55 protein-coding genes (2 of these 55 only partly in view) are annotated in these 55558 nt (G+C 63.0%); 30 read left to right on the top strand and 25 right to left on the bottom strand.

From position 1 onward, the window contains the following. Window positions 1–163, bottom strand: the 5' portion of a protein-coding gene (locus tag ACGYK4_RS14835; protein WP_169306066.1) for a DUF1127 domain-containing protein. The gene continues 110 nt to the left of window position 1, outside the view; the window shows 163 of its 273 coding nt (coding positions 1–163); its start codon is at window positions 161–163; its stop codon lies off the left edge, out of view. A gap of 1357 nt (window positions 164–1520) precedes the next feature. Here ACGYK4_RS14835 and ACGYK4_RS14830 point away from each other — a divergent pair. Beyond that, window positions 1521–4433, top strand: coding sequence for a Hint domain-containing protein (locus tag ACGYK4_RS14830; RefSeq protein WP_394457188.1), 2913 nt, complete (start codon window positions 1521–1523; stop codon window positions 4431–4433). Window positions 4434–4503: 70 nt separating this feature from the next. Here the strand turns inward: ACGYK4_RS14830 and ACGYK4_RS14825 are convergent, their stop codons facing one another. Beyond that, window positions 4504–5106, bottom strand: a complete 603-nt coding sequence (locus ACGYK4_RS14825; protein WP_394457187.1) for an NTP transferase domain-containing protein — start codon at window positions 5104–5106, stop codon at window positions 4504–4506. A 142-nt stretch (window positions 5107–5248) separates the two neighbouring features. Between ACGYK4_RS14825 and ACGYK4_RS14820 the strand changes: the two genes are divergently transcribed. Beyond that, window positions 5249–6559 (top strand): DUF2254 domain-containing protein, encoded by a 1311-nt coding sequence (locus tag ACGYK4_RS14820; protein ID WP_394457186.1) that lies wholly within the window; start codon window positions 5249–5251, stop codon window positions 6557–6559. 6 nt (window positions 6560–6565) lie between these two features. Here ACGYK4_RS14820 and ACGYK4_RS14815 read toward each other — a convergent pair whose 3' ends face one another. After that, window positions 6566–7873, bottom strand: a complete 1308-nt coding sequence (locus ACGYK4_RS14815; RefSeq protein WP_394457185.1) for an HlyC/CorC family transporter — start codon at window positions 7871–7873, stop codon at window positions 6566–6568. A gap of 88 nt (window positions 7874–7961) precedes the next feature. Here ACGYK4_RS14815 and ACGYK4_RS14810 point away from each other — a divergent pair, with 88 nt between their 5' ends. Continuing rightward, window positions 7962–8792 carry a metallophosphoesterase family protein gene (locus ACGYK4_RS14810; RefSeq protein WP_394457184.1) on the top strand — a complete coding sequence of 277 codons (831 nt, stop codon included), beginning with the start codon at window positions 7962–7964 and terminating at the stop codon, window positions 8790–8792. On the opposite strand, the gene ACGYK4_RS14805 is transcribed toward ACGYK4_RS14810, so the two are convergent. The 3 genes from ACGYK4_RS14805 to ACGYK4_RS14795 are packed head-to-tail and all read right to left on the bottom strand — an operon-like array spanning window position 8729 to window position 11510. Continuing rightward, window positions 8729–9709 (bottom strand): site-specific tyrosine recombinase XerD, encoded by a 981-nt coding sequence (locus tag ACGYK4_RS14805; protein ID WP_394408920.1) that lies wholly within the window; start codon window positions 9707–9709, stop codon window positions 8729–8731. The two genes, ACGYK4_RS14810 and ACGYK4_RS14805, sit on opposite strands and share 64 nt — an antisense overlap. Further along, a complete protein-coding gene (locus ACGYK4_RS14800; protein WP_394457183.1) occupies window positions 9709–11355 on the bottom strand; it encodes a hypothetical protein in 1647 nt (548 codons plus the stop codon). Before ACGYK4_RS14800 ends, ACGYK4_RS14805 begins: the two co-directional genes overlap by 1 nt. A 5-nt stretch (window positions 11356–11360) precedes the next feature. After that, window positions 11361–11510: a hypothetical protein gene (locus ACGYK4_RS14795; protein ID WP_007120408.1), complete on the bottom strand. Its 150-nt coding sequence runs from the start codon at window positions 11508–11510 to the stop codon at window positions 11361–11363. Window positions 11511–11590: 80 nt separating this feature from the next. Here ACGYK4_RS14795 and ACGYK4_RS14790 point away from each other — a divergent pair, with 80 nt between their 5' ends. Together ACGYK4_RS14790 and aroB are read left to right on the top strand one after the other, a co-directional pair. After that, complete coding sequence (locus ACGYK4_RS14790) at window positions 11591–12187, top strand: shikimate kinase (RefSeq protein WP_394457182.1); 597 nt, start codon at window positions 11591–11593, stop codon at window positions 12185–12187. Then, a complete protein-coding gene (aroB, locus tag ACGYK4_RS14785; RefSeq protein WP_394457181.1) occupies window positions 12180–13286 on the top strand; it encodes a 3-dehydroquinate synthase in 1107 nt (368 codons plus the stop codon). Before ACGYK4_RS14790 ends, aroB begins: the two co-directional genes overlap by 8 nt. Before the next feature lie 346 nt (window positions 13287–13632). Here aroB and ACGYK4_RS14780 read toward each other — a convergent pair whose 3' ends face one another. Then, the gene (locus tag ACGYK4_RS14780; protein ID WP_394431005.1) at window positions 13633–14154 is read right to left on the bottom strand and encodes a single-stranded DNA-binding protein; all 522 of its coding nucleotides are present in this window, start codon (window positions 14152–14154) and stop codon (window positions 13633–13635) included. Window positions 14155–14434: 280 nt separating this feature from the next. Here ACGYK4_RS14780 and ACGYK4_RS14775 point away from each other — a divergent pair, with 280 nt between their 5' ends. Continuing rightward, a complete protein-coding gene (locus tag ACGYK4_RS14775) occupies window positions 14435–14980 on the top strand; it encodes a lytic transglycosylase domain-containing protein (RefSeq protein WP_394408923.1) in 546 nt (181 codons plus the stop codon). A 180-nt stretch (window positions 14981–15160) separates the two neighbouring features. Continuing rightward, the gene (locus tag ACGYK4_RS14770) at window positions 15161–15688 is read left to right on the top strand and encodes a hypothetical protein (RefSeq protein ID WP_394457180.1); all 528 of its coding nucleotides are present in this window, start codon (window positions 15161–15163) and stop codon (window positions 15686–15688) included. A 106-nt stretch (window positions 15689–15794) separates the two neighbouring features. Here ACGYK4_RS14770 and ACGYK4_RS14765 read toward each other — a convergent pair whose 3' ends face one another. The 5 genes from ACGYK4_RS14765 to miaA form a co-directional block, all read right to left on the bottom strand. Further along, window positions 15795–17885 carry a dipeptide ABC transporter ATP-binding protein gene (locus ACGYK4_RS14765; protein WP_394457179.1) on the bottom strand — a complete coding sequence of 697 codons (2091 nt, stop codon included), beginning with the start codon at window positions 17883–17885 and terminating at the stop codon, window positions 15795–15797. Between the two features lie 64 nt (window positions 17886–17949). Beyond that, window positions 17950–19416, bottom strand: coding sequence for an ABC transporter permease (locus ACGYK4_RS14760; RefSeq protein WP_394457178.1), 1467 nt, complete (start codon window positions 19414–19416; stop codon window positions 17950–17952). Window positions 19417–19428: 12 nt separating this feature from the next. After that, window positions 19429–20517 (bottom strand): ABC transporter permease, encoded by a 1089-nt coding sequence (locus ACGYK4_RS14755; RefSeq protein ID WP_209218903.1) that lies wholly within the window; start codon window positions 20515–20517, stop codon window positions 19429–19431. A 310-nt stretch (window positions 20518–20827) separates the two neighbouring features. Continuing rightward, complete coding sequence (locus tag ACGYK4_RS14750; RefSeq protein ID WP_394457177.1) at window positions 20828–21604, bottom strand: AraC family transcriptional regulator; 777 nt, start codon at window positions 21602–21604, stop codon at window positions 20828–20830. A gap of 100 nt (window positions 21605–21704) precedes the next feature. Beyond that, complete coding sequence (gene miaA, locus ACGYK4_RS14745) at window positions 21705–22595, bottom strand: tRNA (adenosine(37)-N6)-dimethylallyltransferase MiaA (protein WP_394457176.1); 891 nt, start codon at window positions 22593–22595, stop codon at window positions 21705–21707. Window positions 22596–22725: 130 nt separating this feature from the next. Here miaA and pyrH point away from each other — a divergent pair, with 130 nt between their 5' ends. The 13 genes from pyrH to lpxB all read left to right on the top strand — a co-directional run bounded on the left by pyrH (window position 22726) and on the right by lpxB (window position 34975). Continuing rightward, on the top strand, window positions 22726–23451 hold the full coding sequence (gene pyrH / locus ACGYK4_RS14740; RefSeq protein ID WP_067261559.1) for a UMP kinase: 726 nt from the start codon (window positions 22726–22728) through the stop codon (window positions 23449–23451). Between the two features lie 174 nt (window positions 23452–23625). Further along, window positions 23626–24192, top strand: coding sequence for a ribosome recycling factor (gene frr / locus ACGYK4_RS14735; RefSeq protein ID WP_067261561.1), 567 nt, complete (start codon window positions 23626–23628; stop codon window positions 24190–24192). Between the two features lie 47 nt (window positions 24193–24239). Continuing rightward, the gene (gene uppS, locus ACGYK4_RS14730) at window positions 24240–24977 is read left to right on the top strand and encodes a polyprenyl diphosphate synthase (RefSeq protein ID WP_394457175.1); all 738 of its coding nucleotides are present in this window, start codon (window positions 24240–24242) and stop codon (window positions 24975–24977) included. Between the two features lie 11 nt (window positions 24978–24988). Then, window positions 24989–25780 (top strand): phosphatidate cytidylyltransferase, encoded by a 792-nt coding sequence (locus ACGYK4_RS14725; protein WP_067261564.1) that lies wholly within the window; start codon window positions 24989–24991, stop codon window positions 25778–25780. 6 nt (window positions 25781–25786) lie between these two features. Further along, on the top strand, window positions 25787–26962 hold the full coding sequence (dxr, locus tag ACGYK4_RS14720; protein ID WP_394457174.1) for a 1-deoxy-D-xylulose-5-phosphate reductoisomerase: 1176 nt from the start codon (window positions 25787–25789) through the stop codon (window positions 26960–26962). A gap of 13 nt (window positions 26963–26975) precedes the next feature. Further along, the gene (rseP, locus tag ACGYK4_RS14715; RefSeq protein ID WP_394457173.1) at window positions 26976–28319 is read left to right on the top strand and encodes an RIP metalloprotease RseP; all 1344 of its coding nucleotides are present in this window, start codon (window positions 26976–26978) and stop codon (window positions 28317–28319) included. A 135-nt stretch (window positions 28320–28454) separates the two neighbouring features. Beyond that, window positions 28455–28580, top strand: a complete 126-nt coding sequence (locus ACGYK4_RS14710; protein ID WP_269451576.1) for a hypothetical protein — start codon at window positions 28455–28457, stop codon at window positions 28578–28580. 195 nt (window positions 28581–28775) lie between these two features. Next, window positions 28776–31109, top strand: coding sequence for an outer membrane protein assembly factor BamA (gene bamA, locus ACGYK4_RS14705; RefSeq protein ID WP_394457171.1), 2334 nt, complete (start codon window positions 28776–28778; stop codon window positions 31107–31109). Between the two features lie 4 nt (window positions 31110–31113). After that, window positions 31114–31698 (top strand): OmpH family outer membrane protein, encoded by a 585-nt coding sequence (locus ACGYK4_RS14700; RefSeq protein WP_394457170.1) that lies wholly within the window; start codon window positions 31114–31116, stop codon window positions 31696–31698. Between the two features lie 82 nt (window positions 31699–31780). Further along, window positions 31781–32251, top strand: coding sequence for a 3-hydroxyacyl-ACP dehydratase FabZ (gene fabZ / locus ACGYK4_RS14695; RefSeq protein ID WP_067264885.1), 471 nt, complete (start codon window positions 31781–31783; stop codon window positions 32249–32251). After that, a complete protein-coding gene (lpxA, locus tag ACGYK4_RS14690; RefSeq protein WP_394457169.1) occupies window positions 32248–33030 on the top strand; it encodes an acyl-ACP--UDP-N-acetylglucosamine O-acyltransferase in 783 nt (260 codons plus the stop codon). Before fabZ ends, lpxA begins: the two co-directional genes overlap by 4 nt. Further along, window positions 33027–33827: an LpxI family protein gene (locus ACGYK4_RS14685; RefSeq protein ID WP_394457167.1), complete on the top strand. Its 801-nt coding sequence runs from the start codon at window positions 33027–33029 to the stop codon at window positions 33825–33827. Before lpxA ends, ACGYK4_RS14685 begins: the two co-directional genes overlap by 4 nt. After that, window positions 33824–34975: a lipid-A-disaccharide synthase gene (gene lpxB / locus ACGYK4_RS14680; protein WP_394457165.1), complete on the top strand. Its 1152-nt coding sequence runs from the start codon at window positions 33824–33826 to the stop codon at window positions 34973–34975. Before ACGYK4_RS14685 ends, lpxB begins: the two co-directional genes overlap by 4 nt. A gap of 6 nt (window positions 34976–34981) precedes the next feature. Here the strand turns inward: lpxB and mnmA are convergent, their stop codons facing one another. Further along, window positions 34982–36124 (bottom strand): tRNA 2-thiouridine(34) synthase MnmA, encoded by a 1143-nt coding sequence (mnmA, locus tag ACGYK4_RS14675; protein ID WP_394457163.1) that lies wholly within the window; start codon window positions 36122–36124, stop codon window positions 34982–34984. 120 nt (window positions 36125–36244) lie between these two features. On the opposite strand from mnmA, the gene ACGYK4_RS14670 reads away from it, so the two are divergent. The 5 genes from ACGYK4_RS14670 to ACGYK4_RS14650 all read left to right on the top strand — a co-directional run bounded on the left by ACGYK4_RS14670 (window position 36245) and on the right by ACGYK4_RS14650 (window position 41862). Then, window positions 36245–36523 (top strand): DUF1153 domain-containing protein, encoded by a 279-nt coding sequence (locus tag ACGYK4_RS14670; RefSeq protein ID WP_067266163.1) that lies wholly within the window; start codon window positions 36245–36247, stop codon window positions 36521–36523. A gap of 94 nt (window positions 36524–36617) precedes the next feature. Then, window positions 36618–37325 carry a response regulator transcription factor CtrA gene (gene ctrA, locus ACGYK4_RS14665; protein ID WP_394457162.1) on the top strand — a complete coding sequence of 236 codons (708 nt, stop codon included), beginning with the start codon at window positions 36618–36620 and terminating at the stop codon, window positions 37323–37325. A 101-nt stretch (window positions 37326–37426) separates the two neighbouring features. Beyond that, window positions 37427–39547 carry an NAD-dependent DNA ligase LigA gene (ligA, locus tag ACGYK4_RS14660; protein WP_394457160.1) on the top strand — a complete coding sequence of 707 codons (2121 nt, stop codon included), beginning with the start codon at window positions 37427–37429 and terminating at the stop codon, window positions 39545–39547. After that, complete coding sequence (gene recG, locus ACGYK4_RS14655) at window positions 39544–41634, top strand: ATP-dependent DNA helicase RecG (protein WP_394457159.1); 2091 nt, start codon at window positions 39544–39546, stop codon at window positions 41632–41634. Before ligA ends, recG begins: the two co-directional genes overlap by 4 nt. Window positions 41635–41733: 99 nt before the next feature. Further along, on the top strand, window positions 41734–41862 hold the full coding sequence (locus tag ACGYK4_RS14650; RefSeq protein WP_269451604.1) for a hypothetical protein: 129 nt from the start codon (window positions 41734–41736) through the stop codon (window positions 41860–41862). 191 nt (window positions 41863–42053) lie between these two features. On the opposite strand, the gene ACGYK4_RS14645 is transcribed toward ACGYK4_RS14650, so the two are convergent. Further along, window positions 42054–42515 (bottom strand): iron-sulfur cluster assembly scaffold protein, encoded by a 462-nt coding sequence (locus ACGYK4_RS14645; protein WP_394457157.1) that lies wholly within the window; start codon window positions 42513–42515, stop codon window positions 42054–42056. Between the two features lie 75 nt (window positions 42516–42590). Here ACGYK4_RS14645 and hisI point away from each other — a divergent pair, with 75 nt between their 5' ends. Next, on the top strand, window positions 42591–42950 hold the full coding sequence (gene hisI / locus ACGYK4_RS14640; RefSeq protein WP_394457155.1) for a phosphoribosyl-AMP cyclohydrolase: 360 nt from the start codon (window positions 42591–42593) through the stop codon (window positions 42948–42950). 9 nt (window positions 42951–42959) lie between these two features. Here hisI and gluQRS read toward each other — a convergent pair whose 3' ends face one another. The 4 genes from gluQRS to ACGYK4_RS14620 form a co-directional block, all read right to left on the bottom strand. Continuing rightward, the gene (gene gluQRS / locus ACGYK4_RS14635; protein WP_394457154.1) at window positions 42960–43817 is read right to left on the bottom strand and encodes a tRNA glutamyl-Q(34) synthetase GluQRS; all 858 of its coding nucleotides are present in this window, start codon (window positions 43815–43817) and stop codon (window positions 42960–42962) included. Continuing rightward, the gene (locus ACGYK4_RS14630) at window positions 43814–44428 is read right to left on the bottom strand and encodes a class I SAM-dependent DNA methyltransferase (protein ID WP_394457152.1); all 615 of its coding nucleotides are present in this window, start codon (window positions 44426–44428) and stop codon (window positions 43814–43816) included. The genes gluQRS and ACGYK4_RS14630 overlap by 4 nt, the downstream gene beginning before the upstream one ends. Before the next feature lie 53 nt (window positions 44429–44481). Further along, the gene (gene trmFO, locus ACGYK4_RS14625; RefSeq protein WP_394457150.1) at window positions 44482–45822 is read right to left on the bottom strand and encodes a methylenetetrahydrofolate--tRNA-(uracil(54)-C(5))-methyltransferase (FADH(2)-oxidizing) TrmFO; all 1341 of its coding nucleotides are present in this window, start codon (window positions 45820–45822) and stop codon (window positions 44482–44484) included. Window positions 45823–46071: 249 nt separating this feature from the next. Next, entirely contained in the window at window positions 46072–46857 is a 786-nt protein-coding gene (locus tag ACGYK4_RS14620) for an enoyl-CoA hydratase (protein ID WP_394457148.1), read from the bottom strand. Window positions 46858–46915: 58 nt separating this feature from the next. On the opposite strand from ACGYK4_RS14620, the gene ACGYK4_RS14615 reads away from it, so the two are divergent. After that, window positions 46916–47344 (top strand): PaaI family thioesterase, encoded by a 429-nt coding sequence (locus ACGYK4_RS14615; protein ID WP_209218884.1) that lies wholly within the window; start codon window positions 46916–46918, stop codon window positions 47342–47344. Between the two features lie 254 nt (window positions 47345–47598). On the opposite strand, the gene ACGYK4_RS14610 is transcribed toward ACGYK4_RS14615, so the two are convergent. Next, entirely contained in the window at window positions 47599–47829 is a 231-nt protein-coding gene (locus ACGYK4_RS14610) for a DUF1127 domain-containing protein (protein ID WP_067266882.1), read from the bottom strand. Between the two features lie 96 nt (window positions 47830–47925). On the opposite strand from ACGYK4_RS14610, the gene ACGYK4_RS14605 reads away from it, so the two are divergent. From ACGYK4_RS14605 to rpsI, 3 genes are all read left to right on the top strand, one after another. Next, a complete protein-coding gene (locus ACGYK4_RS14605) occupies window positions 47926–49341 on the top strand; it encodes a PLP-dependent aminotransferase family protein (protein WP_271687431.1) in 1416 nt (471 codons plus the stop codon). 160 nt (window positions 49342–49501) lie between these two features. Continuing rightward, window positions 49502–49963, top strand: a complete 462-nt coding sequence (gene rplM, locus ACGYK4_RS14600) for a 50S ribosomal protein L13 (RefSeq protein ID WP_067266879.1) — start codon at window positions 49502–49504, stop codon at window positions 49961–49963. Window positions 49964–49965: 2 nt separating this feature from the next. Beyond that, complete coding sequence (gene rpsI / locus ACGYK4_RS14595) at window positions 49966–50466, top strand: 30S ribosomal protein S9 (protein WP_067266905.1); 501 nt, start codon at window positions 49966–49968, stop codon at window positions 50464–50466. A 148-nt stretch (window positions 50467–50614) separates the two neighbouring features. Here rpsI and ACGYK4_RS14590 read toward each other — a convergent pair whose 3' ends face one another. The 6 genes from ACGYK4_RS14590 to ACGYK4_RS14565 form a co-directional block, all read right to left on the bottom strand. Then, entirely contained in the window at window positions 50615–51304 is a 690-nt protein-coding gene (locus tag ACGYK4_RS14590; protein WP_394457146.1) for a hypothetical protein, read from the bottom strand. A 117-nt stretch (window positions 51305–51421) separates the two neighbouring features. Further along, window positions 51422–52039 (bottom strand): TetR/AcrR family transcriptional regulator, encoded by a 618-nt coding sequence (locus ACGYK4_RS14585; RefSeq protein WP_067266873.1) that lies wholly within the window; start codon window positions 52037–52039, stop codon window positions 51422–51424. Beyond that, window positions 52032–52901, bottom strand: coding sequence for a polyphosphate kinase 2 (ppk2, locus tag ACGYK4_RS14580; RefSeq protein WP_067266871.1), 870 nt, complete (start codon window positions 52899–52901; stop codon window positions 52032–52034). Before ppk2 ends, ACGYK4_RS14585 begins: the two co-directional genes overlap by 8 nt. 49 nt (window positions 52902–52950) lie before the next feature. Then, the gene (locus tag ACGYK4_RS14575; RefSeq protein WP_394457144.1) at window positions 52951–53931 is read right to left on the bottom strand and encodes an alpha/beta fold hydrolase; all 981 of its coding nucleotides are present in this window, start codon (window positions 53929–53931) and stop codon (window positions 52951–52953) included. Further along, window positions 53915–54832, bottom strand: a complete 918-nt coding sequence (metA, locus tag ACGYK4_RS14570) for a homoserine O-succinyltransferase (RefSeq protein WP_394431056.1) — start codon at window positions 54830–54832, stop codon at window positions 53915–53917. The genes ACGYK4_RS14575 and metA overlap by 17 nt, the downstream gene beginning before the upstream one ends. A 56-nt stretch (window positions 54833–54888) precedes the next feature. Beyond that, window positions 54889–55558, bottom strand: the 3' portion of a protein-coding gene (locus ACGYK4_RS14565; RefSeq protein WP_394457142.1) for an ATPase. The gene runs 191 nt beyond the window's last position; the window shows 670 of its 861 coding nt (coding positions 192–861); its start codon lies off the right edge, out of view; the stop codon is at window positions 54889–54891.

Here is a 55558-nt window from a genome sequence, read left to right as displayed (position 1 = left end):
TGCGGTTACGCTCCCAGCGACGTGCGGTGTCGCGCAGCGCACGGCGCAGCATGGCAACAAGGGCCAGACCCTCGGCATTGGCGACTTGACCGATGCTGCCGTTAAAGGCGGTTCCGGGCATCCCGGCGATCTGGTTTGTGTTTTTCAGCAGGCGGAAATGCATGGCATGCTCCATATCAAAAAGGTCGAAGTGGGAAGGATCCGCAAGAGACGACGGTCAGTGCCAGAAGGCCGGGCCGGGTCGGTTGTGTGGGTCTCATCCCGAGTGTGATCCGGAAAGTCAGTTGGAACCCCGATGGTCTAAACAGGCGGATCGGCCTGTCCGACCGGGGTTACCGGCGGTTCAGCAGCGTGCCCGGTTTGCGCGGGCGCCTCTTATGAACAGCATACATCAACATGCCGCGCATTTGGTCCACCCGAGCGGGCTTTGCAATAGGGTGAAATAGGGGTGCGACACCCTGCCGCATGTGCAGGGCGCAGAGCCTACTATGGCTGAGGTTTCCGCCCGCCCGGCGCGGTGTCGTTTGCAGCATCTGAAATGTCGTTTTGAGAGTCGGATTTGGGGCATTTTGGCGCGGTCGATCGAACGGAAAGGGGCGGTTGTTTGGGTGGCCTTCGCGGCTGGCTTTCGCATTTTTTCCGCGGTCTATCTCGGCGCGAGGTGAGGGGCGGAGTGCTCACCATGAATCGCCCGTAACGCGCGCGGCTTTTGCCGCCGCGGGCGCTCAATGCCGCGAGGAGTTGATTCGGCGGGAATAAGGCGGGTCGCCCGTGGTTTCGTCACCAGTTCCGCAGGTTTGCGGGCGATTGGTTCCAGCCGGTGAACAAGCAATCGAAAAGAATGACAAAAACAAGGCGGCGCAGATGCGGCTGATTTGCGGCGGAATTGTCGCGCAATGCGAAACAGTCTTGACCGAGGGATCGGCGCAGCCGTCCTGCGCAGGCGTTAATTCACCTTAATCCTATGGCGATTCGCGATACCGACGCGGAGTGCGCCGGAAACAATCGCGCCCAAAAGTCGCGCTAAACCACCTGAATTGCGGCAAAACTTCAATTGGTTCCGGCAATTTTCAAACATTTTTTGCTTTGTCCATTCGTATAGGAGGGCTATTCCTATAGGTGCCCAACTGGGGGGCATAGAAGTCTGTAGGTCACGGGGGCGGCCGCATTAAGCGCATCAGGGATGCGGGAAATGTGGGTACGCCGCAAGTTTGCGACCGTAAACACAACATACCGAAGCGCATCGCGCCTCGGCTGTGGGCCATGTTCCGGCTCTTCCCCTTCGTTGCGCAGGATGCGTGCCGCTCGATCTGGATTTCTGCCAGCGGGGCGCGTGTGAACGGAGGGAGAGACGAGATGATACACAAGCGACAGGCCCTGCCACTGGCCTTCTGCGGGGCAAGAAATGCCCGTTTCGACCGCTCTGCCGTTCGGCGCTCCATTCCTCAGACTGAAACAGCATCCACTTCCAAGACGGCCGCGTTGCGCGCCGCGTGCAACACCGCTCAGGAGATTTCACAATGATTAGAACACTTGATTTCAATGCGTTCAGCGCAGGCACCATCATTGACGACGAATATGCGGATCTGGGCGTTACGGTTTCGGCCAGCGGCGGCTCCGGCGATGCGATGGTCTTTGACAGCAGCAACCCCACGGGCGGCGACAGCGATCTGGCCTCCGACACGCTTGAGGGGCTGTTGATCGTCTCCGAAGACGGCGACCAGAGCGACCCGGATGATAACGCCGGCGGCGGCAGCCTGTTCTTTGATTTCGATGAGATGGTGCGCATGAAGGGCGTGACCTTCAAAGACATCGAAGAGACGGGCGGCGAGGGCACCCGTGTCATCTTTTACGATGACAATGGCGATGTGATCCAAAACCATTATGTGCAGCCCACCGGCGATGGCGGTGAGCGTTTCGTTCAGTTCAACATTGATGGCGTGTCGCGTTTCGAAGTGCGTTTCGAAGGCTCGGGCGCGATCGACAATCTGGTTTTCGACGATGGCCAACCGCAGGGCGGCGGCAATGACGCGCCCGTGGCCGAAGACGATGTGCTTGAGATCGACGAAGATACCTCGGGCACCGTCGACGTGCTGGGCAATGACAGCGACAGCGATGGCGACACGCTGACCGTCACCATGGCAACCTGCCCGGCGGGCCCGGTCGTCATCAATGACGATGGCACGCTGACCTTCACGCCCGACGCGGATTTCAACGGCGACACCACAATCACCTATACCGTGGATGACGGCAATGGCGGCACCGACACCGGTACCGTGAATGTCACCGTGAACCCGGTGAACGACGCCCCCGTCGCCAATGACGACACCGCCGACACCACCGGCACCGATCCGGTCGTGATCCCGGTTCTGGACAATGACACCGATGTCGACGGCGACACCCTGAGCGTGACAGATGCGTCGAGCGATGATGGCACCGTGACCATCAATGACGATGGCACCATCACCTTTGTCGCCAATGACGATTTCACCGGCGATGCGACGATCACCTATACCGTGGCGGACCCCGACGGCCTGACCGACGAAGGCTCGGTGACCGTGACGGTGGGCGACGGCGGTTCGACCCGTGACGGCTATGTCGACGGCACAGCGGGCGCAGACTTGATCGACACCGCCTATACCGGCGACCCCGATGGCGACATGATCGACAATGACGACGCGATCCTGCCCGATGCCGAAGGCGACGACGACTATGTTCGCGCGGGTGACGGCGACGACACAATTCTGGCGGGCGACGGCGATGATATCGTCGAGGCTGGCGCAGGCTCCGACGTGGTCGAGGGCGGTGAGGGTGATGACATGATCACCACCGGCAGCGATGACCTCGCCCCCGATCTGGGCTACCCGGAAAGCGACAGCGACGATCTGGGCTTTGACCCCGACGCCGACCCCGAGAATGACCGCGACTCTGTCGATGGCGGGGCGGGCAATGACACGATCAGCACAGGCGACGACCGCGACACCATCACCGGCGGCACCGGCGATGACGTGATCAACGCAGGCATCGACGACGATATCGTCGACGGCGGTGACGGCGACGACCGGATCGTCGGCGGCGAGGGCAACGACAGCCTGCTCGGCGGCGCTGGCAACGATACGATCTATGCGGGCAACGACCCCGATCTGGGTCTCGACGTGCTCGACATCCCCGACGAAGAGGATGCGTCCAACCCCTTCACCCCTGACCGCAACCCGACCAACGGGATGGACACGGTCGACGGTGGCGCGGGCAATGACGTGATCTATGGCGCCGACGATGCGGATATGCTGCGCGGCGGCTCGGGCGATGACTATATCGACGGTCAGATCGACGATGACGTCATCTCGGGCAACACCGGCGACGACACGCTGCTGGGCGGTCAGGGCGACGACAGCCTCTCGGGCGGTCAGGGCAATGACGAGCTTGACGGCGGCACCGGCGACGACACCCTGCGCGGCAACCGGGACGACGACCTGCTGGTCGGCGGCGAAGGCGATGACCTGCTCGACGGTGGCGGTGAGAATGACACGCTGATGGGCGGCGAAGGCGACGACGAACTGCAAGGCGGTCGGGGCGACGATCTGCTCGACGGTGGCGCAGGCGTCGACGTGATGACCGGCGGTGCCGATCAGGACAGCTTCGTCAACGTCAACGCAGGCGATGACGTCGACGGTGGCAGCGCGGGCGAGGATTACGACACGCTTGACCTGCGCGGCTCTGCGCCCGAAGGGGGCCGTCTGGAGATCACCTATACCTCCGACGACCGCGAAGACGGTTTTGTTGACTACTTCAACCAGGACGGCAGCGATGCCGGACGTCTGAACTTCGTCGAGATTGAGAATGTGATCCCCTGTTTCACCCCGGGGACCAAGATCGCTACACCGCGCGGTGAGGTGCCGGTCGAGGCGCTTCAGGTCGGTGACCGGGTCATCACCCGCGACAATGGCATCCAGACGATCCGCTGGGTCGGCGCGCGTGAGATGACCGGGGCCGAGTTCGAAATGGCCGCCCATCTCAAGCCGGTGCTGATCCGCAAAGGCGCGCTTGGCAACGACCTGCCCGAGCGTGACATGATGGTCAGCCCCAACCACCGCGTCTTGGTCGCCAATGAAAAGACCGCGCTCTACTTCGAAGAGCGTGAGGTGCTCGTCGCGGCGAAACATCTGACCGGGATGGAAGGCATCGACGTGGTCGAGGTTTCGGGCACCAGCTACATCCATGTGATGTTCGACCGTCACGAGGTGATCCTCTCCGACGGCACATGGACCGAGAGCTTCCAGCCCGGTGATATGTCCCTTGCCGGTATCGGCGAAGAGCAGCGTCAGGAAATCTTTGAACTGTTCCCCGAACTGGCGACAAAGGACGGGATCGAAGGCTACACCGCCGCGCGCCGTTCGCTGAAAAAGCACGAGGCCAGCCTGCTGGTGAAGTAATCCGGCAAGAGCCGAGCGTGACACAGTTTGATAACGGGGCGGGCGACCGCCCCGTTTTTTCATGCGCGGGCTATTCCTGCTCTGCGCGCCACGCCGCCCAGTCCTGGGGCGTGTCGAGGTCGCGCCTTGCGCGCTGGCCGGGCAGGGGCACAAGCTGCATCCGGTCTGCGGCAGCGCGCACAACCGCGCGGCCCCCGTCATCGCCGCGCAGCTGTTTCAACTGATTGAAAAGCGCGGCGGCAAAGGCGATGGGATGCCCGGGCTTGCCGTCCTCCGTGGTCGCGCGCCAGATCAGGGTCTCGCCCGTCAGGTCCACCGCAGCCGCGAGATGGGCAAGATCGCTGGCCTCAAGCGCGGGCATATCGGCCAGCAGCACCATGGCGGCGGGCGTGTCCAACGGCAGGGCGGCAAAGGCGCGGCGCAGGCTGGCGCCCATGCCCTCTGCGGCCTCGGGAACGGGCAGCGGCGTGATGTCCAACCCGCTAAGCGCCGTGTAACGCGGGTGCGGCGCGGGCGGCAGGGCGACGGTGACGGGGCCAATGTCCTGTGCCAGCCGTGCCTGACGGCGCAACAAGGGCTCACCGCCGATATCTTCCAACAATTTGTCACGCCCCCGCATCCGAGTGGAGGCACCGGCGGCGAGGAGGATCACGGGCAAAGGGGCTATCGTCATGCCGCCCAACCTACCGGGCACGGGGGGCGAGGATAAGGGCTTTTTTGCCCCCGCGCCGTGGGGCGGCGTTTCGCGCCGGGCCAGAGTGCAGATTCCGTTAAACCGCCGTTGGCAGGGCGCTTTTTCGTGCTACCCTTTCCCCATGAACATCAAAGACCTGATCCCGCACACGCTGTTTCGCAAAGCCCGCGAATATTCTCGCAAACTTTGGGTGCGGGTGGTTTTCATGGGGCTGCTGGCCTTCGTCGCCCTCGGGCTGACCCAGCTTTTTGAGCCCTTGGTGCCCAAGGAAGTCGCCACGAGGTTGACCGGCGAAGCGGCGGATCGTCTGTTGCAGATCATCGCCGATGCGATGCTGGCGGTCACGATCTTTTCGATCACGATCATGGTCACGGTCTACCGGGCCTCCTCGGCGCAATTCACGCCACGGGCGCATCGGCTGATCATTCAGGACCGCACCACGCAGAACACGCTGGCCGTCTTTATCGGCGCCTATGTCTATGCGCTGGTGGCGATCATTATGCGCGAGTTGGGCATCTATATCGACGAACGCTCCTTCGTGCTGTTCCTGACCACGGTCTTGGTGCTGGCGATCATCGTGATCTTCCTGATCCGCTGGGTGCTGCATCTGCAAAGCTTCGGCAGCCTGATCGACACCACCCGCCAGATCGAGGCGGTGACCACTTCATTGTTCAAGGAACGGCTGAAGACGCCCTGCATGGGCGGCCATCCCCTGACCGGTCCGGTGCCCGATGAGGCCCGCCCGATCTTTGCCCCTGAGAGCGGCTATATCCAACATATCTACCCCGAGGCGCTGGACCAGCAGGCGCGCGACCATGGGGTCGCAATCTATATGCCCCGGCGGATCGGTGATTTCGTCTTTGTCGGAGAGCCTTTGGTCATGGTCACCCGGCGGGGCAGCCCGCAGGATGCGGAACATGATTGGGACAGTCTAGAGCAAAAGGTTTTGGAGACCGTGCAACTGGGCGATCTGCGCACCTTTGACCAAGACCCGCGTTTCGGCCTGCGGGTGCTGGGCGAGGTTGCCTCCAAGGCGCTGTCGCCGGGGATCAACGATGGCGGCACGGCGATTGACGTGATCACTCGCATCGGGCGCGTGCTGTCCTATTATTCAGATGAGGCCAAGCCGGGCGGCAAGGTCGCGCTGCCGAACCTGCATATCCCGCCGATCCCGGCGGACGCGCTGATCGAAGACGGGTTTGGCGCACTGGCCCGCGATGGCGCCTCGGTCGTCGATGTGCAGATGGTCTTGCAAGAGGTGCTGACAGGGCTGATGCAGCACCCCGACCCCGGCCTGTCTGCCGCCGCCCGTGACGCGGCAGAGGATCACCTGCGCCGGGCTTTTGAAGAGGTGCCTTTCGGCCCCGACCGGGCGCGCATCTGGTCCGCCGCCTGCAAAGACGTGCAGGCAGCGGTGGAAACCCCGGCCTAAGCCGGATCAAAGGGGGCGGATCTTGAGCTGGGTGATCCGGTTGCCGTCCCGCTCGATCACCTCAAAGCGGAAATTGTGGAAGGAGAAGACCTGCCCCACGGTGGGGATCATCTGCGCCTCATGGATCACCAGCCCGGCCACGGTATTGGCCTCGTCATCGGGCAGGGACCAATCGGTGGCGCGGTTGAGGTCGCGGATCGTCATCGCGCCTTCGACCATCAGATGCCCGTCGTCCGACTGTTTCAGCGGGTGATCCGCATCGGGGTCAAACTCATCCGTGATCTCGCCCACGATCTCTTCGAGGATGTCTTCGAGCGTGATCAGCCCTTGGAGCGAGCCATATTCGTCCACCACCAGCGCAAAATGCGTACGACGGCGCAGGAACTGGCGCATCTGTTCGTCCAGGGTCGAGGTTTCGGGCACGAAATAGGGTTTCATCACCACATCGGCCACGTTGAACCCGTTGAGCGCTGCGGCATCGCCGTTGGGGCCACCGATCAGCTTGTACATGGCGCGCAGCAGGTCTTTGGCATGGATCACGCCGATAATGTTCTCGGGGTCCTCGCGGAACACCGGCAGACGGGTGTGGTTGGATTGCAGACATTTCTCCATGATGTCGGTCGGGTCTGAATCCGCGTCGATCATCTCGATCCCCGAGCGGTGCAGCATGACCTCTTCGACCGCGCGTTCGCGCAGGTCGAGCGCGCCCAGAATACGGTCCCGGTCTTCCTTTTCGACGACGCCTTCGGAATGGCCCAATTGCAGCGCCCCGGCGATTTCTTCGCGCACCGCCAGAATGTTGCTGTCGGGGTCGATCTGCACGCCGAAAAGCCGCAGCACCCCGCGCACGAAATAGCGCACCGCCGTCACCACGGGCGAGAAGATAAGCACCACGATGCTAATCGGGCGCGAGACCAGCGCCGCCGCCGTTTCGGCATTGGTGATGGCATAGGTCTTGGGCAGCACCTCGGCAAAGACGAGCACCAGAAGCGTCATCACCAGCGTTGCCAGCGCCACGCCGCTTTCACCGAAGAGCCGCGTAAACAGCGCCGTCGCCATGGAGGCCGCAAGGATGTTGACCAAGTTGTTGCCCAAAAGGACCGAGCCGATCAGCCGCTCGTTATCCTCGGTGATCTTGAGCGCCCGGATCGCGCCGCTTGCGCCCTTGTCGGCCTGCGCGCGCAGCTTGCCGCGCGAGGCGGCGGTCAGGGCGGTCTCGGAGCCCGAGAAGAAGCCCGAGAGGACAAGGAGGAACAGGATAATTCCGGTGCTGATCCAGAAAGCGGTGTCAAAAAGGGCGGGGCCCGTTTCCATGAGGTCTAAATCCATCCATTATGTGTTGCGAATGTTATGGGCGCAGGGGCTGCGTCATTCAAGGGTTGCAACGGGGCAGGGTGGTGCGATGCAGGCGAAAATCAACTGTGCGGAGCTTGGGGTTTTGGACGGGCCGGTGCTGTTGTTCGGTGGGCCCTATTCCAACCTTCAGGCGGTCGAGGCGCTGGCGGCTTTCGCCGCGGCGCGCGGCATCGACGGGGGGCAGATGATCTGCACCGGCGACATGGTGGCCTATTGCGGCGCGCCGCGCGAATGCGTGGCGGCAATCCGGGCGCTTGGCTGTGCCGTGGTGGCAGGGAATTGCGAAGTGCAACTGGCCAGCGGGGCCGAGGATTGCGGCTGCGGCTTCGCGCCGGGCAGCAGTTGCGACATGCTTTCGGGCGCGTGGTATGCCCATGCGGCAGGCCAGTTGGACGCGGATGCGAAAGACTGGATGGGTCGGCTACCGGATGTGGCGGTGTTCCAGCATCAAGGCCAGCGCTATGGCGTGATGCACGGCGGGGTGCGCGATGTGGCGCGGTTCATCTGGTCTGAGAGTGCGGCGGCGGTGTTTGACGAAGAGTGGCAGGCGCTAGAAGACATCGCAGGCCCCGTCGATCACATCATCGCGGGCCACTCCGGTCTGCCCTTCATCCGCGAGACAGAGCGCGGGCGTTGGATCAACGCAGGCGTGATCGGCATGCCACCCCATGACGGCGGCCAGCAGACGCGGGTGGCGCTGCTCGACGGGGGTGAGGTGGGCTTTCACCGGCTGAGTTACGATGTGGCCGGGGCCGTGGCCGATATGGCCAAGGCAGGCTTGCCGCGCGCCTATGCAGACGCGCTACAAAGCGGTTACTGGCCTTCGGAAGACGTGTTGCCGCCGGAATTGCGGGTGCCGTCCTTGGCGAGGGGGTGACGCTCCAGCACGAGGTCCGACAGCCGCTCTTCCAGCACATGGGTGTAGATCTCGGTCGTTGCGACATCGGCGTGGCCCAGCATGGTCTGGATCGCCCGCAGGTCGGCGCCATTGGCCAGCAGATGCGTGGCAAAGGCATGGCGCAGGGTGTGGGGCGTGACTTTCTCGGGCGGCACGCCGCCGGTCACGGCGAATTCCTTGATCAGCAGATAGAAGCGATGCCGCGTCAGATGCCCCGTCGCCCCGCGGGACGGGAAGAGGTGCCGCGCGGGCGGTTTGCCCTTGGCTTGGGCCGCCTCATCCGCCTTGTCGCGCACCACGAGCCATGCCGCCAGCGCGTCGCGCGCGGGCTCTGACAGGGGCACCAGCCGTTCGCGGCCCCCTTTGCCTGCGATCAGCAGCAGGCGCGGATCGCCCCGCGCGGCGCTGACCGGCAGGCTGACCAATTCGCTCACCCGCATGCCGGTGGCATAAAGCAGCTCCATCAGGCAGGTGTTGCGCAGCTGATCGGCCAGCGACCGGCCAGAATTGCGCGCGGCATCGAGCAGCCGGTCGACCTCTTCCTCGGACAGGATCTTGGGCAGGCGTTTGTCCTGCCCCGGCCCGGCGATTTGCACCGCAGGGTTGTCTTCGCGCAGCCCTTCCTCAAAGGCGAAACGGTAAAGCTGTTTGATCGCCGAGAGCCGCCGTGCGCGGGTGGATTTCGCCAGCCCCTGCGCGTCGCAATAAACAAGGTAATCTTCGACCTCGCCGCGGCTGGCGGTCAGGAAATCATGGTTGCGCTGCGCCAGAAAGGAATCGAAATCCTTCAGGTCGCGGCCATAGGCCAACTGCGTGTTGGTGGCGGCACCCTGTTCGGCGGCGGCGGCCTCCAGAAAGCTGGAGATCCAATGGAAGGTCGGGGTCTGGGACATCATCATTGCTGGAGCAATACAATCTGCAAGGCGGCACGTCGGGCGGTGTCTTCCAATCCGAGGGCGCGCAGGGTGGCTAGGGCGTCGCGAAGCGCCGATGTGTCACCACTCGCCCCGTCATGCAAGAGCGACAGTAGGCGCAAAATCGCCATGCCCAATTCCTTGTCCCGCGCCAGCGCCATCAGGTCGGCGCGGGGGGTGGGATTGGCGAAAGCGTCATGCACCGCGGCGGCCAATGGCGCATCGGGCGCGGGGCCGTTGGGCGTGTCGCCCACGGCCACGGCGCGCAGCAATTCGTCCTCGGGGGACTTGCCGATCACCCGCGCCGCGGCGGCCTCATACTCAGGCGACAGCAGCGCCACATCCCGCGCCAGACGCGCGGCATGGCCCGCCAGCGGAATGGTCGAGAGCGGTTCGGCAAAGAGCGCGGCAAAGGCCACTTCGAGAGAGGCTTCCCGCATCGCCTCCCACGCCGGCGGCAGGGTCTTGGCCACCGCCTCGGCGCTGCCGGTGCGCAGAGCCGTTTCAAACCTTTGCAGCGCCGCAACCCGGTCCCAGACCCCGCCAGAGGCGGCGGGCTGCCTATCGGTGTAAAGCCCCAGCAGCAGGTTATCGGGCAGGGCGCCCGCGCGGGTCAACCGCTCGGCAGCTTCAAGCTGGGCCTTCCAACCGGCGATGTCACGCAGATCGGCCACCGCATAGGCGCGGGGCAGAATGTTGGAAGGCAGCGGCTCGCCAATGGTTTCGAATAGACGGAAGGTCATCGGGTCCATCTGACGCGGCACGCGCAGCGGCTCGGCCCCCTCGTAGAAATCCGGGTTGAGGAAACGGTCGAAGAGTTCAAGCTGTGTCTCTGGCAGCAGGCCAAGCGCTTGGGCCGAGCCAAAGGTCAGGGCCGCGTTCTCCCAATTGCCAGCGCGGGCGTTGCAGAAAATCCGGGTGCCATAGTCGCGGGTCAGATGCGGCGATTTCACCAACCGCTCGCAGACGCGATGCTCGGTCCCGGTGAGCAGGGAAAGCTGCATCCACAGGTCGAAATGCGCGGTCGAGGTGGTCACCCCGGCCTGTTCGATCAGCGACAGCGCCGGGTCGAGGGCGCCAAGCTCCATCAGCTTTTCGCCCCGCGCCAGCGCCAAAAGATCGCCATTGCGCGCCTCGCCCTGCGGGGCCTGTGCCTCGGCCAGAAGCACGGTGTACAGCAGCGCCTGCGCGGCGGGCAGATGCAGGTCCGGCAAATCGCGGATGCGGTCGATCAGGGCGGTCGTGTCGCTGCCCAGCCAGATGTCCCCGCGCAGCCCGGTGACAGAGCCGGGCACCAGCCCGATGCGGCGCGGCGCGCCATCGCCCAGGGGCGTGACCTGCACCGGCGGCGGCAGGGCGCTGTCGGCCACGGGCGGTTCCGGCACCCGGCCCGGGTTGGGCGGGCGTTTTGGCCGGTTTTCGGGCGGCGATTGCGCGCCCAGCCAGTCGATCACCGAAAGCGGCTGATCGTTGGCGGCGGGGGATTGTTCTTGCTGCTGAGCCGCCTGTCGCGATTCGCGGCCCAGATTGCGGTCTTCTTCGGATTCGGCCAGCAGGGCCGTGGCGCTGACCGAGCAGATCAATGCAGCGCAGACGGCCCATTTGCGTTTGGACAGGGCGTTTGCCACGCCGCTCAATCCGCTGTCAGCGTGACAGGCTGGCGCGTCTCAATCTGTTCGGGCGAAAAATCCACGCCAAAGAAAGGCCCGACGTAGGCATAGCCCACAAGACCGATGAAGCCGACAATCAATAGAAATATCAAAAGCTTAAAAAGTTTACCCATGATTTATGCCTGCCCGGAATTCTGCTATTTTGCCAAACTATATATGGCCTTTTCGGCAAGATCACGTCATTCAGAGAAAAATGAGCGGAATTAAGCACAGCATCACCGATGGCGAAGAAACGCCGCCCCGCTACCGTCTGAACAAGACGGTGGCGCTGGTTGGCATGATGGGCGCGGGCAAGACGGCGGTGGGGCGTGCGGTCTCGGCCAAACTGGGCGCGCCCTTTCTGGACAGCGATGCGGAAATCGAAGCGGCGGCCAATCTCAGCGTGCCTGAGATTTTTACCCGCGACGGGGAGCCGTTCTTTCGCAAACGCGAGACCGAGGTGATCGCGCGGCTTTTGGCCGAGGAACGTTGCATCCTGTCGACCGGTGGTGGTGCCTTTCTGGCCGAGGTGAACCGCGACAATATCGCGGCTTACGGTGTGGCGCTTTGGCTCGATGCGGATTTGGACTTGCTGTGGAACCGGGTGCGCTACAAGGACAGCCGTCCGCTGCTACGCACGGCTGATCCCAAGGCCACGCTGGCCGCGCTTTATCGCGACCGGGTGCCGCTTTACCGGTTGGCGGATCTTTCGGTGCGCTGCGACCCGCGCCTGTCGATTGACGCCATGGCCAACCGGGTGGTCGACAAGCTGCTGACAAGGCCCGATGTTTTGGAGAGATTGGATGCGTGAGACGGTTTCCGTCGCCCTGCCGGGGCGCGAGTATGACGTGGTTATCGGGGCGGGCTTGCTGGGGGATGCCGGCGCGCTGATCGCGCCGCTGCTGCGCCGCAAGCGGGTGGCCGTCATCACCGAAAGCCGCGTCGCTGCATTGCATCTGCAATCCCTGCGGGGGGGGTTGGCGGCCGAGGGCATCGCGATGTCTGCACTGGAACTCGCCCCCGGCGAGGGGACCAAGGATTGGGCCAATCTTCAGCGCTGCGTGGACTGGCTGCTTGATGAGCGGGTGGAGCGCGGCGATATCGTCGTGGCCTTTGGCGGCGGGGTGATCGGTGATCTGGTGGGTTTCGCCGCCGCCGTGCTGCGGCGCGGGGTGCGTTTTGTGCAGATCCCTACCTCTCTTTTGGCGCAGGTCGACAGTTCGGTGGGCGGTAAGACCGGGATCAACGCGCGCCAAGGCAAGAACCTGATCGGGGCCTTCCACCAGCCCAGCCTCGTGCTGGCGGATACCGAGGTGTTGGGCACCATGCCCGAACGGGATTTCCTCGCCGGTTACGGCGAGGTGGTAAAATACGGGCTGCTTGGCGATGCGGCGTTCTTTGACTGGCTGGAGGCGCAGGGCCCGGCCCTCGCGGCGGGCGATATGGCCGCCCGGATCGAAGCGGTGCGCCGGTCGGTTCAGATGAAAGCCCATATCGTGGAGCGCGACGAGACCGAGCAGGGCGACCGTGCGCTTTTGAACCTTGGCCATACATTCGGCCATGCGCTTGAGGCCGCGACGGGCTATTCCGACCGGCTGCTGCATGGCGAAGGGGTGGCGATTGGCTGTGCGTTGGCCTTTGAGCTTTCCGCCCGGCTGGGGCTTTGCCCGCAGGAAGACCCAAGCCGTCTGCGCGCCCATTTGGTTCAAATGGGCATGAAGACCGACCTGCGCGACATTCCCGGTGATCTGCCTGAAGCCGAGGAACTGCTACGGCTTATGGGGCAGGACAAAAAGGTGGTCGATGGCCGTTTGCGCTTTGTTCTGGCACGCGGCATCGGGCAGGCCTTTGCGGGGGCCGAGGTGGAGAACGCCGAGGTGCTTGGGCTGCTGCGGGATGCGCTCGGCTGAAGCCCCACGGCTACGGCTTCGCGTAAAGGGCCATCGCCTGCAGTTAAAATTCGGGCTAGGTAATTTTCGGATCAGTTGGCCTGAGACGTGTCTCTGCGCGAGGCTGCTGTCTAGCCGAGGGCCATCGCCTGCCCGCGGGTCGGCGATCCAACCTCGCTTCGTGCCACTTTATGCCTCAACCGTGATGTGCGTTCGCAAAGTCGCGGCTAACCTCACCAAATCGCCTACCCGGTGGGGCGGGCAGGCGATGGCCCGGCGCCTTCGGCTTGATTCCGGGCTGGGTGGTAATCTTGAGCCGTCGCTCAAGGCGGGCAGGGCGCTCCAGCGCCCGACCCAATAGTCTAAATCAGAACGGGATCTCATCATCGAGGTCACGGCTGCCGCCGCCGCCACCGCCGCCCGAAGAGGACGGGCCGCTGTCATAGCCGCCGCCGTAGTCGTTGCCGCCACCGCCGTAGCCGCCACCGCCGCCACCACCGTAGCCGCCGCCACCACCGCCGCCGCCGGAGCCGCCGCCGGGACCGTCGAGCATGGTCAGCGTGCCGCCGAAGCCTTGCAGCACGACTTCGGTGCTATAGCGGTCTGCGCCGGATTGGTCCTGCCATTTGCGGGTTTGCAACTGGCCTTCGATATACACTTTGGAGCCCTTCTTGAGGTACTGCTCGGCGATGCGAACGAGCCCCTCTTGGAAGATCGCCACCGAATGCCATTCGGTCTTCTCGCGACGCTCACCGGTGTTGCGGTCTTTCCATGTCTCCGAGGTGGCGATGCGCAGGTTGCACACTTTGCCGCCGTTCTGGAACGACCGCACCTCGGGGTCGCGCCCGAGGTTGCCGATAAGGATCACTTTGTTCACTGAGCCGGCCATCTTGCCCCCTCGTTTGTCATTGCTGTGTCATTGCGTCGGGCGCGAATCCGAGCGCGCCCAATTCGGCTGTTTATATCGTGCTTGTTCGCCGGATGACACCGGCTTTCCATCCCGCAGCCCATCGCCACGGCCCGCGAAATGGCCGGGATTTCGGGGGCTGGTAGAAGGGGCGCATTTAAGTATACTGCGCGCAATGCAACGGCAGGGGGCAGATATGCGAAAGACGGGACTTTTGGCCGGTCTGGCCGCGGTGAGTTTGACGGTAGCCGGGATCATCGCGATGGGGGCAGTACCAGCGGCTGCCGATATGTTCGCCAGCAAGAACCGCGCGGGGCTCTTCGCCTCGCAGAAAAGCATCCTCGATAATCGGGCATCCAAACAATATTCCGCCTCCGTGCGGCTGCAACCGCCCAAGGTCGTCACCCCGACGAAATGGGATGTGCCGAAATACAACGGGTCTTACAAAGGGGCCTTTCTGACCCATGCCCGCGCCGCGGCCACGCGCCATGGCATCCCGGTCGATCTGTTTTTGCGGCTGGTGCAGCAGGAAAGCGGCTGGAACCCCAAGGCGCTGTCGCACAAGGGGGCGATGGGGCTGGCGCAACTGATGCCGCAGACCGCGAGGGCGCTGCGTGTCGATCCCGCCGATCCGGTGCAAAACCTCGAAGGCGGGGCGCGTTACCTCAAGATGCAGTACCGCGCTTTCGGCAGTTGGGAGCTGGCGCTGGCCGCCTATAACGCGGGGCCGGGGGCGGTGAAGAAATACGGGGGCATCCCGCCCTACAAGGAAACCCGCAATTACGTTAAAGTGATCACGGGCAGTTAAGTCATTGATATTTATGGGCTGGGAGCTGCGCTTGGGCGTTTGTTCGCCTATTTGCACCCCCGCAAGCCTGTCTGGCATCGGCCCCCTCGGGAACCGTCGGGGCAATCGTGGTGTTCTCTGATCAGAAACTTTGCAGCGGGGCATTCTCGCCGCAGAGAGGAAAGATCAAAGGAGAACGACATGCTGACGAATATGAAAAACATCGCCCTTGCCGCTGGTGTAAGCGTTATCGCGCTGAGCGGCTCTGCCTTCGCCGATGACAAGATCATGGTCTCGAAAATCGACGTCGAATCCTCTGTCGCCGCCGCGGCTGACAGCAATGCCATGGATTTCTATCCTGATCTGGAAGAAGACCTGCGCGCCGAAGTGGCAGAGCGCGTGCCGATGAGCAGCGATGGGTCCGATCCGCAGATCAAGATCGACATCCGCAAAATCTCTCTGAACGGCGCGACAATGCTGCCCGACAGCAAGGAATTCAACGAGTTGGAAGGCGTTGTTGATATCACAAGCCCCACCGGCGACAACGCGGGCCTGAGCTTCCCGGTCATGATTTCGGCCTATAGCGGCGATGAGATCGCGCCCGAAGGCTATGTCAACGTGGAGCCGTCCGAAACTGAATTCTACGTGGCGCTCGTCTCTACCTTCGCTGACGTTGTCGCCGAAGGTCTGGCCAATGTGAACACTGCCGGTTCGCCTGTTGATCCCTAAATCCGGGTCTGATTTGGCCGTGCAGGCCGGATCATCATAACCTCAGGCCGTTCCCCCTTAGATAGCCTGAGGCATGAGGCGTGGTTCTTCGGAACCGCGCCTTTTTTCATTCCGCCGCTGTGCCTGTCTCAATCACCGGCTCCATCTCGGCGAATTGCTGGGCCGAGAGGTGGCATTTGATCTGATGCCCATCGGCCATGGTCACCATCGGCGGCACCTCGCGTTCGCAAAGATCACCCGGCACCTGCGACTTCCACCGGCAGCGCGTCTGGAAGGGGCAGCCCGGGGGTGGATTCATCGCCGAGGGCACGTCGCCTTCCAGCACGATGTGTTTCTTTTTCACCTTGGTATCGGCAATCGGCACCGCGCTTAGCAGCGCTTCGGTATAGGGGTGATAGGGCGGGGCGAAAACCTGATCGGTGTCGCCCAGTTCGACCACATGGCCCAGATACATCACCATCACCCGGTCCGAGAGATAGCGCACGATAGAAAGGTCGTGGGAGATGAACAAAAGCGTCGTCTTCTGCTCGCGTTGGATCTCCATCAGCAGGTCGGTGACGGCGGCCTGCACGCTCACGTCGAGGGCCGAGACCGGCTCATCCGCCACCACGATCCGCGCATCCCCGGCAAAGGCGCGGGCGATGCCGACGCGTTGCTTTTGCCCGCCCGAGAGTTGGCGCGGCATCCGGCCTGCGAATTCGCGGGGGAGCTTAACCAGATCGAGCAGTTCGAGCATGCGCTGGCGGCGCTCTTTTTCATTCTTGCCGATGCGGAAAATCTCCAAGGCGCGGATGATCTGCCGCCCCACGGTCATCGAGGGGTTGAGCGTGTCAAAGGGGTTTTGGAACACCATCTGCACATCGGCCACGTTCTTGGTCGTGCGGTCATCAATCGGCACGCCGCCGATGTCCCGCCCGTCGAGGTAGATATGCCCCTCGGTCGCCGTCTCTAGCCCCATCAGCACCTTGGCGAATGTGGACTTGCCGCAGCCCGACTCGCCCACGATGGCGAGGGTTTCACTTTCATGGGCCTCGAAGCTGAGGGTTTCATTGGCTTTGACCACTTTGGTATTGCCGCCGCCGAACATGGCATTGGCCGCGACTTGGTAGTATTTCTTGAGCTTGTCCATTTTGAGGACGACCTCACCGACATCGCTCTTTTCCTTGACCTCGGCCAGCTCCAAGGGCGCTTGCCAGTCGATCTCTTGAAACCGAATGCAGCGGGTCTCATGCCGGTCGTTGCCGGGCACGCTCTCCATCGGGATCGGCGCGGCGTCGCAGCGGCCGGGGACGAAATAGTCGCAGCGCGGGCCGAAGTTGCAGCCCGGCGGGCGTTCGTGGGGCAGGGGGAAATTGCCCGGGATGGCCTTCAGGGGCCGCGCGTTTTTGTCGGCCCCCGGCAGCGGGATCGAGCGGAACAGCGCCTGCGTATAGGGGTGCTGCATCTCGTCGAAGACATCGTGAATCGAGCCTTTCTCGACCGCCTCGCCCGAATACATCACGCAAATACGGTCGCAGGTTTCCAGCACCAGCCCGAGGTTGTGGGAGATAAACAGCATCGAAGTGCCGTATTTCTTGCCCAGATCCTTCACCAGCTCCACCACCGCGGCCTCGACGGTCACGTCGAGCGCGGTGGTCGGCTCATCAAGGATCAAGAGCGAGGGTTCGGACATCAGCGCCATGGCGATGACGATACGCTGCTGTTGGCCGCCTGATAGCTGGTGCGGATAGGCCTTCAGGATGCGCTCGGGGTCCGGCAGCTTTACGTCCGTGACCACTTGCAGGGCCCGTGCATAGGCTTCCTTCTCGGACATGCCGGCGTGGATCATCGGCACTTCCATCAGCTGCTTGCCGATCCGCATGGCGGGGTTCAGGCTCGCCATCGGCTCTTGATAGATCATGGCGATTTCGCTGCCGCGAATGTCGCGCAGCTCTTCGGGGCTCATCTCGCTCAGGTCGCGGCCTTTGAACTTGATGGAGCCGCCGACGATCCGGCCATTGCGACCCAGATCCTGCATCACGCCCAGCGCCACGGTGGATTTGCCGCAGCCGCTTTCGCCCACCAGCCCCACGGCCTCTCCGGGTTGGACGTTCACGGAGAAATCCATCACGGCGGGAATCTCTCGCAAACGGGTGAAGAACGAGATCGACAGGTTGTTGATCTCAAGAATGGGACCGTCGTAATCAGTCTTGGGCATTTGGCTCTCCCAGTCGGGGGATCAAAAGGGGCCGGGAGGGCTGGCCCCCCCCGGAGGATGTTTCTTAGTCGCGCAGAGATTCTTCGCGCAGGCCATCGGCCAAGAGGTTCAGACCTAGCACGAGGCTAAGCAGCGCCAGCGCAGGCGCGATGGCGGCATGCGGGTAGAGCGACAGCAGGCGGCGGCCCGCGTTGATCGTGCTGCCCCAATCGGGGCTCTCGCTCTCCAGCCCGAGGCCGAAGAAGCCCAGCGTGCCCAGAAGGATCGTGGTATAACCGATGCGCAGGCAGAAATCGACGATCAGCGGCCCGCGCGCATTGGGCAGGATTTCCCACAGCATGATATACCACGGGCCTTCGCCGCGGGTCTGTGCGGCGGCGACGTAGTCGCGGGTTTTGATGTCGAGCGCCAAGCCGCGCACGATGCGGAACACCGTGGGCGAGTTCACGAAGACCACCGAGACAAAGACCACCAGCACGCCGGGGTCGATGTCAAAGAGGTCGATCATGCTGGGAAGGCCCGGAATGCGGTAGCTGTCCGTCGCCACGATCGCCCCGTCGGTGGAGACCAGCGACAGGTAGAGCCAGCCGACCACCCCCAGCACCACGATCAGGAGCGGCGTGCGGAACGAAGGTTGCGTGTAGTAGCGCGCGTTCAACAGCACGGCGAGGAAGATCAGCGGGAAGACAAATAGGAAGACCGCCATGTAGTTCGGGATGCCGGTCAGCACGATCTCGGGCGTGACCAGAAGGTAGAACAGCAGGATCACCGGGAAGGCGAGGATCAGGTTTGCCAGAAAGCTCAGCACAGTATCCAACCGCCCGCCATAGTAGCCCGCAGGCAGGCCCAGCGTGATCCCCACCATAAAGGCGAAGAGCGTCGCCATCGGCGCGATCTGCACCACGACCCAAGACCCTTTGATCAGCCGGGAAAAGACATCGCGGGCAAGGTTATCACCGCCCAGAAGGAACCAAGGGTATTCGCCTTCATCCGGGCTGCGCAGGGGCGTGCCGGGCAGTTTGTTCTTCATCCCCGAGGTCTGGCTGAGGCTGTCATGCGTCACCAACAGGTCGAACAGCCCGCCGAAGATACCGGTGTAGACCCAGAACATGACGATGGCGAAACCGATCATGCCGACGGTGCTGTCGAAAAGCTTGCCGTAAAGGCCGAGCCGCCGTTTGAAGTGGATAGAGAGCGCGAAGGTCAGGATCAGCGCGATCCACACGGGCAGCATCTGCTGCGACATGCCGCCGATGATGCCCGCCTGCGGCCCCATGAAGGCGCCTGCGATAATATAGATCAGCAGGACGAGGATCAGGAGCGCAAAAAGCAGGATCACCGCCCGGTTCACCCCGCCCGCTAGCCCGCCTTGCCGGGCGACGGTGCCGTCCGGGTTGATCTGCCGTGCCTCACTGGCGGGAAAGAAGGAAACGATGATCTGCACCGCCACGGCCAAGGCCAGAAGCACCGCGAGACCGAGGAAGATGATGTTGAGCCCCGCAAGCGACCCGGTCCATGTCAAAGGTTCCATGTCCAAGCTCCCTTAAGAAATGCGAATGCGCGGGTTGAGGAAAACATAGCCGATGTCAGAGATTAGCTGCGTCACGAGGACGACGATCACCGACACGACCGAGACCGCCAGCAGCAGTTCGATGTCGTTATTGGCCGCCGCCTGCACCAGCAGCCAGCCGAAGCCCTTGTAGTTAAACAGGGTCTCGACGATCACCACGCCGTTCAAGAGCCACGGGATTTGCAGCATGATGACGGTGAAGGGCGCAATGAGCGCGTTGCGCAGCGCGTGTTTCAGCACGATCTCTGAGAATTTCACGCCCTTAAGCCTTGCGGTGCGGATATATTGCGCGGTCATCACCTCGGTCATCGAGGCCCGTGTCATCCGCGCGATATAGCCCATGCCGTAGAGCGAGATGGTCAGCACCGGCAGGAAGAAGTTCCAGAAGTTCGCATCCTTCATGGCAGAGGTGGCCGAGCCCAGAAACAGTGTTTTGCTGTCGATCCAGCCCCATTCGGCCAAAAGCGGCGACAGGCCAAAGCGTGAGGAGGCGAGCACCGCGATGAAGATCACCCCCGAGACATATTCAGGCGTCGCCGTGGTGGCGATCGAGAAGGTGGAGAGCGAGCGGTCGAGCTTGGAGCCTTCGCGCATCCCCGCCAGCACGCCGACGATCAGCGCCGAGGGGACCATCAGCACCAGCACCCAGAACATCAGCTTGCCGGTAAGTGCCAGACGGGTGAGCACCGTCTCGCCCACGGGTTCTTTGAAGACGGTCGAGAAACCCCAATCGCCTTGCAGGATGCCGCAGCGGGTGGGGCGCTCTTCCACCGGGGTGCCGGGGGCGAAACAGCGGCCAAAGGTTTCCTCGGGCGTCTCGCCTTCGGTCACCCAGCCGGGCAGCACGCCCAGCCATTCGCCGAACTTGTCGACCGTGGGTTGCAGATAGCCGCGGTCTTCGAGGTAGCTGGCCACGGCCTCGTCCGACATGCGGAAGTTGCCTTGGGTCTTGGCGAGTTTTTCGAGGTTCGGATAGAGATTGGTCAGCCAGAAAACGATGAACGTCAGGCAAAGCGCCGTCAGCAACATCACACCCAGCCGGCGCAAAATGAATAGTCCCATGTGGTCCCCTGTAGCAGGGTCGGGCGGTGACTTGGCCCGACGATGCGGCCTTTTGGCCTTTTTAATTCGTGCGGCGCCTTGGGGGGCGCCGGTTCTGTGCGTGGCAGGTTTCTCCGCCTTGTGGCGCTGGGGTGCCGAAGACCTTTTGGCGGTCTTTCTGGCAGCCTGATCGTGTCGATTGCCCCGCCCCTTTGCGGAGCGGTTCAGCCATGAGGCACGGAAATCACCCGCGCGTCAACATTCGGCTGAGGAGTTTGGAGGAGTTTTTGCGACATCCTGAGGGTCTGAATGCGACATTTCGGTCCGGCTCTCAGCGCAGTTTGCTGGGGGGCAGGCCGCTGTGCTGTTGCATGAAACGGGTGAAATAGGCGGCAGAGCCGAAGCCCAAGGTGGCGGCGATCTCGGCAGCGGTGTGATCGGTCTCGGCCAACAGGCGACGGGCGGCATGGCAACTGCGCTCGGTCAGAAGGTCAGCCGCGGATTTGCCGGTGGCCGCCTTCACGGCGCGGGTCAGATGGGTTGGGGTCACGCCAAGAGCTGCGGCGTGTTCGGCCATGCTGGTGCCCTTGGGGGCGCCTTGAGTGACCAAGGCGCAGAACCGCGCGCTCAGCCTGTCGCCTGCCTTGGGCCGGGGGGCGGTATGGGCCTCCGCCATGATCTGGCGGCGCAGCCAGACCGACATCAGCGCCACTTGCGCTTTGAGCGCATCTTGGTGCAGGGGGCGGGCCTGTTGGACCTCCCGTTGGGTCTGTTCGATGAGGGTTGCGATCTCCGATTGCGCGGCCCCATCGCGGATCCGCAATTGGCGCGGGCTCTCGGGCATGCGTTCGTCGCTGTCTTCGGGGATCAGCACCGCATGGCCCAGACATTGATAGCCCAGCTCCAGCGCGAAGAGCGACCGCGCCGGTATCCAAAGCGCATTATGCGGGCTGATGCCGCGGCGTTGGCCGTCGAGCAGCAGCCGCCCTTGGCCCCGGGTGATCCAGATCAAAAGATGGTGGTAGCGGTCGTGCGCGAGGGTCAGCCGCCAGTCTTGCCCCGCTGAAAGCTGGGCCAAGGTCTGGGTCTGAATCTCTGTCTCGGGCACACGACGCTTTCGTTGAGAAATGGAAACCTTACAAGGGCAATCTTCAACGTCAGGCTAGCGGAGGGTTGGGATAACGCAAGAAATTCCGCCCGCTCGGCGGCTATTCCGGCGTGACCCGCTGCCAATCTGTCATCTTACTGCGCATCCAAGTGCGCTGCCGTTTGGCGAAACGGCGGGTGGCGACCACGGCAGCCTCGCGGGCGCGGTGCAGCGGCCAGTCGCCGTCAAGGTGGCGGATCAGTTCCGGCACGCCGATGGCGCGATGGGCGGGCAGCGATGGGTCATAGCGCGGGCGAAGGGCGGCGACTTCTTCCAAGGCACCTTGCTCTAGCATCAAGTCAAACCGCTGCGCGATCCGCGCGTTCAACCAGTCCCGCTCAACATCAAAAACGACCGGCAGACAATCCGCGAGCGGCAAAAGCGGTGCGCCGGTGTCGCGCTGCCAGTCCGACAGGCCGCGCCCGGTGGCCTGCCACACTTCCCAAGCGCGCTGCACCCGCGCGCGGTTGCGCTGGTCGAGGCCTGCGGCGGTCTCGGCATCCAGCCCGGCCAACAGGTCTTCGAGCGCCATCTCGTCGCCTTGGGCGCGTACCTCTACCGGGGTGGCCGGAATCTCGGCCAGCCCCTGCGTCAGGGCAGAGAAGTAGAGCCCGGTGCCCCCGGTGATGATTACCCGCTGGTCGCCGCCCAGCAGCGGGGCCACCTCGCGCAGCCAATGGCCGGTGGAATAGGGCGCATCTTCGGCCAGATGACCATAAAGCAGATGCGGCGCGCGGGCCTCTTCCTCGGGCGAGGGGCGGGCGCTGATGATGCGCAGGGGGGCGTAGACCTGACTGGCATCGGCGTTGACGATCACGCCGCCCTGCGCCTCGGCAATGGCGAGGGCAAGGGCGGATTTGCCACTGGCAGTCGGCCCGGCGATCAACACCGGCCGTTCGGGCGGTAAGTCTTGCAACAGGGCGTCCATCTGGGCATTGGGAATATCCGGCATTTCTTTGCGTCTTCCTTACGTCCCGCATTGAACCTTGGGCGTATTTGCGACATTTTGGCGCGAAATGAAAACCCTTCACCGCCGCAAGGCTTAAATCTCCCCCGGTTGGTGAAATAGTAAGGTGTGCCCGATGTCCCAAGACACCCCCCAAGTCTCCTTTAACCGCGTGATGCTAAAGATTTCCGGGGAGGCGCTGATGGGTGACCTCGGCTATGGTCTGCATCCGCCAACCGTCGAACGCATCGCCCGTGAGGTGCAATCGGTGCACAGCCTCGGCGTCGAGATCTGCATGGTGATCGGCGGCGGCAACATCTTCCGCGGGCTGCAAGGCTCGGCGCAGGGGATGGAGCGGACCACGGCGGACTACATGGGGATGCTCGCCACCGTGATGAACGCGCTGGCGATGCAATCGGCGCTCGAAGGCTTGGGCATCCACACCCGCGTGATCAGCGCCATCACCATGAACGAAGTGGCCGAGCCCTATATCCGCCGCCGCGCCGTGCGCCACCTTGAGAAGAAGCGGGTCTGCATTTTTGCCGCGGGCACCGGCAACCCCTATTTCACCACCGACACCGCCGCGACCCTGCGCGCCAATGAGATGTCCTGCGAGGCGATCTTCAAGGGCACCAAGGTCGATGGTGTTTATGACAAGGACCCGGCCAAGTTCGACGATGCGAAACGCTATGATCTGGTGAGCTATGACGACGTGCTGCAAAAGCGGCTGGGGGTGATGGACGCCTCTGCCATCGCGCTGGCGCGGGACAACAACCTGCCGATTATCGTCTTCTCGCTGGATGAGCCGGGCGGCTTCCAAGGCATCTTGGCGGGGCAGGGCACCTATACCCGCGTCGGATAAATCCGGCCTGCATTCCAAGGCATCGCCCCACGGCGGGGCGATTGACCTGATGCCGCGCGCGTCTCTCACAACAGGGGCGCGGGGCGCGTATGGTGGCGCAACAATGGGCAGTTGTGAAAGCGCCGCGCCACCGTTAGAAAGCCGTAACGCAAGGAAACAACAAGCAGGCTCGCCATGTCAGACGAATTTATGCTCGATACCGATGATCTTGAACGGCGGATGAACGGCGCGATTGCGTCGCTTCGGACCGAGTTCGCATCGCTGCGCACGGGGCGTGGCTCGGCCTCCATGCTGGAGCCGGTGATGGTCGAGGCTTACGGCCAGATGACCCCGGTGAACCAAGTCGGCACCGTCAACGTGCCAGAGCCGCGCATGGTCACGATCAACGTCTGGGACAAGGGTCTCGTTGGCAAGGTTGAGAAGGCCATCCGCGAAAGCGGACTGGGCATCAACCCGCAGCTGAACGGCACCATCATCATGCTGCCGATCCCCGAGCTGAACGAAGAGCGCCGCACCCAGTTGACCAAGGTCGCGGGCCAATACGCCGAACACGCGCGCGTCTCGATCCGCAACATCCGCCGCGACGGGATGGACCAGATCAAGAAAGCCAAGAACGACGGCGCCATGTCCGAGGACGACCAGAAAATCTGGGAAGGCGAAGTGCAGGATCTGACCAACCGTTTCATCACGCTCATCGATGAACAGCTTGAGACGAAACAGGCCGAAATCATGCAAGTCTGACCCCGCCAAGACGCAGGGAGACAGAACTTGAAAGAAAAGGTCGAGACATGAGCACCGCCGAAATTCAGCCCCAAACGATACCCGGCGGGCCACGCCATGTGGCGATCATCATGGACGGCAATGGCCGTTGGGCCACCCAACGCGGGCGGCCCCGGCTTTTTGGGCATCACGCAGGCGCCAAACGCGTGCGCGAGATCGTCGAATGCTGCCCCGATGTGGGGGTGGAGTATCTGACGATCTTTGCCTTCTCGACCGAGAATTGGAAGCGCACGCAGGTCGAAGTGGCGGGGCTTATGTCTCTGTTTCGGCGCTATATTTCAAAGGAAATGCGTAGCCTTAGCGACTATGGCGCGCGGGTGCGGTTCATTGGGGATCGCGACCGGCTGGATGACAAGCTGATCAAGCTCATGGGAGAGCTTGAGGCCCATACCGCCCATAACACCCGCATCAATCTAACCATCGCGCTCAATTATGGCGGCCGCGATGAGGTGGCCCGCGCCACGCACCGCTTGGCGCAAGATGTGGCCAGCGGCAAACTTGACCCCGATAGCGTGGACGAAGAGACCCTGCCGCGCTACCTCGATACCCATGTGCTGCCCGACCCCGATCTGGTGATCCGCACCAGCGGCGAGGCGCGGATTTCGAACTTTCTGCTGTGGCAGTCGGCCTATGCGGAATATGAGTTCATCGACACGCTGTGGCCGGATTTCACCCGCGACGAATTCGCCCGGCTCTGCGCCGCCTATGGCGGGCGTGACAGGCGGTTCGGTGCGGTCAAGACCTGAGGAGAGCTGCGATGAAATCACCTGAACAATGGTCCGACCTACGCGCCCGCATGCTGTCGGCCAGCGCGATGATCTTGATCGGTCTGTTGGGCATCTGGTTGGGCGGCACCGTCTTTCATCTGCTGGTGGCGCTGATCTGCGGCATGATGGTCTGGGAATTGGTCGGCATGCTGCGCGGGCAGGGGCAGGCGGCGGCTTGGCAATTGGGGCTGGTGACCGCGGCGGCGGTGCTGGCATCGGTCTATCTGCCGGTGGGCTTTGGCCTGCCGCTTTTGCTGGCCCCGGCGCTGGCGGGCTTCGCGCTATTGAGCGCCAATCGCACGCTTTACATGAGTTTCACCGCGCTAATCCTGCTGGCGGGCTTTGGTCTGATCCAGCTGCGCGATGACATGGGCTTTGGCTGGTTGATGTGGCTGGTGCTGGTGGTCGTGGTGACCGATGTGGTGGGCTATTTCGCAGGCCGCGCCATCGGCGGGCCAAAGTTCTGGCCCAAGGTCAGCCCCAAGAAGACATGGTCCGGCACCGCTTCGGGCTGGGTTGGGGCGGCTGTTGTCGGGCTGATTTTCTCGTTCAACACGGGCTTTGGCCTGCAACTTGTCGGCATCTCGGTGGCGCTGTCGATGGCCTCTCAGATGGGCGATATGGCGGAGTCGGGCATGAAGCGAAAGATGGGCGTCAAGGACAGCTCGGCGCTGATCCCCGGTCATGGCGGTCTGTTGGACCGTTTTGACGGGATGCTCGGCGCTGCCGTCTTCTTGCTGATCGTCGGGCCGCTGATCGGTTTCCCGCCGGGTGTGAACTGACCCGCTATGCCGCGCAAGATTTCGATACTGGGGGCGACCGGGTCCATCGGTCAGAACACGATTGACCTGATCCGCCGCGCGCCCGACGCCTATGAGGTCGTGGCCCTGACCGGCGCGGGCAATATCGCGCAATTGGCCAAGGATGCCATTGCGCTGAAGGCGGATGTGGCCATCACCGCCCGCGAAGACCTGCTGGATGATCTGCGCGATGCGCTCAGCGGCAGCGGGGTCGAAGCCGCAGCGGGGGCCGAGGCCATCACCGAGGCCGCCTCGCGCCCGGCGGATTGGACCATGTCGGCGATCATCGGCGCGGCGGGGCTGGCACCGGGGCTGGCGGCGCTGCGCCAAGGTGGCACGCTGGCACTGGCCAACAAGGAATCGTTGGTCTGCGCCGGGGCGTTGATCATGGGCGAGGCCGCGCGCCACGGCGCGACGATCCTGCCCGTCGACAGTGAACATTCCGCCGTGTTTCAGGCGCTGGTCGGCGAAGACATGGCCGCGGTTGAGCGTGTCATCATCACCGCCAGCGGCGGCGCGTTTCGCGATTGGCCGCTGGAAGACCTCGCCAACGCGACGCTCGACCAAGCCTCAAGCCATCCCAATTGGGACATGGGGCAGCGCATCACCATCGACTCGGCTTCGATGTTTAACAAGGCGATGGAAGTCATTGAAACGCGTGAGTTTTTCGGCGTCTCCCCCGAGGCGATCGAGGTGCTGGTGCATCCGCAGTCGATGATCCATGCGCTGGTGGGCTTTTGCGACGGTGGCTTGATGGCCCATGTCGGCCCCGCGGATATGCGCCATGCCATCGGCTATGCGCTGCACCACCCCGCGCGCGGGCATCTCCCGGTCGAGCGGTTGGACCTGACCAAGATTGGACGTTTCGATTTCACCGCCCCCGATGACGCCCGCTGGCCCGCGCTGCGGCTGGCGCGGGACGTCATGGCAGCGGGCGGTCTGATGGGCGCGGTCTTTAACGCGGCCAAGGAAGTGGCGCTTGACGGGTTCATCGACGGGCGGCTGCGCTTTACGCAGATGGCCGAGATCGTCGAAGAGGTGTTGGAGCGCCGCGCCGAAGAGGCCGCGCAGGGCCGCGACGACATGACACTTGAACTGGTGGCACAGGCGGACCATCTCGCACGCAAGGCGGCAGAGGCCGCAATTCAGAAAAGGGCAGGGTAGCACGTTGGACATCATGGGATTTTTGCCGGAGTTCGGCGGGCTGATCTGGACGATACTGGCCTTTGTCGTGGCGCTGTCGGTGATCGTGGCGATCCACGAATACGGGCATTACATCGTTGGCCGTTGGACCGGGATCAAGGCGGATGTCTTCAGTCTCGGCTTCGGCCCGGTGCTCTTTTCCCGCGTCGACAAACGCGGCACGCGCTGGCAGTTCGCGCTGCTGCCCTTTGGCGGCTATGTGAAATTCGCAGGCGACTCCAACGCGGCCTCCGGCAAGGATGAGACCGCGATGGAAGCGCTCGCCGATGACCCCGAGGCGCTGCGCCACACGATGCACGGCGCGCCGCTCTATGCCCGCGCGCTGACCGTGGCGGCGGGGCCGGTGTTCAACTTTGCCCTGTCGATCATCATTTTCTTTGCCGTGGCGATGACGGCGGGCACCGCCCGTGATCCGCTGACGGTGGGCGAGCTGCGCGCGCTGCCGAGTGATGCCTATGAGTTGGCTCCGGGCGATATTCTGCGCGCGGTCGAAGGCACCCCGGTGCCCTCGCTCTCTGCCGGGGAAGGCTATAGCGATTTCCTGACCAACCTGCCGCAGGAAGCGGTGCTGAGCTATGACATCACCCGCGATGGCGAAGAGCTGACCGTGCCCGGCCCCTATCTGATGCCGGCGCTGGTCAGCAATGTCGCCCCGCAATCGGCGGCGCAAGAGGCCGGTCTGCGCAGTGGCGATGTGATCACCGCGGTGAATGGGCAAGAGATCGTGGCCTTCGGGGAATTGAAAGAGGTGGTCGAAGCCTCCGAAGGGGCCCCGCAGGAGTTGACCGTCTGGCGCGATGGCGAGACTCTGCCTTTCACTCTTGTCCCCAAAGCCACGGATGAGCCGCAGCCCGATGGCAGTTTCAAACAGAACCTGCGCATTGGCATCGTCGGCGGCATGGCTTTTGTGCCTGCCACCGACACCCCCGGCGTGGGCGAGGCGCTCGGCACCGGCTTGGGCAACACTTGGCGCATCATCACCGGGTCGATCTCGGGCCTGCGTGAGATGATTGTGGGCAATATCAGTACCTGCAATCTCAGCGGCCCGGTGGGGATCGCTCAGACCTCGGGCGCGATGGCCAGCCAAGGGGCGCAGTCCTTCATCTATTTCATCGCGGTGCTGAGCACGGCGGTCGGTCTGCTGAACCTCTTCCCGATCCCGGCCTTGGACGGCGGGCATCTGGTGTTCTACGCCTATGAGGCGGTGACCGGCAAACCGCCCAGCGATGGCGCGCTGCGCTTTTTGATGAGCATTGGCATCGCCTTGGTGCTGACCCTGATGCTCTTTGCGCTCGGCAACGATCTGTTCTGCCCCTAAACGGCGCGGCGACAGCGAAAGAGAGCCTGCGCCTTGCCCCCGGGGCAGGGCGCAATGCCTTCAAATGGCCACAATTGAACAAAATCGTGCCGCAATCCTTGGCTATGGTTCCCCTTCATCGAGAAGGAACCGAAAATGCACGTCTTGCAAGGAACATACCGCGGCCTGAGCCTGCTTTTGGACCTGAATTGGGACCGTGCGTTCTTTGGCGCGGCCATTGCCGCCGCGCTTTCTGCCGGGGCCTTTGTCGCCTCTCTCTGACAGCCGCCCCGCACCCCGAAGGGGCGCATTTGCACGTTATCGGCTCATGATGTCATTCCGGCCCAAGATGCCGCATGATATGGACTATTTTTCCCGCCGTTGCTTTTGACAAACCCCGTTAACCTGCGTAGTCAGGTTGACAACAATGTCGTAAAAAAACGGGTCGGTGTAATGGGACTGAGGAACGAGGGCAGAATGCCCGTCGAATGGGCGCAGCGCAGCAATGTCGGCAAGACCCTTCGGGGGGCATCGCTTTGTGTCATGTTGTCCGTCGCGTGGCTCGTGCCCGGCAGCCAAGCGCAGGCGCAGCAATATCAGTTCAACACAGTCGTCATCGACGGCAATGAGCGGATCGGCGACAGCGCGATCCTGCGCCGCGTGGGCATCGGGCGCGGGCAGCCGGTGACGGGCGGCCAGTTGAACGACGCCTATCAGAACCTGCAAAATTCGGGTCTATTCGAATCCGTCTCGCTTGAGCCGCAGGGCGGTACGCTGGTGATCACGGTGGTCGAACTGCCGACGCTGAACCGCGTCAGCTTTGAAGGCAACCGCCGCATCAAGGATGAAATGCTGGCCGAACTCATCGGCTCGACCGAACGGCGGGTGTTCAACCCCAGCCAAGCCGAGCAAGACGCCGCCGCCATCGCCGAGGCTTATAGCAACGAGGGGCGCCTGTCGGCCCGCGTGCAGCCGCGCATCATCCGCCGCGACCAGAACCGCGTCGATCTGGTGTTCGAGATTTTCGAAGGCGACAATGTCGAGATCGAGCGTCTGAGCTTTGTCGGCAACCGCGTCTATTCCGACCGCCGCCTGCGCCGCGTTCTGGGCACCAAACAGGCCGGTCTGTTCCGCCGTTTGGTCAAACGCGACACCTATGTCGAAGGCCGCGTCGAGGCCGACAAACAGTTGCTGCGGGATTTCTACCTGTCGCGCGGCTATGTCGACATGCGCACCGAGGCGGTGAATGCCGAGTTGACCGAAGAGCGTGATGGCGTCTTTGTGGCCTATAACATCACCGAGGGGCAGCAGTTCCGTTTCGGCGAGGTGTCGGTCGAGTCCGAAGTGCCCGGTCTGAACGCCGCCGTGTACCGCGACCTGCTCAAGATCCGCCCCGGCGTGATCTACTCCCCAACCCTGATCGAGAATGACATCGCCCGGATCGAGCGCCAAGCGATCCGTGATGGCGTCGATTTCCTGCGGGTCGAGCCGGTGATCGACCGCAATGACCGCGATCTGTCGCTCAACGTGACCTACAAACTCTCCCGTGGGGAGCGTATCTTTGTTGAGCGGATCGACATCGAAGGCAACACCACCACGCTCGACCGTGTGATCCGGCGCGAATTCGACAGCGTTGAGGGGGACCCCTTCAACCCACGCGAAATCCGCCAAGCGGCGGAACGCATCCGCGCGTTGCAGTATTTCGAGACGGCAGAGGTCAACGCCCGCCAAGGCTCCAGCCCCGAGCAGGTCGTGATCGACGTGGATGTGGAAGAGAAGCCCACAGGCTCTCTGAACTTCGGCGGCTCCTTCTCGAACAACGACGGTTTCGGTGTGGCGGTCAGCTTCCAAGAGGAAAACTTCCTCGGGCGCGGGCAGCGGCTGAACCTGTCGATCTCCACCGCCGAGGATGCCACCCGCTATGGCGTGACCTTTGTCGAGCCGCGCTTCCTTGGCCGCGACGTGGCGTTAGGCCTCAAGCTGGACTATGCCGAGACCAACTCCTCCTACACCAGCTATGACACCGAACGTCTGGTCTTCCAGCCCAGCCTGACCTTCCCGGTCAGCGAGAATGGCCGTCTGTCGACGCGCTATACCCTCGAAGGGATCGAGATGCTGGAGCGGGACGACGAAGACAACAGCGCCACCATCGCGAATGAAATCGCCGAGGGCGCGCTCTTCTCCTCCTCGGTCGGCTATACCTATACATATGACACCCGCCGCAGCGGGCTGGACCCGACGCAGGGCGTTCTGTTCGAGTTCGGGCAGGACTTCGCCGGGCTGGGCGGGGACAACGAATATATCAAGACAACGGCCAAGATCGCGGGCGAAAAGCGCATCTTTAACGAGGAAGTCACCCTGCGTGCCACGCTCGAAGGTGGTGCGCTGTCTTGGAACAGCGGCACCAACCGCGCGGTGGACCGCTTCATCCTTGGCCCATCCATCATGCGCGGCTTTGAGCCGGGCGGCATCGGGCCGCGCGACCAGAGCAATGGTGTGGACGACGCGCTTGGCGGCAACCTCTTTGCCGTTGCCCGTTTCGAGGCGGAGTTCCCGCTCGGTCTGCCTGAGGAATATGGCATCACCGGCGGCGTCTTCTATGACGTGGGCAACCTGTGGGACCTGAGCGATGTCGACACCAGCGGCGGCACCATCGTCGGCGAAAGCGGTTCGTTCCGTCATGTGATCGGCTTCTCGGTCTTCTGGGACACGCCGCTTGGCCCGCTCCAGTTCAACGTCTCCGACGCGCTGAAGAAAGAGAGCTTTGACAAAGAGCAAAGCTTTGAGGTCACCCTACGGACCACGTTCTAAACCCATGCGCCGCGCCTTCATCCCCTTGGTGATGATGCTGGCCGGGGTCACCCCCGGCCTTGCGCAGCAGGCGCCTGCGGCGGAACCTCAGACAAATACAGCCGCCCCCACGGGGGGCGGTGTGATCAGCCCAGTGCTGACCATCGACTCCGAACGGCTGTTCCGTGACAGCGCCTTTGGCGAGCGTGTCAGCCGCGAGATCGAAGCCCAGAGCGAGCAATTGGCCACGGAGAACCGTGAGATCGAAGCGGCGCTTGAGGCGGAAGAACGCGAGCTCACCGAAAAACGATCCCAACTGAAACCGGCCCAGTTCCGGCTTTTGGCCGATGCCTTTGACGAGAAGGTGCAGCGCACAAGGGCAGAGCAGGCGGCAAAGAACCGGGCGCTGAGCGAGGCGCTGGACCTTGAGCGCGAGCGGTTTCTGGCCGCTGCGGCTCCGGTGCTTGAGCAGTTGATGCGCAATTCCGATGCAGCGGTCATTCTGGAACGGCGGCGTGTCTTCGTCTCTTCCTCCGCGATCGAGGTCACGGATGAGGCGATCGCGCTTCTCAACGAGACGATCGGCAGCGGGCTGACGGACGCCGAGTAGGCGCTCTGCGCTGCCGGGATGCTTGCCCCTAGCCGCCCGAATTGGTAGCCCTTCGGCAACCTTCTGAGACAAAGGACAGTCCATGACCGAAGAGCTGCTGCGCGCCGATATCCAAATGATCCAGCGCATCCTGCCGCACCGCTATCCCTTTTTGCTGGTCGACAAGGTCGAAGAGATCGCGGGCACCGAGAGTGCTGTCGGCTACAAGAACGTCACCATGAACGAGCCGCATTTCCAGGGCCATTTTCCCGGCACGCCGATCATGCCGGGCGTGACGATTGTGGAGGCAATGGCCCAGACTGCGGGTGTGATGGTGGGCACGGCCCTCGGCATGCAGGACCGCGACATGCTGATCTATTTCATGTCCATCGACAAATGTAAGTTCCGCCGCAAGGTTGGCCCCGGCGATGTGCTGCGGATGGACCTCAAGACCCTGCGCGGCAAGCCGGGTGCGAAGATTTGGAAGTTCGGCGGCGTGGCCACCGTGGAGGGCGAAATGGCCGCCGAGGCCGAGTTCATGGCGATGTTGGATCTCCCGCAGGACGCGGCATGAGCAATATCCACCCCAGTGCCGTGATCGAAGAGGGCGCGCAGATTGACCCTTCGGCGCGCGTCGGCCCCTTCTGCGTGGTCGGGCCCGAGGTCGTGCTGAAGGCGGATGTGGAATTGAAATCCCATGTCGTCGTCACCGGCCGGACCGAGGTCGGCGCGGGCACGGTGATCTTCTCTTTCGCGGTGATCGGTGAGATTCCGCAGGATCTGAAGTTCAAGGGCGAAGCCAGCCGTCTGGTCATCGGGGAGCGGAACCGCATCCGCGAACATGTCACCATGAACTGCGGCACCGAAGGTGGCGGCGGGGTGACCCGCGTCGGCGATGACGGGCTCTTCATGGCCGGCTGCCACATCGCTCATGACGCTGTGGTTGGCAATCGCGTGATCGTGGTGAACAACGCCGCCGTCGCCGGGCATTGCGTGCTCGAAGATGACGTGATTATCGGCGGGCTGTCTGGCATTCATCAATGGGTGCGCATTGGGCAGGGCGCGATCATCGGCGCGGTGACCATGGTGACGAATGACGTGATCCCCTACGGCCTTGTGCAAGCGCCGCGCGGTGATCTCGACGGGCTGAACCTCGTCGGCCTGAAACGCGCGGGCGTGGCGCGCAGCGACATCACGGCGCTCAGGGCCGCGTTCCAGATGCTGGCGCAGGGCGAGGGGACATTCTCGGACCGGGCGCGGCGTTTGGGGGACGAGACCCAAAGCGAGTACGTTCGCCAGATCGTCGATTTCGTCATGGCCGACACGGGCCGCCATTTCCTGACGCCGAAATGAGCCTTGCGCTGATCGCCGGGCGCGGCGGCCTGCCCGCACGGGTGGCGGCGGCGCAGGACGTGCCGCCTTTGGTCTGCGCCTATGAGGGCTGCGCGCCCGATGGGCTGAAGGCCGATCTGACCTTTCGGTTGGAGACTTTGGGCAGCCTGCTTGCGCATCTTCTGGGCCTTGGCATCCGCGAGGTTTGCCTCTGCGGTGCGATTGATCGCCCCACGCTCGATCCTGCCAAGCTCGACATGCGCACTGCACCTCTCGTGCCGCAGTTCAAGGCCGCCCTTGCGGCGGGCGACAATGGCGCGCTTGAGGTGATCAAGACGATCTTCGAAGATCACGGCCTGCGGGTGGTCGGGGCCGATGAACTCGTCCCAGACCTGCTGGCCGACAGCGGTGTGCTGTCCCGCGAGCGGCCCGACGATCAGATGCGCCGGGATGCGGCGCGCGGCGCGGCAGTGCTGGACGGGTTGGCCAGCTTGGACATCGGGCAGGCCTGCGTGATCGGGCGCGAACAGGTCTATGGGGTCGAGACCATTGGGGGCACGGATCACCTGCTCGCAACCCTGCCAGAAGCGGTACAGGGCGCGCGCGCAGTGCTTTGCAAAGGCCCGAAAACCGGCCAAATCCGTGAGATCGACCTGCCGACCATCGGTCCCGACACGCTGCGCGCCGCCCATGCGGCGGGGCTGGCGGGCGTGGTGGTCAAGGCGGGCGGCGTGATGTTGCTGGAGCGTGACGCCTGCGTGGCGCTGGCCGATGAATTGGGATTGGTGCTTTGGGTCCGAGAGGGGGACGCGGGATGAAGGTGTTCATTCTGGCAGGCGAGCCTTCGGGCGACCGGTTGGGCGGCGCGCTCATGGCCGGGTTGAAAGAACTCTGCCCCGAGGTGACATTCGACGGCATCGGCGGGCCGCAGATGATGGCTGAGGGGCTGGAAAGCCGCTTTAATATGGATGAACTCAGCGTCATGGGGCTGGCCGAGATCCTGCCGAAATACCGCGCATTGATGGCCCGGATCAACGAGACGGCGCAGGCCGTTGTCGATACCAAACCGGATGTGCTCATCACCATCGACAGCCCCGATTTCTCACTGCGCGTGGCGCGTAAGGTGAAAGAGAAATCCGACATCAGAACAGTGCATTACGTGGCCCCAACCGTCTGGGCATGGCGCCCCGGCAGGGCCGAGAAGATGGCCCGTTCCGTCGATCACGTCCTCGCCCTGTTCCCCTTCGAGCCGCCCTATATGGAAGCGGCGGGCATGGCCTGTGATTTCGTCGGCCACCCGGTGGTGGCCGAGCCTGTAGCCGATGACGCCGCCGCGGCGTCGTTCCGCGCCGAAAACCGGCTTGCCGACGCACCCTTGCTGTTGGCTTTGCCCGGTTCGCGCCGGGGCGAGGTTACGCGGCTGGCCCCCGTATTCCAGCAGGTCGTCGCCCGATTGGTGGAGGCCGAGCCTTCTCTGCGCGTCGTGGTGCCTGCGGCGAGCCCCGTGGCGGCCTTGGTCAAACAGGTCACGCGCAACTGGGCGGGCAGCCCGCTGGTGCTGGACCCGCGCGACCAAAGTGCCGAGGCTTTCACCGCCAGCAAACGCGCCGCCTTCCGCGCAGCGGATGTGGCGCTGGCCGCCTCGGGCACCGTGTCGCTAGAGCTTGCCGCGGTGAACACGCCGATGGTCATCGCCTATGACATGAATTGGATCAGCCGCCAGATCATCGGGCGGATGCTGCGGGTGGATACGGTGACGCTGGTCAACCTCGTTTCGGAAACCCGCGTGGTGCCGGAGTTCATCGGCGCGAACTGCCGCCCCGGCCCGATCGCCGAAGGTGTCTTGCAAGTGCTGCGCGCGCCCGGCGCCCAGAAGGACGCCATGGCGCTGACGATGGCGCGTCTGGGGCAGGGGGGTGAGGCACCCGGCCTGCGCGCCGCGCGGGCGGTGCTGGCGCGGCTTTAAGGGCTGTCAGCCGCGGTGGATCCAGCCGCCGCCGAAAATGCGCGTGCTTTCAGGATCATAGAAAACACAGGCCTGCCCGGGAGAGACGCCTTCCTCGGCGGTGAGTAGCTCGACCTCGGCCCCCGTCTCGGAAATCGGGCGCAGGATCGCATCGCGCGGTGGACGGGTGGAGCGCACGCGCACAGCGATGTTCCATTCCGCCTGCGAGGTCAGAGGCGCATCGCCCAGCCAATTGATCTCGCGCACCGGGATCTTGCGGGTGGCGAGCATGGATTTCGGGCCGACGACAACCTCTTTCCGCTCGGGGTCGAGCTTCACGACATAGAGCGGATCGGCCAGACCACCGATGCCGAGGCCCCGGCGCTGGCCGATGGTGTAATGGATCACGCCCTCGTGGCTGCCCAGCACATTGCCCTCGGTGTCGACGATATTGCCCGGATCAGCCGCCTCGGGGCGCAGCTTGCGGATCACCGCGGCGTAGTCGCCGTTCGGGACAAAGCAGATGTCTTGGCTGTCGGGCTTATCGGCGACCTCCAACCCGTATTTCGCGGCGAGCTTGCGGGTGTCGTCCTTGCTCGGCAAATGGCCCAGCGGGAAGCGCAGGTAGGAAAGCTGCTCTTCGGTGGTGGAGAAGAGGAAGTAGCTCTGGTCGCGGTTGCCATCGGCGGCGGCATGCAGCTCTGGCCCGTTCTCACCCATCTTCCGCTGGATATAATGGCCGGTGGCCATGCAGTCCGCCTCGAGGTCCTTTGCGGTTTCCAACAGATCCTTGAACTTTACCCGCTCGTTGCAGCGGATGCAGGGTACGGGCGTCGCACCGCCGAGGTAGCTGTCGGCAAACTCGTCAATCACGGCGTCCTTGAAGACGTTTTCATAGTCCAGCACGTAATGCGGGAAGCCCATCTCCTCGGCCACGCGGCGGGCATCCTGGATATCAACCCCCGCGCAGCAGGCGCCTTTCTTGGCCAGCGCCGCGCCGTGGTCGTAAAGCTGTAGGGTCACGCCGACGACGTCATAGCCCTCGTCCTTGAGCATGGCCGCGACGACGGAACTGTCCACGCCGCCCGACATCGCCACGACGACGCGCGTATCGGCAGGCGCTTTGGCAAAGCCAAGCGAATTGAGCGGCGGGGTCTGATCAAGGGCCATGGGTCTCTCCGGAGTTTGTGCGCGAATATAGGAAAATCCTACCTAGTCACAAGGGCGGGCTTCACGCCGCATTAAGGCAGGTGGGGGTTATTGGACGCCAAAACAATGGCGGATGATGCGATGTACCTGAAAAAAGTCGATGGGCCACGGTCTGTTACCCTCGCTGACGGGAGCGTGATGTCCCGCGCCGATTTGCCGAGCGCCGATACCCGCAGATGGGTCGCTTCGCGCAAGGCGGCGGTGGTGCGGGGGGTGGTCTATGGGCTGATCACCCAATCCGAAGCGCTGGAGCGTTACGGCATTAGTGATGAGGAATTTATGGAGTGGTTACATGCGGTTACCGAACATGGGGAGGCGGCGCTGAAAGCCACGGCCTTGAAAAAATATAGACAACTTTAAGTTGTTAATATATCCTGTCGAGTATCGGTAACGGGTAGTTAACCTTTTTTGCTCAGGGTGAGCCCATCGTCCAAGATGAGCCGGAGTAACCGAAATGCGTGTATTGTTAGTTGAAGACGACCCAACGACCTCTCGCAGTATCGAACTGATGCTGACCCATGCGAATCTCAACGTCTACGCCACCGACCTGGGCGAAGAGGGAATCGATCTGGCCAAGCTTTACGATTATGATTTGATCCTGCTCGACCTCGATCTGCCGGATATGAACGGCCATGACGTGCTGCGCCAGTTGCGGCTCGCCCGGATTGAGACGCCGATCCTGATCCTGTCGGGCTCCGACGATACGGAAAATAAGCTGAGGGGCTTCGGCTTCGGCGCCGACGATTATTTGACGAAACCCTTTCATCGGGAGGAACTGGTCGCCCGGATTCATGCCATCATTCGGCGGTCCAAGGGGCATTCGCAATCCATCATCAAGACGGGCCAAGTGGCGGTGAACCTTGATGCCAAGACCGTCAGCGTGAACGATGCCCCCGTGCATCTGACCGGCAAGGAATATCAGATGCTCGAACTCCTGAGTCTGCGGAAGGGCACGACCCTGACCAAGGAAATGTTTCTCAACCACCTCTATGGCGGCATGGATGAGCCTGAGTTGAAGATCATCGATGTATTCATTTGCAAACTTCGCAAAAAGCTGAGCCAAGCCACCGGCGGGCAGAGCTATATCGAGACGGTCTGGGGCCGCGGCTATGTGCTGCGCGATCCTGATCCGGTCGAGATGGATTTGGCCGCCAGCGCCTGATCCCCCTCGGCTCGGGCTCGAAATCATTCGCCCTGAAAACGCTAGACCTGCCCTTGATCGCCACCTATCTAAGCGACAGATGACAATATCGGGGGCAGATCGTGACATCCCAGATCGAGGTTGAAGCGCTGACCAAAGCGCAGGCAGAGACGGAATTGGCCCGGCTGGCCGATGTGTTGAGCACGGCGAACACCGCCTATCATACGGAAGATGCACCGGAAATTTCCGATGCGGAATATGACGCGCTCAAACGCCGCAATGCCGAGATCGAAGCGCGTTTCCCGAACCTTAAGCGCGCCGATAGCCCCTCCGAACAGGTCGGCGCGCCGGTCGCCGAAGGTTTTGGGAAGATACGCCATGCGGTGCCGATGCTCTCGCTCGCCAATGCTTTCGATGCCGAGGAAGTCACCGAATTCGACGCGCGGATCCGCAAATACCTCGGCCTCGGCGCCGATGCGCCGCTGGCCTATACGGCCGAGCCCAAGATCGACGGGCTGTCGCTTTCTCTGCGCTACGAAAACGGCGTGTTGGTCCAAGCCGCCACCCGCGGCGATGGTGCTGTGGGTGAGAATGTCACCGCGAACGCCCGCACGATCCAAGACATCCCGCAAGAGCTCAAGAACGCGCCCGATTTGCTGGAGGTGCGCGGCGAGGTCTATATGAGCCACGCCGATTTCGCGGCCCTGAACGCGCGGCAGGCGGAAAGGGGCGGCAAGACTTTCGCCAACCCGCGCAATGCCGCTGCCGGATCGCTGCGCCAATTAGACCCCGAAATCACCCGCGCACGGCCGCTGCGGTTCTACGCTTATGCCTGGGGCGCGCTTTCGGCCCCTTTGGCCAACACCCAAAAAGGCGCCATCGACCGTTTGGCGGAACTGGGGTTCTCGACCAACCCTTTGACCGCGCTTTGTGAGGGGCCGGGCGATATGGTCGCCCATTATGAGACGATCGAGGCGCAGCGCGCCACTCTTGGCTATGATATCGACGGCGTGGTCTACAAGGTCGATGACCTTGCCCTGCAGGACCGGCTCGGCTTTCGCTCGACCACCCCGCGTTGGGCCGTGGCCCATAAATTCGCCGCCGAACTGGCATGGACCCGGCTTGAAAGTATCGACATTCAGGTCGGCCGCACCGGCGCATTGTCCCCCGTGGCGCGGTTGCAGCCGGTGACGGTGGGCGGTGTCGTCGTCTCCAATGCCACGCTGCACAATGAGGATTACATCAAAGGGCTCGACAGCAAGGGTGCCGAAATCCGCGGTGGCAAGGATGTGCGCGTCGGTGACTGGGTGCAAATTTACCGCGCGGGCGATGTGATCCCGAAAGTGGCCGATGTGGACCTCTCAAAACGCCCCGAGGATGCGGCGCCTTTCGTCTTTCCGACCACCTGCCCGGAATGCGGATCGGATGCGATCCGCGAGCCGGGCGATGCGGTGCGCCGCTGCACCGGCGGGCTGATCTGCCCGGCCCAAGCCGTTGAAAAGCTGATCCATTTTGTCAGCCGCAAAGCCTTTGACATCGACGGTCTGGGGGCCAAACAGGTCGAACAGTTCTACCACGACGGCTGGATTGCAGAGCCTGCAGATATTTTTACCCTGAAAGAGCGTTATGGCAGCGGCGTGCAGCAGTTGAAAAACCGCGAAGGCTGGGGGCCGAAATCAGCCGAAAACCTGTTCCAAGCCATTGGAGATCGGCGCGAAATTCCCATGGCGCGGCTGATCTTTGCCCTCGGCATCCGCCATGTGGGCGAGGCGGCGTCGAACCTGATCGCGCTCCACTACGGCGATTGGCAGAGTTTCGAGGCCGCCATGGCCGAGGCGCGCGGGCTGGACGGCCCGGCGTGGGACGATCTGATCAGCGTCGATGGGGTGGGCAGCGTTATGGCGGGCTCGCTCGTCGCGGCCTTCGCGCAAGAGGCGGAGCGCGCCTCGATCGACCGGCTGGTGGCGCATCTGACCGTGATTCCTGCCGAGCGGCCCGACACCGAAGGCAGCCCCGTGGCGGGCAAAACGGTCGTCTTCACTGGCACCTTGGAGAAGATGAGCCGTGCCGAGGCCAAGGCCCGCGCGGAGCGTTTGGGGGCCAAGGTTTCGGGCTCGGTCAGCGGCAAGACCGACATTCTGGTCGCGGGGCCGGGGGCGGGGTCCAAGGCCAAAAAGGCCGCCGAACTGGGGATCGAGACCTTGGATGAAGACGGCTGGCTGGCCCTGATCGACGGCCAATGAGCGGCAGACCGGAACAGCTCTTCCCGCTTTTCGCCGGGCTGGAAACGCTCGAAGGGGTGGGGCCTAAGACCGCGCAATTGCTGGGGCAATTGGGCATCCAAGCGCCGCGCGATCTGATTTTTACCCTGCCGCATTCCGGCATCGACCGCCGTCTGCGCGACAGCGTGAAGGACGCGCATCTGCCCGCGACACTGACCGTCGCTGTGACCATCGGCGCGCATCGCCCGGCCCGCAACAAGGGCGGCGCCTATCGCATCATGGTCGAGGACGCGCAGACCAGTTTTCAACTGGTCTATTTCCACGCGCGAGGTGATTACTGGCAGCGCCAATTACCTGAAGGCAGCCGTCGCATCGTCTCGGGCCGGGTGGAATTTTTCGACGGGATGGCGCAGATGGTCCACCCCGATTTCGCGGTGCCGGAGGATCAGGCCAGCAGCATTCCCGATTTTGAGCCGGTTTATCCGCTGACCTCCGGGTTGACACAAAAGCTGATGTACAAGGCCACCCGCGGCGCGTTGAAACGGCTGCCCGTGGTCGCCGAATGGGCTGATCCGGGGCAGGTGGCGCAGGCCGGCTGGCCCGATTTTGCCGCCGCCGCAGAGGCCGCGCATGATCCGCAGAAGGCCGAAGACCTGACCGCCACCGCGCCCGCGCGTGAGCGGCTGGCCTATGATGAGCTTTTCGCCCATCAGGTGACCTTGGCGCTGGCGCGACAGAATGAACGGCGCAAGATGGGGCGGGCGAACCGGGGCGACGGGCGGCTGCAACAAAGGGTCCTGTCGTCCTTGCCCTATCGCCCCACCGGCGCGCAGCAGCGCGCCATCGAAGAGATCACCGCCGACATGGGCCGCGAGACCCGGATGAACCGGCTGTTGCAGGGCGATGTCGGGGCGGGCAAGACGCTGGTGGCTTTCATGGCGCTCTTGCGCGCGGTTGAGGCGGGGGGACAAGCGGTGCTGATGGCGCCGACGGAAATCCTTGCCCGTCAGCACCTTATGGGGCTTCAACCGCTGGCGGAACAGGCGGGCGTGGTGCTGGAACTGCTCACCGGGCGCGACAAGGGGGGCGAGCGTCGGGCCAAGCTCGCGGCGCTGGAACGCGGCGATATTCAGATCCTCGTCGGCACTCATGCGGTCTTTCAGGCGGATGTCAGCTTTGCCGATCTGCGCCTCGCCGTGGTTGATGAACAGCACCGTTTCGGCGTGCGGCAGCGGCTGGAACTGGGCCGTAAGGGGAAGCTTGCCGATGTGTTGGTGATGACCGCCACGCCGATTCCGCGCAGTCTGGCGCTGGCGCAATACGGCGATATGGATGTCTCGATTTTGGATGAAAAGCCTCCCGGTCGGCAGCCCATTCGCACCGCGCTCGTCTCGACCGCGCGGATGGATGAGGTCATCGACCGGATGCGCCATGCGATCAGCGAGGGGCGGCAGTGCTACTGGGTATGTCCGCTGGTTGAGGAAAGCGAAGTCAGCGATCTCACCGCGGCGGAGGACCGGTTTAAGCGGCTGCGTGCGGCCTTGGGCGAAGGGATCGTCGGGTTGGTCCACGGCCAGATGCCACCTGCCGAGAAGGACGCGGCAATGCGCGCCTTCCAAGCGGGGGAGACCAAGGTGCTGGTGGCCACGACAGTGATCGAAGTGGGTGTCGACGTGCCCAATGCAACAATCATGGTGGTGGAACGGGCAGAAATTTTCGGCCTCGCGCAGCTGCACCAGTTGCGGGGTCGCGTCGGGCGGGGCTCAGGCGCCTCGACCTGCCTTTTGATGTATCAAGCGCCGCTGAGCGAGACGGGCCGCCAGCGGCTTGAGGTGCTGCGCGAATCCGAGGACGGGTTTGTCATCGCCGAAACCGACCTGAAGATGCGCGGCACGGGGGATCTGATTGGCACGGCGCAGTCCGGCGTGCCGCGTTTCCGCGTGGCGGATTTGGAGCGTCAGGCGGGCCTGATGGCGGTGGCGCAATCAGACGCTCGCAAGCTTTTGGTCGATGACCCCAGCCTCGAAGGGCCGCGCGGCAAGGCCGTGAGACTGCTTTTGTGGCTCATGCGCCAGGATGAGGCGATTCGTTTGATAACAGTGGGTTAGCGATCGAAACCTCATTATGTTCGCGGATGTTCTCAAAAAGTTCTTTACTTGCGGGTGAAGAAATGAGAACAAAGAAGCAACACAGATAAGGAGGTATTGATGATGACTTACACTGCCCTGAAATCTATCGCCGTCAGATCACAGGCCACATTGCTGCAAGATGCAGCAGGGGCCGCCGCTTTGATCGTGATGCTGGTGGTGGGTCTGCATCTGCCCGCCTTTATCTGAGTTCTGCCAAGGCTCTCATGCCGCTTTGCCGCTGCATCCGTCCCAATTTGATGCTCCGACTTGCCTGTCCGCGTCGGGTTTCGGCAAAGTGGGTCCCACATGAGGCACGCCGACTGACGCCGCCATCCTTCGCAGGATGTGCGGCGTTTTTTTAGCTTTTACGAGGGAAGGCAGGCTGAGGTTGGCCGCGATCAGCGCTCGCCCGCTTCGGCAGGTGCCTCGGCCTCTTGCATCGCTTCCGTCAATGCTTCGATGCTGAGCATGATGGAGGCATGGCGGTTTTTATAGGCCGTGGCGGGGGTTAGCACTTCGAAACCGTCGAAGGGGGCATCCGGCACCGGGCCTTCGCCTTTAAGCATGGCGCGCAATTGATCGCGTGCGGTTGCGATCTGCACAAGCGATCTGCCGGGGGCGGCATCGCCCACCACGGCGGCGGCGGCTTGCCCCAAGGCGCAGGCTTTCACGTCCTGCTTCATCTCGGCCAGATGCCCATTCTCAACCCGCACATCGACCGTCACGCTGGAGCCGCAGAGCGGCGAGCGGCGTTTCACGCTGGCTTGCGGGGCTTCCATGCGGCCCAAGTGGGGGATCTCGGCCGCGAGCGCGAGAATGCGCGCGGAGTAGAGCTTGATGAGGTCCGTCTCATCCGACATGGGCTGTTCCTTTTCGTGCTGAAACCCTACATAAGCGCCGCAGAGACAGATGCAAATATTTCCACGAGGTGCCCGATGACATTTGATCCTGCAAGCCTTCAGTTCAACGAAGCGGGGTTGATCCCGGCCATTGCACAGGACGCCGAGACCCATGAGGTGCTCATGCTGGCGTGGATGAATGCTGAGAGCATCGCGCGCAGCCTCGAGACCGGCAAGGTCACCTATTGGAGCCGCTCGCGGCAGGCGTTCTGGGTGAAGGGCGAAACCAGCGGCAATGTGCAAAAGCTGGTCGAAATGCGCGTCGATTGTGACCGGGACTGCCTGTTGTTGATGGTGGATCAGACTGGGCCGGCCTGTCACACCGGGCGGCGGAGCTGCTTTTACACTGGCATTCAGGACGGTGAAGAGGTCGAACTGATGAAGCCGATGGATTAAGAACGTGCTCTAAAGCCCGACGATATCACGAATTTCGTCGGGCGTGGCGCCGTTCTCGCGATAGAGCGCGATGGCGCGGGCGTCATCACGTTTGGCCAGTCTCTTGCCGCTGTCATCGCGGATCAGGCGGTGGTGGTGATAGAGCGGCGTCGGCAGATCGAGCAATGCCTGTAGCACCACATGAATATAGGTTGCTTCAAACAAATCGGCCCCGCGCGGGACCAGCGTCACCCCCTGCGCGGCGTCGTCGAGCACGACCGAAAGGTGATAGGACGTGCCCATGTCGCGGCGGGCCAAGACCACATCCCCGACCGTGCCGATCAACTCATCAGGGGAGAGGGTGATCTTCCCAGTTTCGGCATTCTTCCCCTGGCCGTTTTCGGTGAAGCTTAGCTTGGTATTGCCGAGTATTTCCAGTGCTTTACGCATATCGAGGCGCAGTGCGCCGGAGGCTTTGGGGCGGCCTGCTGCACGGCAGGTGCCGGGGTAGATGAGGCCATCGGGGCCGTAGACGGGTTCCGCTCCCTCTTGCGGCGCGCTGGTGGCGGCGGCAATGTCGCGGCGGTTGCAGGTGCAGGCATAGAGCAGGCCGCGCGACCAGAGGGCATCTAGGGCGGCTTGATAGGCCGCCATTCGTTCCGATTGCCGCATGACGGGTTGCGGCCAGTCGATGCCCAGCCATGCGAGGTCTTCGTAGATCTGCACCTCCCAATGCGCACGCGCGCGGGATTGGTCGATGTCTTCGATCCGCAGCAGAAAATCGCCGCCTGCGGCCTTTGCCAGATCATGGGCCAAGAGTGCGGAATAGGCGTGGCCAAGGTGCAGTGGTCCGGTCGGAGAGGGTGCGAATCTGGTGGTGAGAGTCAATTCTTTTCAATCAGATATACGGTAGACTTCATGTCGATCCCGGGCAGGTGCGGCCCTTCCTCGGCAAAGAGAAGGATCGCCGCGCCGCAATCGGTCCATTCGTGGATCATGCCCAAAGCACCGCGATCTTCCAGCGCCTTTTCATTTAGTGAAAACAGTAGCTTACCGCCCTTTTCTAACCCATGCATCAGCGTATCGAAGAGGCTGATCGGGGCCGCACCGGGGCCGATCACACCGATGGCGCTGATCGCTGCATAAGCCCCGGGCGCAAAGGGAAGTGGCGCGTCAACTTCGAGTTCTAATATGTTGCGGTATATGCCTTTTTTGCGCGCTTGCTCCAGCATGGCAGCGGAAACATCCCCGCCGTCGATGGTGGTGAAACCCGCCTGTTTCAGCGCCGCGCCGGACAGCCCGGTGCCGCAGCCGATGTCGAAGACCGGCAGGTCTTGATCGTCGAGGAATTCTGCGAGCGTGGCAGCGGCGCGGTCGGGCGTGGCATAGCCCTGCGCCTTGATGTCCTCGTCATAGCTGCTTGCCCATTCGTCATAGAGGCTGCGGATCACATTCGTGTCCCGCGCCGCATAGGCCTTGTCAAAAAAATGCTGTGTCATGCCCTTAGGATATGGGGGATGAGCAGGAGGATCCAGTGTTAACCCCCGGCGCGTTAACCTTGATTAAGCCATGTTTGCCAATCGGCCTTGGCGCGGTCGGTATAGGCTTTGTAACGGTCCTTGCGGCCACGGCGGCCCGATTTTAGCCCTTCGACCGGGGGGAAGAGGCCGAAGTTCACGTTCATCGGCTGGAAGGTCTTTGCCTCGGCCCCGCCGGTGATATGGGTGATCAGCGCGCCCATGGCGGTGCTGTCGGGCGGGGTGGGCAGGCTGCCGCCCTTGATTTCAGCAGCGGCCATGCGGCCCGCCAGCAGGCCCATGGCGGCGCTTTCGACATAGCCTTCGACACCGGTGATCTGACCCGCAAAGCGGATATTGTCGCGGCTGCGCAGGCGCATCTGGTCGTCAAGCAGTGTCGGCGAGTTGATGAAGGAGTTCCGGTGAATGCCGCCCAAACGGGCGAAGCGCGCGTTTTCCAGCCCCGGAATGCGTTTGAAAACATCTGTTTGCGCGCCGTACTTCATCTTGGTCTGGAAACCGACGATATTGTACAGCGTGCCCAGTTTATTGTCGCGGCGCAATTGCACCACGGCATGGGCCTTGACCTCGGGCTGGTGCGGATTGGTCAGCCCCACGGGTTTCATCGGGCCGTGGCGCAGGGTTTCGCGGCCCCGCTCGGCCATCACTTCGATGGGCAGGCAGCCGTCAAAATAGCCTGCGGTTTCGCCCTCGCGGAACTCGGTTTTTTCGGCGGCCAAAAGCGCGTCGATGAAACCCTCGTATTGCTCCTTGTCCATCGGGCAGTTGAGGTAGGCGGTGCGCTCTTCTTCGGTCTCGCCCTTGTCATAGCGCGACTGCATCCAGGCTTTGGACATGTCGATGCTGTCAAAATAGACGATGGGCGCGATGGCGTCGAAAAAGGCCAGCGCCTCAGCGCCGGTTTCAGCCGCGATGGCTTCGGCGAGCTTGCCCGAGGTCAGCGGACCGGTAGCGATGATCCATTTGCCGTCGCGCGGCAGTTCGGTGATCTCGCCATATTCGACGGTGATATTGGGGTGTGCCAGCAGGGTGTCGGTGACGGTTTGCGCGAAGGGGTCGCGGTCCACGGCCAGCGCGCCACCCGCGGGCAGGCGGTTCTTGTCAGCGCAGGCCATGATCAGCCCGTTGGCGGCGCGCATTTCCCAATGCAGCAGGCCGACGGCGTTTTGCTCGTCATCATCCGAGCGGAAGGAGTTGGAGCAGACCATCTCGCCCAGAAGCCCGGTTTGGTGGGCGAAGGTTTCGACCTTGGGGCGCATTTCGTGGATCACGACCTTCACGCCCGCGTTCGCCGCTTGCCAAGCCGCCTCTGATCCGGCCATGCCGCCGCCGATGATGTGCAATGTATCTGTCATGGGGGCGATGTAGGGCAGGGCAGCGCCGCACGCAACAGGCAAGAAGGGGCGATGAGGCTGCGGGAGAGGAATGGTTTTGGGGTCGCCGCGGCGGGAATGGTCGGTCAGTGAGAGGCTGACCCGGAGGGACCTTCCGCCTGCGGCGACCCAAAATCATCAGGGTTTCTATGCCCTAACATAACTATGCCGTGATTTCGCCAGATTTGCCAGCCCCCGCGTGGCAACAAAGGCTGGCGATTTTGGAAACAATCATTGGGGCCAATCGGGGCGGCGTTTTTCCAAGAAGGCGTCGATGCCCTCGCGTGTTTCTGCCTCAAGCATGTTGCGGACCATGACCTCGCCCGTGAAGGCGTAGGCTTGTTCGCTGGGCATCTGCATTTGCTGGTAGAAGGCGCCTTTGCCATGGGCGACGGCGGTGCCGAGTTTGGCGGCGATCTTCTCGGCCAGCGCCTCGGTCTCTTGAGCCAGTTGGTCGCCCGGCACGGCGCGGTTGATCAGGCCCAGTTCAGCAGCCCGAGGGGCAGAGATGAACTCTCCGGTAGTGAGCATCTCAAACGCCTGTTTGCGCGGGATGTTGCGGGTCAGGGCGACCATGGGGGTTGCGCAGAAGAGGCCGATATTCACGCCGTTGACACCAAAGCGGCAGTCATCCGCGGCGATGGCCAGATCGCAGGTGGCGACCAATTGACAGCCCGCGGCGGTGGCGATGCCATGCACTTGGGCGATGACGGGCTGCGGCAGGCTTTGAATGCGGGCCATGAGGCCGGCGCAGCGGTCAAAGAGGTCTTTGAAGCCCGCCGCTCCCCCGTCTTCGGCTTGGCGCATGGCGGTCATCTGGCGCAGGTCGTGGCCCGCGCAGAAGCCTTTGCCAGCGCCGGACAGGACGATGACCCTCGTGGTACGGTCTTGGGCCAATTTGTCGAAGCGCTCGTGCAGGGCGGCCAGCATTTCGTCCGACAGGGCGTTCAGCCGTTCGGGGGCGTTCATGCGCAGGTGGGTCACCGGCCCGCGTGCCGTAACGTCAAGAATTGCCACCTTGCCCTCCCCAGTTGATCACGCCAACGTTACGCCGAGGATAGCAGGGAGGACAAGTATGGCCGTGGTGATGGATGCGGAGGCGTTGGAAGCCTTCATGCGGGAGGTGTTCGATCAGGTGGCGGATGATTTCGCCGTGGATCATGTGGCCGAGAACGAGATCACCATGCGCCTGTTGACCAGCCGTCGCCATCTGCGGCCCGGAGGGACTGTTTCAGGCCCGTCGATGTTCGCGCTGGCGGATGTCTCGGCCTATCTGGTGACGCTGGCGATGATCGGGCCTAAGGCGCTGGCGGTAACGACGAATTGCTCGATTGATTTTATGCGCAAACCGCTGGCGGATGTGCCGCTGGTGGCCCATGCCAAGCTGCTGAAGCTGGGGCGGCAGCTGTCGGTGACGGATGTGTTGATCTATTCCGAGGGGTCGGACAAGCCGGTGGCGCGGGCCGGGCTGACTTATGCGATTCCGCCTGCGTCGATGGGGTGAGGGGCAGAGTTTAGGGCCAGCGCCTGACCGTGGGGTGGCGATTGCGACGCCGGTCCATGCCACTTTATGGCGCAGCCGTGATGCGCCTTATCGCAAATGCGCCCAGCCTCACCAAATCGCCAGCCCGCCGGGACAGGCAGGCGATGGCCCGGCGCCTGCGGCTTGATTCCGGTCCGAGGAATTCTCAGAGGCCACAAAAAAAGGGCCGGGAAAACCCGGCCCGAGGAAGAGGTCTGGCAGTCGCCACAGGGAAGCTACGCTTGCCAGAACACGCGGGAAGCCTCGGCCGAGGCTTGTTCCGGTGTCAGTCCCGCATCTTCAAGCTCCCACGGTTCAAGCGCGGCAAGCGCGATCCGGGTGCGTCGGCGGGCCGCCCATGTGGTCACGACCGCCGCAAAGCGCAGCGCAATCACCGCAGGGACCGGCAGCGCGCGGTATGTCATCAATGTCATTGCATCGGCGGTAAGGGGGCGTGCCTGTGTCATGGGGGGACTCCTTGAAATTGTATTGACACAAAGTGTAGAATGTCTACAGATACAACGGTACAAAGCGCGATACAATTTGACCACAGGAATATTGTAATGGGTACAATTTGGCAGCCGACACTGGCCGAGGGGCAGGGGCCGAAGTACAAGCTCGTCGCGCTGACCATCCGGCAGGGGATCAACTCCGGCGCTCTGGCGGTGGGGGATAAGCTGCCGCCGGTGCGGGAACTGGCGTGGCAATTGGGGATTACCCCCGGCACCGTGGCGCGGGCCTATACCATCCTCACCGATGAGGGGCTGTTGGAGGCCGAGGTGGGCCGTGGCACCTTTGTCGCCCCGCCGCAGGCGGCCATTCGCGAAGATGTCTGGAATCGCGAACAAGATAGTTGGATTAAAGAGTTGGAGGTTGCCGATACGGATGCGGTCAGCCTCTTCAGCCCGCGCCTGCCGGACATGGGGCAGGTGGCGCTGATCCGCAGCGCCCTGCGGCAGGTGGCGGATGTGCCGGGCGAAGACCTGATGAACTATCCCACCCGCGACGCCTATGCCCCGGTGCGGCAAGCGGTGGTCGACTGGCTGTCGCATCTCGCCCTCGGGCCGCTGAGCGAGCGTGACGTCGTGCTGTCGCATGGCGGGCAGAGCGGGATTGTATTGGTACTGCAAGCGATCCTCTCGGGGCCGAAGCCGGTGATGCTGGTCGAAGACCTCTCCTACGCCGGGTTTCGCCGCGCGGCGGAAGTGCTGCGCGCCGAGGTGGTCGGGGTGGCGATGGACGCAGAGGGCGTCCTGCCCGAGGCGTTGGACAAGGCCGCGCGCGACAGCGGGGCGCAGGTCTTTTGCACGACGCCGGAGGTGCATAACCCCACGGGCAGCCACACCAGCCTTGAACGGCGGCGTGCGCTGTTGGAAGTCGCCAAACGGCATGGGTTGGAGATTTTGGAGGATGACTGCTACCGCATGGGCCTCGCCCGCGCGCCGAGCTACCGCTCGCTCTGGCCTGAGCATGTCTGGCATGTCTCTTCGATCTCAAAGGAATTGACACCTGCCTTGCGGGTGGGGTTTGCGCTGGCCCCCGCAGGCCGTGCGGCGGACCTGCGGCGGGTGGCGGAATATGGCTATTTCGGCCTCGCCCGTCCCTTAGCCGAAGCCACGCGGATTCTGCTGACGGACCCGCGGCTCAAGACGATCTGCGCCGATATTCGTGAAAGATTGGCGGAATATGTCGAGGTCGCGGTCAATCATCTGGGCGGCCACGATTTGGAATGGTCGCGCGATGTGCCCTTCCTCTGGCTGCAACTGCCGCCGGGGTGGCGGGCCGCCGGGTTCTGCCGTGCAGCAGAGGCGCAGGGCGTGCAGATCCGCTCGGCCGATGAATTCGCCCTGCGCGATGGCCGCGCACCCCATGCGGTGCGCATTGCCGTGAACGCCCATGTCTCCCTGCGCTCCTTCGAGGCGGCAATGCAGCGGCTGCGCTGCCTTCTGGACAATCCACCGGAGCAGATCAGCGTGTAGAAATATGGGGTATTATTATACCTAAATCATAACACCTTGTTTTGGCTTATAAAATCAGGGATTGCTGCGCTTGACCCGGCGATGCAGGTGTTTATAACGCCTCCATCAGACACCGGGCGGGGATTCCTCGTTCCGACCAACCTCAAACGGGAATTCATCCATGAAAACCTTTTCTGCGACACCGGCAGATATCGACAAGAAATGGATCATCATCGACGCCGAAGGCGTCGTGCTGGGCCGTCTCGCCTCGATCGTTGCCATGCGCCTGCGCGGCAAGCACAAGCCGTCCTTCACGCCGCATATGGATTGCGGCGACAACGTGATCGTCATCAACGCCGACAAGGTGCAGATGACCGGCAAGAAGCGCGAAGAGCACTTCTACTGGCACACCGGCCACCCCGGTGGCATCAAATCGCGCACCAAGGCACAGATCCTCGAAGGCGCGCATCCTGAGCGTGTTGTGACCCAAGCGGTCAAGCGCATGCTGCCCGGCAACCGCCTGAGCCGCCAGATCATGACCAACCTGCGCGTCTATGCAGGTAGCGAACACCCCCATGAGGCGCAGAGCCCCGAAGTTCTGGATGTCAAATCCCTGAACAAGAAAAACACGCGGAGTGCATGAGCATGGCTGACGAAATCAAATCCCTCGACGGTCTGGAAGCAGCCGTGACCGACAACATCGGCGGCGTGCAGGGCACCGAGACCGAAGTGACCCCCCGTGAGCCGGTTCGTGACGAACTGGGCCGCGCCTATGCCACCGGCAAGCGTAAAGACGCGGTCGCCCGCGTTTGGATTAAGCCCGGTTCCGGCAAGGTCATCGTGAACGGCAAGCCGCAGAACGAATACTTCGCGCGCCCCGTGCAGCAGCTGATCCTCGCGCAGCCGTTCGGCATCACCAACACCGAAGGCCAGTTCGACGTGATCGCGACTGTCAAAGGCGGCGGTCTGTCCGGTCAAGCGGGCGCGGTCAAGCACGGCATCTCCAAAGCCCTGCAGCTCTACGATCCCTCCCTGCGCGGTGCGCTGAAAGCGGCAGGCTTCCTGACCCGCGACAGCCGCGTTGTCGAGCGGAAGAAATACGGTAAGGCCAAGGCGCGCCGGAGCTTCCAGTTCTCCAAGCGTTAAGCTTACCGATCATATTTTGCGAAAGGGCTGCCCTCCGGGGTGGCCCTTTTTCGTTGCGGTGGGCAGGGTTGGCCGCGGGACATGAAAAAGGCCGCCGCGGTGTCCCGCAGCGGCCTTAGGTCCGGATCGCGATTGATCCGGAAACGGCTTAGCCGCCGATTTCGTAGCTCACGGTGAAGCCCAGCACGCCGTCACCATCGTTGGTGTCTTCGTAAAGCGCTTCAAAGCTGACGCCATCGCCGAAGTCATAGACGGCGCCGGCTTCGGCATAGATGTTGTCGTCGCGGTCGCTGTTGCCGATGAGGCCAACGGCGGTCCAACGCTCGGACAGGGGCGCTTCAAACGCGACTTCCTGATCGCTTTTGCCATTGTCGGGGTCGATGATCACGGCGAATGCGCCCGAGGCGTCACGCCCGATGGGGAAGCCCAGCGTCGCGGTGATCTCTTCGCTGTGGTCTTTGGAATCGTTCAGCCAGATGTAGCCATAGGTCAGATCCCAGCTCAGGCCCTGACCGAAGTCCGCGCCGTAGCCGAGGTTTGCTTCGAATTCGACGTCATCGGTGGGGTCTTGGTAAAGCGATGTCGCGCTCAGCCCGGTGTGGAAGCCGCCGTAGGTCAGCTCGACAAAACCTTCGACTTCGTTTTCGAGGTGATCGAAATCATCCGACGTGTTGAACCGTGTCGCGGCAGAGACGCCGGCGGTCCAGCCAACCATGGAAGTCATGGTGCGGTCTTCGATGACCGGGTCGAAACCGGTGGTGACGTTTTCCTGCGCATAGGCAGCAGAGGAGAGCAGCCCGGCGGTGAGGCCGAACCCGATAAGATGTTTGATATTCATGGCATTTGCCTAGTTTTGGACCATAGCTTGTCTGCGACTGGCGAGGTCAGGTTGTGAAGGCCCATCGGATAGGGCGCCTTGCAGGAGATGACAGTGGCGGCCTAAGGGCCGCCGCCGTCACTCGTCAGGGCTGACCAGCCCCAAGCCGCGCAGATAAATCCCGATCCCGGTTTCCAGCAGGTCATCGGGCGGGAAGGGCGAGGCGCGACCGGGCGAGTTGCGGGCGAAAAGCTCGACCACCCCGTGGCTCATCGCCCAGATATGAGCCGAGAACATCGAAGCTGGTGGGCGTTTGTCCGCAGGGATATGTTGGCTGAGGTCTGTGGCCGCGCGTTCCAGCACCGCATTGGCGCGGTTGGCGGCATGGGCCAGCTCCGGCGTGCGGTTGACCGAGATGCCGGATTCGAACATCGCGATGTAATGGCCGGGATGTTTGCGGGCGAAGGCAAGATAGGCGCGGCCCGTCGCCTCAAAGGCTTTGAGCGCCGAGGGCTGGCCGGATTGATAGGCGAATTCCATCAAATCGGCAAAGATATCATAGCCTTGATGCGCGGCCTCGGCGATGAGGTCTTCGCGGCCCTCAAAATGGCGATAGACCGCCGCCGGGGTGACGCCCGCGCGTTTGGCCGCCTCGGAAAGGGTGAAACCCGTGGGGCCGCGCTGCTCGATCAACTCAAGCGCCGCGTCGATCAGCGCTTGGCGCAGGTTGCCATGATGGTAGCCGCGCTTAGGCATCCCAGATGTCCGGCCCGCCGCAGATCTCATCGTCGATCTTGCCGATCGCCTTGGCGTCTTTCTGAGGATAGTCGAAACGGTGCAGCAGATGGCGCATGGCCGCCAGACGGGCGCGACGTTTGTCGTCAGAGCGGATCACCGTCCACGGGGTTTCATCCGTGTGGCTGCGCAGCAGTGTCTCGGCGATGGCGGCGGAATACTCCTCCCATTTCGCGAGACCTTTGACGTCGATGGGGCTGAGTTTCCACTGTTTCAGCGGATCGGACTCGCGCGACAACATGCGGCGCAACTGCTCGGCCCGGCCCACGTTGAGCCAGAACTTGATCAGGTGAATGCCGTCTTCGACGAGCATCTGTTCGAACGGGGTGACCTGTTCAAAGAAATGCGCGCGTTGTTCGGGGGTGCAGAAGTCAAAGACCTTCTCCACCACCCCGCGATTGTACCAAGAACGGTCATAAAAAACCATCTCGCCCGCCGTGGGCAGGTGTTTGATATAGCGCTGAAAATACCACTCGCCCTGCTCGGTTTCAGTGGGTTTCGACAGGGCCACCACCCGCGCAGACCGCGGGCTGAGGTTTTCGCGCATACGGCGGATGGTGCCGCCTTTGCCAGCGGCGTCGCGGCCCTCGAAAACCATGACGACGCGCTGCCCGGTTTCGCGCACCCAAGACTGCAGTTTGACCATTTCGATCTGCAACCGGTCATAGTCACGCTCATAGGTCTTGCGCGACAGACGTTCGTCATGCGGGTAGCTGGGCGAAAGGATATCATCCTTGTCGGCCCGCTGGATCGCTTGGCGGATGTCCTCGGGGGCGTCGTTCTCGTAAAAGGCGCTGATTGCGCCGTCAAAGGGCAGGTCCATGGGCGCTCCTTGCGGGTTGTTCTTGTTTCAATATGGGATGTTAAGGCGATTAACGCAAACCGGCACGGGCGGCGGCGCGGTCGATGGCATCGACCACTGCCTGCGGGTCGGCGTGATGGGGCATATGGCCCATGCCGGGCAGACGGGTCAGGGCGCCGTTGGGGATGTCTTTGATCAGTTCCTCGGCGTGGATATGCATCGGGACAATGGTATCGGCATCGCCGTGAATGACCTCGACCGGCATGGTCAGGCGGTCATATTGCGCTGCCATTTCAACCACATGGGGGCGAAGCTGGTGGACCTGTTGCGCATTGGCGCGGCTGGCGCTGCGGCGCAGGGTGAGGCCCGTGCCGATGAGATCGGCATAGCCTTCGGGCGCTTGCTGTGGGGCAAAGATCGCCGCGATGCTGCTTTGCACCACGCTGTCAGGCACAAAGGCGGTGACGGCGGGGATAAAGAGCGCACCGCCAAGCCGTGAGGCGCTGACGTTATAGAGCCAGCCCAGACCGCCGGGCCATGGCTCCGACACGGCAGAGACCAGGACCAGCGCTGCGGTCTCATCGGGGCGTTGCAGCCCCCAAGCCAGCGCCACGGCCCCGCCAAAGGAATGGCCCAGCACGATGGGGTTTTCGACGCCCAGTTGATCCGCCGCTTTCTGCAAAAGGGCGGCCTGTTCCTGCGGCGACTCGCCGCGCGGGTTCCAAGGCCCGCGCGCGCCGGGCAGGCGGGCGGTATAGCCCATGCCGGGACGGTCGAACATGATGACGCGGTAGCGGTCGCTCAGCCGCTTAGCGAAGCCCAAAGTGAAATCGCGCAGGTTGCCGCTGGCCCCGTGGATCAAAACCAGATCCGGCCCGCTGCCGATGATCTTGGCATGGACCGGCAGGCCGTCCACCGTGATGATTTCCCCCTCAGGCGGATGGCTGGCTTCGGCCCGCGCCTCATGCCGCGCGGCGCGCCATTGGACGAGCGCGGTAAGCAGCGCCAGCCCGAGAAGGAGGGCAAGCAGCAGTTTAATGGCCGATCTCATTCATATCAAAGGGGGTGGTTTGGTATATCTCGTTGATCCAATTGCCATAAAGCAGATGCGCATGGCTGCGCCAGCGGTTCACCGGCGTGCGCGCGGGGTCATCCTCGGGGTAGTAGTTGCAGGGCACGTTGATCGGCACGCCATTCTCGACATCGCGGTCATACTCTTGCTTAAGCGTGTCGCGGTCGTATTCGAAATGGTTGAAGACATAGAGCGCGCGGTGCGCGGGGTCTTCGATCAGACAGGGCCCAACCTCATCACTGCCCAAAAGCGTGGTCAGGCCGGGATGGGCGTCAACCTCATCTTGGCGCATCTCGGTCCAGCGCGAGACGGGCACGGTGCAATCATCCGAAAAGCCGCGCAAATAGGGCGAGGCGGGCGCGAGGTTGCGGTGCCGGAAACAGCCGAAAGCCTTTGCGCTCAGCATGTGTTTCTTGACGCCGTGGAAGTGGTTGATCATCGCCATGCCGCCCCAGCAGACGCCAAAGGTGGAGTGGATATTGGTCTGGGTCCATTCCATCACCTCGCGCAGCTCGTCCCAATATGTCACCTCGTCAAAGTCGAGATGTTCGATCGGGGCGCCGGTGATGATCAGCCCGTCGAACTTTTCGGCCTTCATCTCCTCAAAGGGGCGGTAGAAGCTCTCCATATGTTCGGCGGCGGTGTTGCGGGTCCGGTGGTCGGACATGCGGATGAGGCTCAGTTCAATCTGCAAGGGCGTGGCACCGATCAGCCGGGCAAACTGGTTCTCGGTCTGGATTTTCTTGGGCATTAGGTTCAGAAGGGCGATGCGCAGGGGGCGGATGTCTTGCCGCGAGGCCAGTTCCTCGTCCAGAACCATGACCCCTTCGTTGCGCAGAACGTCGAAGGCAGGCAGGCGGGAGGGGATCTTGATGGGCATGAGACAGGTCTTTCAGGGGTGGCCAATGCAGTCAGATAATCTTGGGCGGGGCGGGTTCAACCGCCCGCGGGCAGGTGGCGGGCAATGAGGTCGGTAAAGTCTTCGGGAGCTTTCAACGCGTCGATATCGGCGGGGGTGATGGTGACACCCCATTTCGACATCGCCACATAGCGGGGTTGGCGGTGCGACAGGGCGGCGGCATAGGTCCAGCGGATGAAGTCGTCGGGGTTCACCGCGTCCTCTGTAATGTTCTTTTCGGCCAGATAATCGGCCCATGCCCGGGCGAGGAATTCGGGCTGATAGGCCATCGGCTTGGGGGCTTTGTCAAAGCGTCGGATGAGTTCCTCGGTATGGGCCTCGTCGCCCTTGATCCAGACCAGCAGACATTCCTCGGCCAATTGCCGCAGGAGCGGGTCGTTCGGGTCTTCGGGGTCGACCCATTCGCAGATCGAGCCACCGGTGTCGCAGATGAAATGCGGATAGCCATAGAGCGCCTCGGCGCGGGTGGCGAAATAGGCGGTGTCTTGCAGCGCGTTGATCTCGGCCCGGCGGAAAGCCTCTTGCCGTTTGGCGTATTCTTCCATCGGCAGCCCGCCGCGCGAAGGGTCACCCGGTTTGCCCAGCCATGTGGCCACAGGCGACAGGTTGTCGAAGGTGATGTTCGAGCCGATGTAGATGCTATCGCTCAGCAGCAGATCGCGCAGGAAGGGCACTTTCATCGCCTCG

The organism is Sulfitobacter sp. 1A13368 (assembly GCF_043557275.1).
Taxonomy (GTDB): Bacteria; Pseudomonadota; Alphaproteobacteria; order Rhodobacterales; family Rhodobacteraceae; genus Sulfitobacter; species Sulfitobacter faviae.
Note: the sequence above shows the minus strand (reverse complement) of the source record. Positions and strands in the feature narration are given on the sequence as shown.

Excerpts from the sequence above, each read along its gene's own strand:
- ACGYK4_RS14830 (WP_394457188.1), top strand. The coding sequence starts at position 1,521 with ATGATTAGAACACTTGATTTCAATGCGTTCAGCGCAGGCACCATCATT.
- ACGYK4_RS14825 (WP_394457187.1), bottom strand. The coding sequence starts at position 5,106 with ATGACGATAGCCCCTTTGCCCGTGATCCTCCTCGCCGCCGGTGCCTCC.
- ACGYK4_RS14820 (WP_394457186.1), top strand. The coding sequence starts at position 5,249 with ATGAACATCAAAGACCTGATCCCGCACACGCTGTTTCGCAAAGCCCGC.
- ACGYK4_RS14815 (WP_394457185.1), bottom strand. The coding sequence starts at position 7,873 with ATGGAAACGGGCCCCGCCCTTTTTGACACCGCTTTCTGGATCAGCACC.
- ACGYK4_RS14810 (WP_394457184.1), top strand. The coding sequence starts at position 7,962 with ATGCAGGCGAAAATCAACTGTGCGGAGCTTGGGGTTTTGGACGGGCCG.
- ACGYK4_RS14805 (WP_394408920.1), bottom strand. The coding sequence starts at position 9,709 with ATGATGTCCCAGACCCCGACCTTCCATTGGATCTCCAGCTTTCTGGAG.
- ACGYK4_RS14795 (WP_007120408.1), bottom strand. The coding sequence starts at position 11,510 with ATGGGTAAACTTTTTAAGCTTTTGATATTTCTATTGATTGTCGGCTTC.
- ACGYK4_RS14790 (WP_394457182.1), top strand. The coding sequence starts at position 11,591 with ATGAGCGGAATTAAGCACAGCATCACCGATGGCGAAGAAACGCCGCCC.
- aroB (WP_394457181.1), top strand. The coding sequence starts at position 12,180 with ATGCGTGAGACGGTTTCCGTCGCCCTGCCGGGGCGCGAGTATGACGTG.
- ACGYK4_RS14780 (WP_394431005.1), bottom strand. The coding sequence starts at position 14,154 with ATGGCCGGCTCAGTGAACAAAGTGATCCTTATCGGCAACCTCGGGCGC.
- ACGYK4_RS14775 (WP_394408923.1), top strand. The coding sequence starts at position 14,435 with ATGGGGGCAGTACCAGCGGCTGCCGATATGTTCGCCAGCAAGAACCGC.
- ACGYK4_RS14770 (WP_394457180.1), top strand. The coding sequence starts at position 15,161 with ATGCTGACGAATATGAAAAACATCGCCCTTGCCGCTGGTGTAAGCGTT.
- ACGYK4_RS14765 (WP_394457179.1), bottom strand. The coding sequence starts at position 17,885 with ATGCCCAAGACTGATTACGACGGTCCCATTCTTGAGATCAACAACCTG.
- ACGYK4_RS14760 (WP_394457178.1), bottom strand. The coding sequence starts at position 19,416 with ATGGAACCTTTGACATGGACCGGGTCGCTTGCGGGGCTCAACATCATC.
- ACGYK4_RS14755 (WP_209218903.1), bottom strand. The coding sequence starts at position 20,517 with ATGGGACTATTCATTTTGCGCCGGCTGGGTGTGATGTTGCTGACGGCG.
- miaA (WP_394457176.1), bottom strand. The coding sequence starts at position 22,595 with ATGCCGGATATTCCCAATGCCCAGATGGACGCCCTGTTGCAAGACTTA.
- pyrH (WP_067261559.1), top strand. The coding sequence starts at position 22,726 with ATGTCCCAAGACACCCCCCAAGTCTCCTTTAACCGCGTGATGCTAAAG.
- frr (WP_067261561.1), top strand. The coding sequence starts at position 23,626 with ATGTCAGACGAATTTATGCTCGATACCGATGATCTTGAACGGCGGATG.
- uppS (WP_394457175.1), top strand. The coding sequence starts at position 24,240 with ATGAGCACCGCCGAAATTCAGCCCCAAACGATACCCGGCGGGCCACGC.
- ACGYK4_RS14725 (WP_067261564.1), top strand. The coding sequence starts at position 24,989 with ATGAAATCACCTGAACAATGGTCCGACCTACGCGCCCGCATGCTGTCG.
- dxr (WP_394457174.1), top strand. The coding sequence starts at position 25,787 with ATGCCGCGCAAGATTTCGATACTGGGGGCGACCGGGTCCATCGGTCAG.
- rseP (WP_394457173.1), top strand. The coding sequence starts at position 26,976 with ATGGGATTTTTGCCGGAGTTCGGCGGGCTGATCTGGACGATACTGGCC.
- ACGYK4_RS14710 (WP_269451576.1), top strand. The coding sequence starts at position 28,455 with ATGCACGTCTTGCAAGGAACATACCGCGGCCTGAGCCTGCTTTTGGAC.
- bamA (WP_394457171.1), top strand. The coding sequence starts at position 28,776 with ATGCCCGTCGAATGGGCGCAGCGCAGCAATGTCGGCAAGACCCTTCGG.
- ACGYK4_RS14700 (WP_394457170.1), top strand. The coding sequence starts at position 31,114 with ATGCGCCGCGCCTTCATCCCCTTGGTGATGATGCTGGCCGGGGTCACC.
- fabZ (WP_067264885.1), top strand. The coding sequence starts at position 31,781 with ATGACCGAAGAGCTGCTGCGCGCCGATATCCAAATGATCCAGCGCATC.
- lpxA (WP_394457169.1), top strand. The coding sequence starts at position 32,248 with ATGAGCAATATCCACCCCAGTGCCGTGATCGAAGAGGGCGCGCAGATT.
- ACGYK4_RS14685 (WP_394457167.1), top strand. The coding sequence starts at position 33,027 with ATGAGCCTTGCGCTGATCGCCGGGCGCGGCGGCCTGCCCGCACGGGTG.
- lpxB (WP_394457165.1), top strand. The coding sequence starts at position 33,824 with ATGAAGGTGTTCATTCTGGCAGGCGAGCCTTCGGGCGACCGGTTGGGC.
- mnmA (WP_394457163.1), bottom strand. The coding sequence starts at position 36,124 with ATGGCCCTTGATCAGACCCCGCCGCTCAATTCGCTTGGCTTTGCCAAA.
- ACGYK4_RS14670 (WP_067266163.1), top strand. The coding sequence starts at position 36,245 with ATGTACCTGAAAAAAGTCGATGGGCCACGGTCTGTTACCCTCGCTGAC.
- ctrA (WP_394457162.1), top strand. The coding sequence starts at position 36,618 with ATGCGTGTATTGTTAGTTGAAGACGACCCAACGACCTCTCGCAGTATC.
- recG (WP_394457159.1), top strand. The coding sequence starts at position 39,544 with ATGAGCGGCAGACCGGAACAGCTCTTCCCGCTTTTCGCCGGGCTGGAA.
- ACGYK4_RS14650 (WP_269451604.1), top strand. The coding sequence starts at position 41,734 with ATGATGACTTACACTGCCCTGAAATCTATCGCCGTCAGATCACAGGCC.
- ACGYK4_RS14645 (WP_394457157.1), bottom strand. The coding sequence starts at position 42,515 with ATGTCGGATGAGACGGACCTCATCAAGCTCTACTCCGCGCGCATTCTC.
- hisI (WP_394457155.1), top strand. The coding sequence starts at position 42,591 with ATGACATTTGATCCTGCAAGCCTTCAGTTCAACGAAGCGGGGTTGATC.
- ACGYK4_RS14630 (WP_394457152.1), bottom strand. The coding sequence starts at position 44,428 with ATGACACAGCATTTTTTTGACAAGGCCTATGCGGCGCGGGACACGAAT.
- trmFO (WP_394457150.1), bottom strand. The coding sequence starts at position 45,822 with ATGACAGATACATTGCACATCATCGGCGGCGGCATGGCCGGATCAGAG.
- ACGYK4_RS14615 (WP_209218884.1), top strand. The coding sequence starts at position 46,916 with ATGGCCGTGGTGATGGATGCGGAGGCGTTGGAAGCCTTCATGCGGGAG.
- ACGYK4_RS14610 (WP_067266882.1), bottom strand. The coding sequence starts at position 47,829 with ATGACACAGGCACGCCCCCTTACCGCCGATGCAATGACATTGATGACA.
- ACGYK4_RS14605 (WP_271687431.1), top strand. The coding sequence starts at position 47,926 with ATGGGTACAATTTGGCAGCCGACACTGGCCGAGGGGCAGGGGCCGAAG.
- rplM (WP_067266879.1), top strand. The coding sequence starts at position 49,502 with ATGAAAACCTTTTCTGCGACACCGGCAGATATCGACAAGAAATGGATC.
- rpsI (WP_067266905.1), top strand. The coding sequence starts at position 49,966 with ATGGCTGACGAAATCAAATCCCTCGACGGTCTGGAAGCAGCCGTGACC.
- ACGYK4_RS14590 (WP_394457146.1), bottom strand. The coding sequence starts at position 51,304 with ATGAATATCAAACATCTTATCGGGTTCGGCCTCACCGCCGGGCTGCTC.
- ACGYK4_RS14585 (WP_067266873.1), bottom strand. The coding sequence starts at position 52,039 with ATGCCTAAGCGCGGCTACCATCATGGCAACCTGCGCCAAGCGCTGATC.
- ppk2 (WP_067266871.1), bottom strand. The coding sequence starts at position 52,901 with ATGGACCTGCCCTTTGACGGCGCAATCAGCGCCTTTTACGAGAACGAC.
- ACGYK4_RS14575 (WP_394457144.1), bottom strand. The coding sequence starts at position 53,931 with ATGAGATCGGCCATTAAACTGCTGCTTGCCCTCCTTCTCGGGCTGGCG.
- metA (WP_394431056.1), bottom strand. The coding sequence starts at position 54,832 with ATGCCCATCAAGATCCCCTCCCGCCTGCCTGCCTTCGACGTTCTGCGC.